At 36.3% G+C, this 57671-nt stretch carries 55 protein-coding genes, 1 pseudogene and 1 riboswitch (1 of these 57 only partly in view); of the genes and pseudogenes, 34 read left to right on the top strand and 22 right to left on the bottom strand.

Features of this window, described 5'->3' with window-relative positions:
• Positions 1 to 59: 59 nt before the first annotated feature.
• From sfnG to metA, 4 genes are all read left to right on the top strand, one after another.
• On the top strand, positions 60 to 1142 hold the full coding sequence (sfnG, locus tag BUC25_RS15820; protein ID WP_073202860.1) for a dimethylsulfone monooxygenase SfnG: 1083 nt from the start codon (positions 60 to 62) through the stop codon (positions 1140 to 1142).
• On the top strand, positions 1139 to 1729 hold the full coding sequence (locus BUC25_RS15825; RefSeq protein WP_073202861.1) for an NADPH-dependent FMN reductase: 591 nt from the start codon (positions 1139 to 1141) through the stop codon (positions 1727 to 1729). Before sfnG ends, BUC25_RS15825 begins: the two co-directional genes overlap by 4 nt.
• Positions 1730 to 1830: 101 nt before the next feature.
• Positions 1831 to 2445, top strand: coding sequence for a YpjP family protein (locus BUC25_RS15830; RefSeq protein WP_073202862.1), 615 nt, complete (start codon positions 1831 to 1833; stop codon positions 2443 to 2445).
• A 236-nt stretch (positions 2446 to 2681) separates the two neighbouring features.
• Positions 2682 to 3587, top strand: coding sequence for a homoserine O-acetyltransferase MetA (gene metA, locus BUC25_RS15835; protein ID WP_073202863.1), 906 nt, complete (start codon positions 2682 to 2684; stop codon positions 3585 to 3587).
• Between the two features lie 64 nt (positions 3588 to 3651).
• On the opposite strand, the gene BUC25_RS15840 is transcribed toward metA, so the two are convergent.
• Positions 3652 to 4020, bottom strand: a complete 369-nt coding sequence (locus BUC25_RS15840) for a carboxymuconolactone decarboxylase family protein (RefSeq protein WP_073202864.1) — start codon at positions 4018 to 4020, stop codon at positions 3652 to 3654.
• A gap of 111 nt (positions 4021 to 4131) precedes the next feature.
• On the opposite strand from BUC25_RS15840, the gene BUC25_RS15845 reads away from it, so the two are divergent.
• The 8 genes from BUC25_RS15845 (at position 4132) to BUC25_RS15875 (ending at position 12883) form a co-directional block, all read left to right on the top strand.
• Positions 4132 to 4347, top strand: a complete 216-nt coding sequence (locus BUC25_RS15845) for a CDGSH iron-sulfur domain-containing protein (RefSeq protein WP_058305898.1) — start codon at positions 4132 to 4134, stop codon at positions 4345 to 4347.
• 117 nt (positions 4348 to 4464) lie between these two features.
• Positions 4465 to 4620 (top strand): hypothetical protein, encoded by a 156-nt coding sequence (locus BUC25_RS19450; protein ID WP_170862720.1) that lies wholly within the window; start codon positions 4465 to 4467, stop codon positions 4618 to 4620.
• A 398-nt stretch (positions 4621 to 5018) separates the two neighbouring features.
• Complete coding sequence (locus BUC25_RS15850; RefSeq protein WP_073202865.1) at positions 5019 to 6953, top strand: BglG family transcription antiterminator; 1935 nt, start codon at positions 5019 to 5021, stop codon at positions 6951 to 6953.
• 369 nt (positions 6954 to 7322) lie between these two features.
• Positions 7323 to 9260, top strand: a complete 1938-nt coding sequence (locus BUC25_RS15855) for a fructose-specific PTS transporter subunit EIIC (protein WP_073202866.1) — start codon at positions 7323 to 7325, stop codon at positions 9258 to 9260.
• A 373-nt stretch (positions 9261 to 9633) separates the two neighbouring features.
• On the top strand, positions 9634 to 10902 hold the full coding sequence (locus BUC25_RS15860) for an ammonium transporter (RefSeq protein ID WP_073202867.1): 1269 nt from the start codon (positions 9634 to 9636) through the stop codon (positions 10900 to 10902).
• 36 nt (positions 10903 to 10938) lie between these two features.
• Positions 10939 to 11901 carry a DUF294 nucleotidyltransferase-like domain-containing protein gene (locus tag BUC25_RS15865; protein WP_084543502.1) on the top strand — a complete coding sequence of 321 codons (963 nt, stop codon included), beginning with the start codon at positions 10939 to 10941 and terminating at the stop codon, positions 11899 to 11901.
• Positions 11895 to 12623: an exonuclease domain-containing protein gene (locus BUC25_RS15870; RefSeq protein WP_073202869.1), complete on the top strand. Its 729-nt coding sequence runs from the start codon at positions 11895 to 11897 to the stop codon at positions 12621 to 12623. Before BUC25_RS15865 ends, BUC25_RS15870 begins: the two co-directional genes overlap by 7 nt.
• Positions 12624 to 12643: 20 nt before the next feature.
• The gene (locus BUC25_RS15875; RefSeq protein WP_073202870.1) at positions 12644 to 12883 is read left to right on the top strand and encodes a MerR family transcriptional regulator; all 240 of its coding nucleotides are present in this window, start codon (positions 12644 to 12646) and stop codon (positions 12881 to 12883) included.
• A 41-nt stretch (positions 12884 to 12924) separates the two neighbouring features.
• On the opposite strand, the gene BUC25_RS15880 is transcribed toward BUC25_RS15875, so the two are convergent.
• Positions 12925 to 13710 carry a TIGR00266 family protein gene (locus BUC25_RS15880; protein WP_073202871.1) on the bottom strand — a complete coding sequence of 262 codons (786 nt, stop codon included), beginning with the start codon at positions 13708 to 13710 and terminating at the stop codon, positions 12925 to 12927.
• A 310-nt stretch (positions 13711 to 14020) separates the two neighbouring features.
• Here BUC25_RS15880 and BUC25_RS19455 point away from each other — a divergent pair, with 310 nt between their 5' ends.
• From BUC25_RS19455 to BUC25_RS15900, 4 genes are all read left to right on the top strand, one after another.
• On the top strand, positions 14021 to 14188 hold the full coding sequence (locus tag BUC25_RS19455) for a hypothetical protein (protein WP_156416102.1): 168 nt from the start codon (positions 14021 to 14023) through the stop codon (positions 14186 to 14188).
• A 661-nt stretch (positions 14189 to 14849) separates the two neighbouring features.
• Positions 14850 to 16259, top strand: a complete 1410-nt coding sequence (locus tag BUC25_RS15890; protein ID WP_139251847.1) for a PQQ-binding-like beta-propeller repeat protein — start codon at positions 14850 to 14852, stop codon at positions 16257 to 16259.
• A gap of 35 nt (positions 16260 to 16294) precedes the next feature.
• Entirely contained in the window at positions 16295 to 17014 is a 720-nt protein-coding gene (locus tag BUC25_RS15895; protein ID WP_073202874.1) for a hypothetical protein, read from the top strand.
• Between the two features lie 441 nt (positions 17015 to 17455).
• Positions 17456 to 18994: an AbgT family transporter gene (locus BUC25_RS15900; RefSeq protein WP_073202875.1), complete on the top strand. Its 1539-nt coding sequence runs from the start codon at positions 17456 to 17458 to the stop codon at positions 18992 to 18994.
• Between the two features lie 225 nt (positions 18995 to 19219).
• Here BUC25_RS15900 and BUC25_RS15905 read toward each other — a convergent pair whose 3' ends face one another.
• On the bottom strand, positions 19220 to 20008 hold the full coding sequence (locus BUC25_RS15905) for an RDD family protein (protein WP_073202876.1): 789 nt from the start codon (positions 20006 to 20008) through the stop codon (positions 19220 to 19222).
• Between the two features lie 91 nt (positions 20009 to 20099).
• Here BUC25_RS15905 and BUC25_RS15910 point away from each other — a divergent pair, with 91 nt between their 5' ends.
• Positions 20100 to 21068, top strand: coding sequence for a stage II sporulation protein M (locus BUC25_RS15910; protein ID WP_073202877.1), 969 nt, complete (start codon positions 20100 to 20102; stop codon positions 21066 to 21068).
• On the opposite strand, the gene BUC25_RS15915 is transcribed toward BUC25_RS15910, so the two are convergent.
• The 9 genes and pseudogenes from BUC25_RS15915 to pepT all read right to left on the bottom strand — a co-directional run bounded on the left by BUC25_RS15915 (position 21048) and on the right by pepT (position 30297).
• The gene (locus tag BUC25_RS15915; RefSeq protein WP_073202878.1) at positions 21048 to 22403 is read right to left on the bottom strand and encodes a DUF58 domain-containing protein; all 1356 of its coding nucleotides are present in this window, start codon (positions 22401 to 22403) and stop codon (positions 21048 to 21050) included. The genes BUC25_RS15910 and BUC25_RS15915 overlap by 21 nt on opposite strands.
• Entirely contained in the window at positions 22357 to 23286 is a 930-nt protein-coding gene (locus BUC25_RS15920) for an AAA family ATPase (protein ID WP_073202879.1), read from the bottom strand. Before BUC25_RS15920 ends, BUC25_RS15915 begins: the two co-directional genes overlap by 47 nt.
• On the bottom strand, positions 23283 to 24410 hold the full coding sequence (locus BUC25_RS15925; RefSeq protein ID WP_073202880.1) for a DUF4350 domain-containing protein: 1128 nt from the start codon (positions 24408 to 24410) through the stop codon (positions 23283 to 23285). The genes BUC25_RS15920 and BUC25_RS15925 overlap by 4 nt, the downstream gene beginning before the upstream one ends.
• The gene (locus BUC25_RS15930) at positions 24410 to 25072 is read right to left on the bottom strand and encodes a DUF4129 domain-containing protein (protein ID WP_073202881.1); all 663 of its coding nucleotides are present in this window, start codon (positions 25070 to 25072) and stop codon (positions 24410 to 24412) included. The genes BUC25_RS15925 and BUC25_RS15930 overlap by 1 nt, the downstream gene beginning before the upstream one ends.
• A 12-nt stretch (positions 25073 to 25084) precedes the next feature.
• The gene (locus tag BUC25_RS15935) at positions 25085 to 25996 is read right to left on the bottom strand and encodes a hypothetical protein (RefSeq protein ID WP_073202882.1); all 912 of its coding nucleotides are present in this window, start codon (positions 25994 to 25996) and stop codon (positions 25085 to 25087) included.
• Positions 25997 to 26206: 210 nt separating this feature from the next.
• Positions 26207 to 27688, bottom strand: coding sequence for an MDR family MFS transporter (locus BUC25_RS15940; RefSeq protein ID WP_073202883.1), 1482 nt, complete (start codon positions 27686 to 27688; stop codon positions 26207 to 26209).
• Complete coding sequence (locus BUC25_RS15945; RefSeq protein ID WP_073202884.1) at positions 27685 to 28356, bottom strand: hypothetical protein; 672 nt, start codon at positions 28354 to 28356, stop codon at positions 27685 to 27687. Before BUC25_RS15945 ends, BUC25_RS15940 begins: the two co-directional genes overlap by 4 nt.
• 9 nt (positions 28357 to 28365) lie before the next feature.
• Positions 28366 to 28512 (bottom strand): annotated as a pseudogene (locus BUC25_RS19895) (TetR/AcrR family transcriptional regulator); the annotation flags it as partial.
• A 543-nt stretch (positions 28513 to 29055) separates the two neighbouring features.
• Complete coding sequence (gene pepT, locus BUC25_RS15950; protein ID WP_073202885.1) at positions 29056 to 30297, bottom strand: peptidase T; 1242 nt, start codon at positions 30295 to 30297, stop codon at positions 29056 to 29058.
• A 393-nt stretch (positions 30298 to 30690) separates the two neighbouring features.
• Here pepT and fni point away from each other — a divergent pair, with 393 nt between their 5' ends.
• Both fni and BUC25_RS15960 read left to right on the top strand, forming a co-directional pair.
• Positions 30691 to 31719 carry a type 2 isopentenyl-diphosphate Delta-isomerase gene (gene fni / locus BUC25_RS15955; RefSeq protein ID WP_073202886.1) on the top strand — a complete coding sequence of 343 codons (1029 nt, stop codon included), beginning with the start codon at positions 30691 to 30693 and terminating at the stop codon, positions 31717 to 31719.
• Positions 31720 to 31729: 10 nt separating this feature from the next.
• Positions 31730 to 32728 (top strand): NAD(P)/FAD-dependent oxidoreductase, encoded by a 999-nt coding sequence (locus BUC25_RS15960; protein WP_073202887.1) that lies wholly within the window; start codon positions 31730 to 31732, stop codon positions 32726 to 32728.
• Here BUC25_RS15960 and BUC25_RS15965 read toward each other — a convergent pair.
• A complete protein-coding gene (locus BUC25_RS15965) occupies positions 32725 to 33252 on the bottom strand; it encodes a M15 family metallopeptidase (protein ID WP_073202888.1) in 528 nt (175 codons plus the stop codon). The genes BUC25_RS15960 and BUC25_RS15965 overlap by 4 nt on opposite strands.
• Positions 33253 to 33426: 174 nt before the next feature.
• On the opposite strand from BUC25_RS15965, the gene ilvD reads away from it, so the two are divergent.
• Positions 33427 to 35118 (top strand): dihydroxy-acid dehydratase, encoded by a 1692-nt coding sequence (ilvD, locus tag BUC25_RS15970; RefSeq protein WP_073202889.1) that lies wholly within the window; start codon positions 33427 to 33429, stop codon positions 35116 to 35118.
• 717 nt (positions 35119 to 35835) lie between these two features.
• Here ilvD and BUC25_RS15975 read toward each other — a convergent pair.
• Positions 35836 to 36930: an NAD(P)/FAD-dependent oxidoreductase gene (locus tag BUC25_RS15975; RefSeq protein ID WP_073202890.1), complete on the bottom strand. Its 1095-nt coding sequence runs from the start codon at positions 36928 to 36930 to the stop codon at positions 35836 to 35838.
• Positions 36931 to 37114: 184 nt separating this feature from the next.
• On the opposite strand from BUC25_RS15975, the gene BUC25_RS15980 reads away from it, so the two are divergent.
• The 4 genes from BUC25_RS15980 (at position 37115) to BUC25_RS15995 (ending at position 41449) form a co-directional block, all read left to right on the top strand.
• On the top strand, positions 37115 to 38179 hold the full coding sequence (locus tag BUC25_RS15980; protein WP_073202891.1) for an ABC transporter substrate-binding protein: 1065 nt from the start codon (positions 37115 to 37117) through the stop codon (positions 38177 to 38179).
• Between the two features lie 218 nt (positions 38180 to 38397).
• Entirely contained in the window at positions 38398 to 39402 is a 1005-nt protein-coding gene (locus BUC25_RS15985) for an ABC transporter permease (RefSeq protein ID WP_073202892.1), read from the top strand.
• Entirely contained in the window at positions 39395 to 40189 is a 795-nt protein-coding gene (locus BUC25_RS15990) for an ABC transporter ATP-binding protein (protein ID WP_073202893.1), read from the top strand. The genes BUC25_RS15985 and BUC25_RS15990 overlap by 8 nt, the downstream gene beginning before the upstream one ends.
• Positions 40190 to 40261: 72 nt before the next feature.
• Positions 40262 to 41449: an aminotransferase-like domain-containing protein gene (locus BUC25_RS15995; protein WP_073202978.1), complete on the top strand. Its 1188-nt coding sequence runs from the start codon at positions 40262 to 40264 to the stop codon at positions 41447 to 41449.
• A gap of 637 nt (positions 41450 to 42086) precedes the next feature.
• Here the strand turns inward: BUC25_RS15995 and BUC25_RS16000 are convergent.
• The 5 genes from BUC25_RS16000 to BUC25_RS16020 form a co-directional block, all read right to left on the bottom strand.
• Complete coding sequence (locus tag BUC25_RS16000) at positions 42087 to 42521, bottom strand: YueI family protein (RefSeq protein WP_073202894.1); 435 nt, start codon at positions 42519 to 42521, stop codon at positions 42087 to 42089.
• Between the two features lie 138 nt (positions 42522 to 42659).
• Positions 42660 to 43046, bottom strand: coding sequence for an ectoine synthase (locus BUC25_RS16005; protein ID WP_073202895.1), 387 nt, complete (start codon positions 43044 to 43046; stop codon positions 42660 to 42662).
• Between the two features lie 50 nt (positions 43047 to 43096).
• A complete protein-coding gene (ectB, locus tag BUC25_RS16010) occupies positions 43097 to 44365 on the bottom strand; it encodes a diaminobutyrate--2-oxoglutarate transaminase (protein WP_073202896.1) in 1269 nt (422 codons plus the stop codon).
• A 78-nt stretch (positions 44366 to 44443) separates the two neighbouring features.
• Complete coding sequence (gene ectA, locus BUC25_RS16015) at positions 44444 to 44956, bottom strand: diaminobutyrate acetyltransferase (RefSeq protein ID WP_425292879.1); 513 nt, start codon at positions 44954 to 44956, stop codon at positions 44444 to 44446.
• A gap of 408 nt (positions 44957 to 45364) precedes the next feature.
• Complete coding sequence (locus BUC25_RS16020) at positions 45365 to 46831, bottom strand: catalase (RefSeq protein ID WP_073202898.1); 1467 nt, start codon at positions 46829 to 46831, stop codon at positions 45365 to 45367.
• Positions 46832 to 47517: 686 nt separating this feature from the next.
• On the opposite strand from BUC25_RS16020, the gene BUC25_RS16025 reads away from it, so the two are divergent.
• From BUC25_RS16025 to ytzI, 5 genes are all read left to right on the top strand, one after another.
• Positions 47518 to 48294 carry an ABC transporter ATP-binding protein gene (locus BUC25_RS16025; RefSeq protein ID WP_073202899.1) on the top strand — a complete coding sequence of 259 codons (777 nt, stop codon included), beginning with the start codon at positions 47518 to 47520 and terminating at the stop codon, positions 48292 to 48294.
• 20 nt (positions 48295 to 48314) lie between these two features.
• Positions 48315 to 49250, top strand: coding sequence for a bile acid:sodium symporter family protein (locus tag BUC25_RS16030; RefSeq protein WP_073202900.1), 936 nt, complete (start codon positions 48315 to 48317; stop codon positions 49248 to 49250).
• 82 nt (positions 49251 to 49332) lie between these two features.
• Complete coding sequence (locus tag BUC25_RS16035; RefSeq protein WP_073202901.1) at positions 49333 to 49713, top strand: DUF4870 domain-containing protein; 381 nt, start codon at positions 49333 to 49335, stop codon at positions 49711 to 49713.
• Between the two features lie 101 nt (positions 49714 to 49814).
• Positions 49815 to 50162, top strand: a complete 348-nt coding sequence (locus BUC25_RS16040) for a DUF1360 domain-containing protein (protein ID WP_073202902.1) — start codon at positions 49815 to 49817, stop codon at positions 50160 to 50162.
• Positions 50163 to 50541: 379 nt separating this feature from the next.
• Entirely contained in the window at positions 50542 to 50694 is a 153-nt protein-coding gene (ytzI, locus tag BUC25_RS16045; protein ID WP_073202903.1) for a YtzI protein, read from the top strand.
• A gap of 60 nt (positions 50695 to 50754) precedes the next feature.
• On the opposite strand, the gene BUC25_RS16050 is transcribed toward ytzI, so the two are convergent.
• A complete protein-coding gene (locus BUC25_RS16050; protein WP_073202904.1) occupies positions 50755 to 51921 on the bottom strand; it encodes an iron-containing alcohol dehydrogenase in 1167 nt (388 codons plus the stop codon).
• A 492-nt stretch (positions 51922 to 52413) separates the two neighbouring features.
• Here BUC25_RS16050 and BUC25_RS16055 point away from each other — a divergent pair, with 492 nt between their 5' ends.
• On the top strand, positions 52414 to 52833 hold the full coding sequence (locus tag BUC25_RS16055; protein WP_058305832.1) for an organic hydroperoxide resistance protein: 420 nt from the start codon (positions 52414 to 52416) through the stop codon (positions 52831 to 52833).
• 188 nt (positions 52834 to 53021) lie between these two features.
• On the opposite strand, the gene BUC25_RS16060 is transcribed toward BUC25_RS16055, so the two are convergent.
• Positions 53022 to 53333, bottom strand: coding sequence for a hypothetical protein (locus tag BUC25_RS16060; RefSeq protein WP_073202905.1), 312 nt, complete (start codon positions 53331 to 53333; stop codon positions 53022 to 53024).
• A gap of 35 nt (positions 53334 to 53368) precedes the next feature.
• On the bottom strand, positions 53369 to 54592 hold the full coding sequence (locus BUC25_RS16065; RefSeq protein ID WP_073202906.1) for a CynX/NimT family MFS transporter: 1224 nt from the start codon (positions 54590 to 54592) through the stop codon (positions 53369 to 53371).
• A gap of 148 nt (positions 54593 to 54740) precedes the next feature.
• Between BUC25_RS16065 and lepB the strand changes: the two genes are divergently transcribed.
• The 4 genes from lepB to thiE all read left to right on the top strand — a co-directional run.
• Positions 54741 to 55289 carry a signal peptidase I gene (lepB, locus tag BUC25_RS16070; RefSeq protein ID WP_073202907.1) on the top strand — a complete coding sequence of 183 codons (549 nt, stop codon included), beginning with the start codon at positions 54741 to 54743 and terminating at the stop codon, positions 55287 to 55289.
• Positions 55290 to 55346: 57 nt separating this feature from the next.
• Positions 55347 to 55454, top strand: a riboswitch (TPP riboswitch).
• A 332-nt stretch (positions 55455 to 55786) separates the two neighbouring features.
• Positions 55787 to 56611 (top strand): bifunctional hydroxymethylpyrimidine kinase/phosphomethylpyrimidine kinase, encoded by an 825-nt coding sequence (gene thiD / locus BUC25_RS16075; protein WP_073202908.1) that lies wholly within the window; start codon positions 55787 to 55789, stop codon positions 56609 to 56611.
• Positions 56608 to 57390, top strand: a complete 783-nt coding sequence (gene thiM / locus BUC25_RS16080; protein ID WP_073202909.1) for a hydroxyethylthiazole kinase — start codon at positions 56608 to 56610, stop codon at positions 57388 to 57390. Before thiD ends, thiM begins: the two co-directional genes overlap by 4 nt.
• Before the next feature lie 4 nt (positions 57391 to 57394).
• On the top strand, positions 57395 to 57671 hold the 5' portion of the coding sequence (thiE, locus tag BUC25_RS16085; RefSeq protein ID WP_073202910.1) for a thiamine phosphate synthase. It continues 365 nt past the right edge of the window; the window shows 277 of its 642 coding nt (coding positions 1–277); the start codon lies at positions 57395 to 57397; the stop codon falls past the right edge of the window.

Consider the following 57671-nt stretch of genomic DNA (forward strand, 5'->3'; position numbering starts at 1 on the left):
CTTCTCTAACGATAGAGAAGGATTTTTTTAATTTTTATAAAAAGTGAGGAGAATGTAGGATGAGCGATTTATTATTTGCCTTTTGGGTACCAAATGTAAGTGGAGGATTAGTTGTTTCGAAATTGCCACAAAGAACGGATTGGAGTTTTGACGCCAATAAACGATATGCACAAATTGCAGAAGAAGTAGGGTTTGATTATGGGTTATTACAAACGCGTTTTTTTGCAAGTTATGGTGCAGACAAACAGCTAGAAGCCATTATGCTAGCGACAGCTCTAGGTGCAGTAACTAAAAACCTAAAAGTCATTGCAGCGGTATTACCAGGTCTGTGGCACCCGGCTGTATATGCTAAAATGCTATCAACTTTAGACCATGTGACTAACGGTCGAGCTGCAGTAAACGTTGTAAGTGGTTGGTTAAAAGATGAATTTACTTCTTATGGTGAAGAGTGGATCGATCACGACAAGCGTTATAAGCGTTCAGAAGAATTTATTCGTGTATTACGTGCGATGTTTACGGAAGACGAAGCCAACTTTGAAGGGGATTATTATTCGATCGATCATGCGCCAATGAAACCTAAACCAGAAAAGAATATACCTATCTTTCAGGGGGGGAATTCCCAGGCAGCCAAAGAAATGGCATCAAGAGTTTCAGATTTTTATTTTATGAATGGTAATACATTAGATGGATTTGAAAAACAAATTAATACGGTTAAAGAATTAGCTAAGAAAGAAGGCAGAGAAGTAAAATTCGCGGTAAATGGGTTCGCAATTGTACGCGATACAGAGGAAGAAGCAGTTCAATTATTGCGAGACATTGTCTCTAATGCTGATGATGATGCAGTTAAGGGATTCCAAAAGGCCGTAAAAGAAGCAGGTCAATCCACAAAAGAAAAAGAAGGTATGTGGGCCAATTCTTCAAAAGAAGATCTTGTACAATATAATGATGGTTTTAAAACAGGTTTAATAGGAACAGCTGAACAAGTCGCCGATCGCATCATTGAATTGAAAAAAATTGGTGTGGATTTAGTGTTAACTGGCCACTTCCATTATGAAGAGGATTTACGTCGGTTTGGCGAAGAAGTTATTCCATTAGTAAAAAAGAAAGAGAAGGAATTAAAAGAAGCTGGTGTCCTATCATGAAGATAGCGGCAATTGCAGGAAGTTTAACTCCTTTGTCAAAAACATTGTTAACGGTAAAAGAAACTGTTCGTCATATTAAGCAATCACATTCAGAGGTAGATGTGAACCTAATAGATTTAAAAAACTATCACTTAGATTTTTGCGATGGTCGTGATCCATCTGAATATCAAGGAGATTCCAAACGGTTAATAGAAGAGGTAGTTCAAGCAGATGCATTGATTGTGGGAACACCAATTTACCGAGGATCGATACCAGGTGCGTTAAAAAATGTATTTGATTTAATACCAAATACCGCGCTGAGAGGAAAGGTACTAGCATTTATTGCTACAGGTGGTACGTACCATCATTATTTAGCGATTGAGCATCAATTAAAGCCGTTAGCTGGTTATTTTAAAGCATATACATTACCTGGAAATGTATACGCCCATAATGACCATTTTGTAAACAAACAGTTAGCAGATGAAACGATAAAAGAAAGACTCCACCAATTAGGAGATTCAGTAGTAACAGTTAGCAGGAAACTTAATGGAAATGTTATAGGGGCAGAACAACCAGTGATTCCAAGACAGTCATTATCTCAAACATAAGTAAAAATTGTGTAAAACAATAAAAATGCTCTCACATGTATGGACAAATTTGTAAAACATGATAAACTTTTAATAAGATGATGTGAGGGAGTGCGGTTAAGATGAAATTATGGATGAAAAAAATAACCGTTTTATTAGTAACTATCTTAACATTGGGTCTATATGTACCACCAATATATCTTGATGCGGAAGCCGATTCGGACGTCAACAAGGGCGAAATAGAACCTAGTGAAGATCGATCACTACAAACCGAACAAAGTGATGAAGATGCTAGTTTAACGAGAGACGACGTTATTGCTCCAGAAGATTCAAATCAACTCTATTTAGAAGAGTTAAGAAAGCAAGCTGAGGAGCAAGTTCTTGTAAAACTAGGTGAAAAAATTTCAACGAAAATTGACACCGATTTAGATACATCTGTGCTACCAAATTTGCAATCAGTACTTGATGAATTATTTCGTGCAATCGGCGAAGAAGATAGTCAGTTTTTGATGATTGCAGAGGATCCGTCATCAGGGTACGGTGAACGAATTTTTAATTTGTACAATGCGAAAGAGAAAAAAGATGTTGCGAGGTTTCATGTGAATAGAGTTCAGAAACCACAAGACGGTTTTTATTTTCAATTCCATTATCATCTAGAGCACGATCGATTTGAAGCGCATTTCCCGTTAGCTGAAATATATTGGGGAAAAAACACACCCCCTAAATGGATGTCGTAAAGAAAGGATGCCTTGAAGGAAGGCATCCTTTTTGAACATATAATCTAGATTTTTGAATAATGTTTGAATTTTAAAACAATTTTCTTTATTTTAATTGATGAACTAGGTAGAATTGTATTTATTACGGTGTAAACGATCAAAAGATTTGCCTTTAATTAGAATCTAAGTTAGGAAAGTCTCACTGTATTGTGTCGATTTTAAATAAAAGGTTATTCTACAAAAAAGGAGAACATAAAATGCCTATTAAAGTACCGGATTTATTACCAGCGAAGAGCAAATTGCAGGAAGAGAATATTTTCGTTATGGATGAAAGCAGGGCATTTACTCAGGATATAAGGCCTTTAAAAATATTAATTTTAAATTTAATGCCATTAAAGCAACAAACAGAAACCCATTTATTACGTTTGTTAGGAAATAGTCCATTGCAAATAGATGTAGGACTTTTGCACACTAACACACATACTTCTAAAAACACTTCACCTGAGCATTTAAAACAGTTTTATAAATCGATTGATGATGTGAAAGCGAACAAATACGATGGACTTATTATTACGGGAGCACCCATTGAAAAATTACAATATGAAGATGTAACTTATTGGGAAGAGTTGTCTCAAATCATGGAATGGAGTAAAACAAATGTTACTTCAACTCTCCATATTTGTTGGGGTGCTATGGCTGGTCTTTATTATCATTTTGGGATTGATAAATATATTATGGACGAAAAATTATCTGGTATTTATACACATACATTAAATGACCCAAGAGAGAAAATATTGAGTGGCTTTGATGAAGAGTATTTAGTCCCGCACTCACGTAATGCAGATATTCGAAAAAGTGATATTGAGAAAATACCTCAGTTGAAAATTTTAAGTGAATCAGAAAAAGCAGGAGTATACATGGTTGCGTCTACTGACGGCAAGCAAATTTTCGTTACAGGTCATCCGGAATATGATGCTTTTACGATACAAAAGGAATACGATCGTGATAGTGCCGCAGGGTTAAATCCTATATTACCTGAAAATTATTATCCAAATGATGACCCAACTCAAACTCCAAAATTAAAGTGGCGGACACATTCGAATATGCTAATATCCAATTGGCTCAACTATTATGTATATCAGGAAACACCTTATCAATTATAAAAGAAGTAGAGAAATCCTCCTCTACTTCTTTTGTGTATAAAATATAAGGTGTACTCGATTACTTTTAATGGAGCTTTTCTTGGTAGTATGCATATGTATCCATAGCCAGGGTGACTGCTTGAGCGAAAGCAGCTCCACCGCCTAATGCAGCACTAATTGCCAATGTCTCCATGATTTCGGTTTCACTTGCATCGTGCTCAACTGCACCTTTTGTATGGTAGATGATGCAATATTCATCTTGTGCATAGATACTTATTGCTAGAGCCATTAATTGCTTGTTTTTTTTATCGATAGTACCTGCTTTAAATGCTTCTTCAGTAAAATGAAAATAACCTTCTGTCATTTCAGGTAAGTGTTGTTTCATTCTCGTTGTGCCACGTTTGTAATCTTCTAACGCTTGGTCAAAATAATGAATATTTTCTTGTTTTTCCATTCTTGATCCCACCTTTCACTTTAATGTGTGTAAAGTCATAATAATTTATACAGCAAATAGTATAGACAGAAGGAAAAAGAATCGATAAAATTTAGCTAGGGGGTAATAAAGATGAGTGAAGAATTGAATAACAAAGTACAATTAAAAGTAAGAGATAATGGATCGATTTTAGTTACTGGAGATGTTGAACTGGTTGATGCAGAGGGAAACCCATTTGAAACAAAGCCAAAATTCTCTTTATGCAGATGTGGCGCATCAAAAAACAAACCTTTTTGTGATGGATCCCATAAAGAAATTGGTTTTCAAGATCAAATTAGAGCGAAATAATCTTAGCAATAGCAAGATTGAATTCTAATGCTTTTCACCTATCTTTTCTCGAGCGTGTTTTATACTTTTCTCCTTTGGGTATTTAATTAGTAAGTTACCACAGAAAGGAGAATTGTAATGGATCAAAATAAAGATGTCGAAATTGAAAAAAAAGAAAAGAAAACAGACTCTAGTAAAGTTGGCGTTGCGGCAATTAAGTATATTACTTATTTGATCATATTTTTCGGAATTTTATGGTTCTTAATAACTTATGTGTTTGGGCAATTATTATAATAATTTTGGAAGCCACTACAATTTTAGGTAGTGGCTTTTTTATTGTAAGCAAAGAGAGAGTATATAATCTGCGGTATCAAGGCATTTGTTATTAAAGTAATTATTTTGAAATGTTGTGTATATGAATCCACCGCTTCGGCTGTCCACTTCCCTTTTACCACGGGCACAAATGCAACATCTACTCAAGCAAGCTTTCGTAGTGTTTCCTATGCAGTGGCGTTTTCCATTGGAAAGCGAAGTGGGCAAGCCGGAGCGGTTGTTATACATATTTTCCATTTCAAAATTACCACTACATAAACCGGATGGTCTTTCCCGGTTTTTTTAATACGTAAAATCATTAAATTGCGGTAGATATAGATGTGTAGTAAAGTTAAATGGAGTCTAGGGGTGGTGATTTTATGAGGGAGAGACAAAAACAAATTTTAAGAGATTTATTACTAATGGAGAAAAAAGTACTATTAGTTCAACAATTAGCATTGGAATTAAACTGTTCTGAAAAAACAATTAGAAATGATTTGCAAGTAATCGAATCCTTTATAACAGAATGTAGTAATGGTCGCCTTGTCCGAAAACCTGGTGTAGGTATATCGATTGAGATCGAAGAACATGAGAAACAAGAGTTGTTGTCATCTATCCAATCTAATAGCACTTCAGAAAGAAATGTACTGAAAAAAGAAGAAGAAATGAAGATATTATTTGATCTTCTCACTCATGAAAGCACTTCATTACAACACCTAGCTGCTACATATTATGTTTCTCAAACAACGATGAAGAAAGTGATGGATCATATAGAAATATGGTTAACAAAGAAAAATGTGAAACTTATTAAAAAACAAAAAGTAGGTATTGTCGTCGAAGCGGAAGAAAAAGACATTCGATATGCATTACAACATATAGATGAATATAATGGAGAAGCACTGGAAATAGCCAATTCTTTTTTATACCACCAGTTTGCACAATATGAAGTGAAAATAATAGAGCAATTATTCTCAAAATTTATTCATAAATACGGTATGCCGTTAACCGATGAAAGTATCAAAAATTTAATTCTATATACCCTAGTAATGATAAAAAGAACTAAGACGAGGCACCTTATGGAATTAAGTGATCATCAGTTCAAATTAATCACAGATAAGAAAGAATACCAATGGATGTTAGAAGTTGTGAAAGAAATCGAGCAAAGTTTTCTCATGCAATTGCCGGAACATGAAATCGGATATTTAACCATGCAATTTATTGGAGCGAAATTTCGAGGACAACAAGATGGCGATTACCCTTATGATATTGAGGTTGATCAGCAGGCTGAGCAGGTTATGGAAAAGTTAACCAAACGCATTAGCATATTAGCGTTAGTACCATTTTATAATGACGCTAAGCTGAAAGATGGCCTCAAGATTCATCTTTATTCCGTAATCAATCGGTTAAAATATACGTTACCAGTTCAAAATCCATTGGTGATGGATATTAAACAAATGTATCCATTTATGTTTGACGCGTTGGTAAATGTATTACAAGACATGAAAGGTGAATTACCATATGATATACCAGAAGATGAAGTAGCCTTTTTAACCTTGCAATACCAAGCTTCTATGGAACGCTTAAAAAGTAAGCAAGATAATTTGAAGAAAATAATAGTAGTTTGTCATATGGGAATTGGCGTTTCTGAAATAATGCGATCAAAAATTGCAACGACTTTTCAAGAGATTGAGATTGTAGCAACCTTACCCCAGAATAAACTCGATGATTTTTTAATGGAACATTCTGTAGATTTGATCGTATCGACAGTACCTATAGATGAGTTAAATGTACCATATATTACGGTTACCCCTTTGTTTAACGAAAAAGATAAAGCTAAATTGCGAAAGATGTTAACAATGGAAAGCAAAACAGAAGTTGAAAATGCTTCGGTATTGAAAAGTTATCTGGAGGAGAAATATACGTTTATTCACCTCCAATTAGACCATCGATTTGAAATAATCGAAAAATTATCAGAGCGATTAGAATATGAGGGACTAGTAGAAGCGGATTATGGTCACCAAGCTTTATTGCGTGAGCGAGCAGCAGCTACTGCAATCGGAGGGGGTATCGCTATCCCGCATGGTAATCCAAATCTTGTGAAAGAATCAAAAATAGTGATTGCAACATTAAAGGAGCCGATAACATGGGGAACGGAATCGGTCTCAATTGTACTGTTCCTTGCATTAAAACAAGAATCCTCCGAAAAGCGGAGACGATTATTTCATCAAATTTCAAGATTGGCAGGTAACCCAGCAAAGATAGCTAAACTAACAAAAGAAAGAGATATTCATTCCTTGTTATCATTGATGGATTAAGTCTTTATGCAGATATATGCATGAAGACTTTTTAAATAATTAAAGAAAGTGTATAAGCGGCGCCATGTCTAGCTCCGAGCACAGAAACTATGTGACTTCACGAAATTGCCCTATGATAAAGAAGACTTGCCGAGTGGTGAAATCAGAGGCTTAGTCGCCCTTATGCCTTTAGGTGAAAGTCATCATCGGTTCGCTTTTCTCAGTGATTCCTTTATCTCAGTTGATTCTGAAGTCGCTGTTTCTAAGCGGACGTTCTGCGATTTTCTTATAATTCCTTTTTACCAGAAGTTTTGGTAATAATCCGCGATTTTGAAACAAGAAAATCAGGGTATACTACCTTTAACAAACAAATTAGAGGGGTGAATGTATATGAAAGTATTAGCGATTACTTCGTGTCCGAATGGCATAGCGCATACGTATATGGCTGCGGAGAACTTAGAAAAAGCAGCGGAAGAAATGAATATTGATATAAAAGTAGAAACACAAGGATCAATCGGAGCTGAAAATGAATTAACATCAGCTGAAATTGAAGAGGCGGAAGCAATTATTATTGCAGCAGATAAAGCAGTTGAAAAAGATCGGTTCGTTGGTAAGAAATTAATTGCGGTAGGTGTTCAAGAAGGAATCCGTAATCCAAAGAACTTAATTGAAAAGGCATTAGGTGAGGACGCACCCGTTTTTAATGGAGGAGGAAGCAGTAACAAGGATAAGATGCCTACTTCTTCGGAATCAACAAAACAAAATCCAATTTATCGTCATTTAATGAATGGTGTTTCCTTTATGGTACCATTTATCGTTGTTGGTGGTTTGTTAATTGCGATTGCTTTAACGATTGGTGGTGTTCCGGGTGAAGGTGGAATCGCCATCCCTGAAGATTCATTCTGGAAGACGATCGAACAAATTGGTGCAGCAGCATTTAGCTTTATGGTACCAATATTAGCAGGCTACATCGCTTACAGTATTGCGGATCGTCCTGGTTTAGCGCCTGGTATGATCGGTGGTTATATTGCAGCGAACGGTAGTTTTTATGGAAGTGAAGCAAGTGCAGGTTTTCTTGGTGGTATCATTGCTGGTTTCTTAGCAGGGTATGTAGCTCTATGGATCAAGAAAGTACAAGTTCCAAAGATGATGCAACCGATCATGCCGATTATTATTATTCCAGTGTTATCTTCCTTAGTAGTTGGCCTTTTATTTGTATTATTAATTGGTGCACCAGTTGCACAAGTGTTTGAGTCACTTACTGGATGGTTACAAGGAATGCAAGGAACAAGTTCTATATTATTGGCACTTATACTTGGTGCAATGATTTCCTTTGACATGGGTGGTCCTGTAAATAAAGTTGCCTTCTTATTCGGTGCTGCTATGATCGGGGAAGGTAATTATGAAATAATGGGTCCGATTGCAGTAGCGATTGCTGTTCCGCCAATTGGCTTAGGATTAGCAACCTTACTATTTAAAAATAAGTTTGAGAAAGCAGAACAAGAAACAGGTAAAGCATCGATAACAATGGGCTTCTTTGGGATTACAGAAGGTGCGATCCCATTTGCCGCACAAGACCCTTTGCGTGTTATCCCAAGTATTATGGTTGGTTCGATGACAGGTTCCGTAATCGCGATGTTAAGTGGTGTAGGGGATCGAGTAGCGCATGGTGGACCAATCGTAGGAATATTAGGTGCAGTTGATAATGTCTTGATGTTTTTTGTAGCAATTATTATCGGTGCCGTTGTGACAGCCTTTATGATTAAGTTTTTGAAGAAGGATGTTGATCGTCCAATAAATGAAGAAACATCAGAGGCTTCAGATGAACAAACAACTGAGACTGAAACATCTGCACAAAAAGTAGAGAACATCACGAAATTAACAGATATTACGAATATAAATTTAATTGATATAAGCTTAAATGCGACTTCAAGAGATAGTGTTATTGATGAATTGATAACAAAATTAGACAGTGAGAATGCGTTGACATCATCAGATGATTTTAGAGAAGCAATATTAGCTCGTGAGGAAGAGAGCTCTACAGGTATTGGTATGAATGTAGCAATTCCTCATGGTAAATCAGATGCTGTCAAAGCTCCACGTGTTGTTTTCGGTATTAAAAAAGATGGAGTGGACTGGCATAGTGCAGATGATTCCTTAGCAAAATTGATCTTTATGATTGCTGTACCGAAACATGCGGAAGGCGATGCCCACTTGAAGATACTTCAAATGCTTTCACGTAAGTTGATGGATGATGAATATAGAGATGAATTATTGCGTGCGCAAACTGATCAGGAAGCATATGAATTATTAGAAGAAATCAAATAAAATGAGACTTCATTCAATCAGTGGTAGGTAAAAAACCTCCGCTGATTGAATCGAAACTTATCTCTTTAAATTAGATTCCATTAATCCTGCAGAACCAATGCTTCGTGATAAACAAACAAGCCCTTTTCAAATACAAATAAATACAAAGAAAAGGGCTTTTATTATAAGGGCTGAAGCTCTCTTATTATTCTCTTCTTGCAAAGCACTTACTTTCAAATAAATAATGCAGTTTACTAGTAAATAAATCGAAAAAATATCCTTATTAAAAACCTTGTTAGATAATCTAACATCTAAATTGTGAATATTCTGAAATCGCCTTACACTATATTTAACAGTTGATGTTAATATTATTTACAAGGAGAGGAAAAACATTATGGAAACTGTACTTATGGATAATTTATGGGTCATTATTGGTACTTTCTTAGTTTTATTAATGCTTGGAGGATTTATTCTACTTGAGGCTGGTTCAACGAGAATGAAAAATGCCGGACATATTGCTGGTAAAACAATTTTTACTGCGGGAATTGGATCTCTTGTATTTTGGGCTGTAGGTTATGGATTTATTTACGGTGAAGGAAACTGGTTCATTGGATTATCAAATTTCTTTTATGGTGATACATCCTTTAGTGGAGACGGATTATCTCCAGCAGTTGATTTTATGTTCCAAATGATGTTTGCGTTAGTCGCTTTAACAATTGCATTCGGTGGTTTTGCTGAACGTGCAAAATTGTCAGCGTACGTTGTATTTGCGGTATTATTCTCAGCTTTAGTATATCCAGTAGTTGCACACTGGATCTGGGGTGGCGGTTGGTTAGCTGATCATGGAAAACAAGACTTTGCAGGTTCAACAGTAGTACACTTAACAGGTGCAATGGCAGCATTGGCAGCTACAGTTATCTTAAAACCACGTATTGGTAAATATAATAAAGATGGTTCATCCAACGAATTAGCTGGACACAACCAAGTATATACAGCATTAGCAGTTCTACTACTTTGGGTAGGTTGGTTCGGATTTAACGGTGCGAGTACATTCGGGGTATCGGATGCATTCTTTGGATATGTTATTTTAAATACACAACTAGGTGCTGCAGCAGGTGCAGTTGCTGCATTATTTGTTGCTTGGGCTCTAACAGGCAAAGCAGATGTTCCAACTATGTTAAATGGTGCTTTAGCAGGTTTAGTCGCAATTACAGCTTCTTGTGGTTTTGTTGAGCCATGGGCAGCCGTTCTAATTGGTGTTATTGGTGGTATCATTGTCGTTGGTAGTATGAAATTCTTTGATCGTGCTCGAATTGATGATCCGATTTTTGCACTATCTGTTCACGGAACTGTAGGTATCTGGGGGACAATTTCAACAGGTTTCTTCGCCACAAATGAATTATCTGTAGGAATGGATTGGGGTCAACCAGGATTATTCTATGGTGGTGGATTAGAACAGTTAGGTGTTCAGGTCTTAGGTGTAGCAGCTAGTGGTGTTTATGCATTTATCGTATCTTTCATCATTCTGAAAGTAATGGATAAAGTAATGGGTGGTCTACGAGTTTCTGAAGAAGAAGAAATTATCGGCCTTGACTTAAGTGAGCACGGTAGCTATGGTTATCCTGAAAACATTCCACATCCAAGTGAGGAACAGGCAAAATAAATGTTTACTTCTCAATTAAAGGAGAGGACTTCCGACATGGGTTATCAAGAAATTAAACAATATCGGGAGCAACATATCCATAAGCAAGTAAATCATCGTCAGCTCAATGCACTACATGATGAGGTAATGGAACAAACCGTTCAGCTTGCAATGGAGAAGGTAGAAGAAGAGCAGGGAAAAGTCCCTGCTCCCTTCGCTTTTTTTCTAATGGGTAGTGCCGGTAGAAGTGAGCAGTCAATCTGGAGTGATCAAGATCATGGCATCATCTATGATGGTAATCAAGGTGAAAAAGAATACTTTCTATTATTAGGAGAAGAAATTGTTTCAGGCTTAGAAATAGTAGGTTATGAGCGCTGTGAAGGTAAAGTTATGGCTTCTGAATCAATGTGGACCAATTCAGTAGCGGATTGGAAGAAACAAGTAACCACATGGCTTGAAGAGGCGAACTGGCAATCTCTTAGGCACTTTTTAACATTCTTTGATTCCCGTGTATTAATTGGAAATCAACATTTTTTAGCAGAGATTAAGCAAGTAATCTTTTCTTATATTAAAGACCATCCTGGAGTTGTATCAAGATTAATAGATAATGTCGGTTTTATTAGAAAAGGAATCGGGGTTTTTGGACAATTGTTACCAGAACCATCAGGACAAATGATGGGACAAATCAATATTAAGACAACCACCTTATTCCCTTATATAAATTCTCTTAGATTGTTAGCTATAACAAATGAAGCAACAAAGGCACCTACATTAGATCGCTTTACCACTTTAAAGAGGAAATATCCGTATTTAGAACAATATCAATCATTATTTCAGAGCTTATTAGAATTTAAGTTTCGTTTTGCTCAGCAGGCTAATAATTATCAAGAAGTGCATTATATTCCTTTGAAACAATTAACCAAAAGCGATAAACAGGAGTTGAAGCAATACATGAAAAAGGGTTCAGCACTTTTTAGTCAGACCAAAAAATCATTAAAAAATGAGTGTTCTAAATGGTAATGAATCAAATGCTTCATTTTATCAAACAGATGTCAGGAAAAATGAGCGATATAAACCCTGTGTCAAGTCAGACAGACGCAAGACAAATTGCGTATATGCGTAACTTGCAACGAGAGTTAAAGCAAAAGGATGTACTTAATACACCCTTTAAGGATTTAGATACAGTTGTGTTTGATATTGAGACAACAGGTTTTTATCCATATAATGGTGATCGTATTCTTTCGATCGGTGCCGTTAAAATGAAAGGCGCAGATATATTAAATAATCAATTATTCTATAAAACCATTTATAGTGAATTACCCCCACCAAAAGAAATTGAAGTATTGACAGGGATCACAGCATCCGAATTAAATCAAGCCGCTGATTTACCTGAAGTGTTAAGACAATTTTTTCAGTTTGTAAGAAGTGATACTCTAGTGGCGCATCATTCTAGTCATGAAAAACAATTTATGAAACATGCTAGTTGGACGGCGTTAAAATCGAATTTTCAACACCGCCTCATAGACACAACTTTTTTGATGAAAGTAGTATCACCTGACAGTGCGTATGTTACTTTAGATGACTGGTGTGATCATTATGGGGTAGACATTGGCCGAAGACATCATGCATTATATGATGCAGCAGCGACGGCGAAATTATGGTCTGAAAATGTTAAAAAAGTGGAAGAGATGGGATTTACCAATTTAAGAGATATTTATACGCATATTGCAAGCTTGTCTTAACCTGAAAGGAGAGAGAAGAGTTGAATCATGATATTCCAGATCATATGGCCACCTTTCCGATCAGTGTTGTGAAAGACCTTACGAAGCTTAGTGGCAGACAAATTCGTTATTATGAAGAACAGGGATTGATTTCACCTGTGCGGAATGAAGGGAATCGAAGAATGTTTTCGTTACATGATATTGATCGATTAAAACAAATAAAAAAGTTGATAGACCAAGGTATTAATATTGCGGGAATTAAAGCAATGTTAAAAGATTAAAACTCCCCTAGTTATAACAGTAACTAAGGGAGTAATTTGTATTATTTGTTAAATAAATCAAAGACGCCACCAATTCCGCCTTCACCTTTATTTCCTCCCTTTTCAGGAAGAGCAGCAAATACTTTACTTGCCAATCGGCTAAATGGTAGTGATTGTACCCACACCGTACCAGGTCCTGATAAGGTTGCGAAGAAAATACCTTCACCACCAAACAATGCGGTTTTAACCCCGCCAACAAATTCAATGTTGTAATCAACATCACCTGTCATTGCAACAAGACACCCTGTATCCACACGAAGTTTTTCCCCTGGTTGTAATTCCCGTTTATGAATCGTTCCTCCTGCATGAACAAAAGCCAGCCCATCACCTTCCAGTTTTTGCATGATGAACCCTTCACCACCGAAGAAGCCTGCACCAATTTTACGTTGAAATTCTACACCCACTGATACTCCTTTTGCTGCAGCTAAAAAGGCATCCTTTTGGCAGATAATCTTGCCATTCATTTCACTTAAGTCCATTGGAACAATTTTGCCTGGATAAGGAGAGGCAAAGGACACATGCTTTTTACCGGATCCTTGATTGGTAAAGGTAGTCATAAATAAACTTTCCCCAGTAATCACTCGTTTACCTGCACCAATTAATTTGCCTACAAATCCTCCACCTTGATTAGAGGATCCATCTCCAAATATCGTCTCCATCGTGATGTCATCATCCATCATCATTAATCCGCCAGCTTCTGCAATAACGGTCTCTTGTGGGTCTAATTCAACCTCGACAAATTGCATATCATCTCCGTGCAACTTATAGTCAATTTCATGATTGTTCATCTTCATCACACTCCCTTTATTATGGTATGTTTGTCTATACGTATCATATCATAAATACGTTTCAAAATTTCAGAATATTACAAAAATTATTGAATATTTATTCATTGTTTTTATGAAAAACGTGATAGGATCGCTTTTTTTAATCAATATATTTAGATTCGAATTTAGAGTATATGAGGAAAATGGAGAGAATTTAAAAGAATTTAAAAGAATTTCGCAAAGTCTATTTACTTATTAAGAATATATGGTACTATATAGTTAAATTCATTAATAAATGAAGAATTTTTTTAAGGAAAGGGGATAGTTGGCTATGGTGACATCTTTATACATGGTTTCTTTAACTATTCTGCTTACTTTTCTAGTTTTATCTGTCGTGGAAAAAATCACTTCACGTAGAAAAAAACTAAAAGTAGAGATGAATTTAGAAACATCACATGCGCAAGTTCAACCAGTTATGGCTGGAAAAGAAATCAGATAATACACTAGTTAAGAAAACCGGACTAGATAAAATAGAGCCTCCTGAATTATTCAGGAGGTTTTTTGTTGTTTTCTTTGCTTTACACATGAAAAGTGTCATGGTGTCATGTTGTGTATTCAAAAAATTGATGACTTTTTGCCTATTGGATTAATTTACCACCACAATGCAAATGTAAGCACATTATCACTTTTCGCCAAAAAACAAAAAAGGTCTAAAAGTTCTAATTAAATAAATAATATAAGTCCAATTACTCATATAAAAACAAATCCATTTTCCTATTTCAATTTTTTGTAAGTATGTTTTAATAATGTAGTAATCATTTCCAATAATGCCGAAAAGCCTTTGAATATAAAGTATTATGGCGTAATTTATCATTTTTTCGGTGCCACTTCATAGAATCCAACAGAAAAAATCTTCTTTTAATACCAGCATAATGAGCAGCTAATCCTAAAGTAATATCTTTTTATTATGAATGTAATGGTAAAATCCCATTTTGGAACAGGAAAAACGACAACAGCATTTCGCGACTTGGATGTATTACAGTTGCTTTTCTTAAACAGCTAGCACATTCGAAATATAATATGAATATAAGGGAGTAATTACCGGAAAATGCTAGATAAGGATAAGGTTTTCGAAAAATGAATAGAAAAGGTGTGGAATAATGAGGAATAAATACATAATGGTAATTGTCACTCTATTTGTCTGTAGTTTTATATTAATGGCATGTAGTGATGATAGTATCGAAAGGACAAATGGCGAAGAAAACAATACTGAAGGAACAGAGAATGATGACCAACAAAATAATTTTGAGTTGAATAACGAAGATACAGAAAATCATGGATCACAAGATGAAGGGAAATCTGATGAAGAACAACAAGAGAAGGAAACAGAAAACCAAGATAACAATGGAAATGTTAAGGACATTAGTGTTGATAGTGTTTATGAGGAAATTATGGATGGCGATTTGTTAAATGAAGATGCGATGGAAATGGAAAATTCGAATTTAGATTGGGACACTACTGACCTGATGAATTTTTCTAATAAAACAATTTCATTCGTTGAAAACAAGGCATTTTTCACATATTATATGAATACTTATGCACTTCGTACGGTAGATAATTCATATTCAGAAAAAATTGATGTCGAATCAGATGCTCAAATGGTTTCTTATGATAACAACTTAGTGTTTTTACAGGCAAAAGACGAAGCAATTCATTTGCATTTTATGGATCCTGAAACCGAAAAAGTAGTAGATACGGTAACAGAGGATTTAGTAAAAGCAACTGATTCTCCTCTTTCTAATACCTTTTTGTACGAAGATAAACTTGTAGGAGTAACAGGGATCGTAGGAAACATTTATATCTTTGACCTTCCTACAAAATCATTGGAAAATGTACTGAATATGGAAGATATTATAGGAGAGAAAAGAGATATTAGAACACTAGGTTTTGATGAAGGAATATTATATATGGGGAATTCAGGGATATTTAGTTCTTTGTATGCGCTGGACATCGACTCCGGGGAATTGTCTTGGGAGTTAGAATTAGGAGAAAACAATATTTATAGACAAGTAGAGGTTTCTCCAAGAGAGGCGATATTTATAGAAGATTCAATGTACGTTCTGTTAGAAAATTCAGCCTATATGGAATTGGATAAAAATACTGGTGAGTTAATAAATGCTGCTGATTTTGGTACAACAACACACCTTCTGCATGTGACTGAGGAAAATATTTTTATGGCTCACGAAAATTGGAATGAAGAAAAGGAGTATATTGTATCTTTAAATAAAGAAACATTAGAGCCTAATTGGGCAGTAGCTGTTGATGGGGAAAAGTATCATTATTCTGCAGCAATTCATGATAACTATTTATATACTGCAGTTTTAAATCCATTCATGGAATCGGATGGAACCGATTGGTACAAAATCAATATTGATACAGGGGAAGTGCTGGCAAAAGATAAGATTGCCGGACTTAAAAACCAGAATGCTGAAGGTTTATTCTTTGAGATTATCAACGGAAAAATGCTATTGGCTGATGGTGATAGTATAACTATTGCGCCATTAGAATAAAGAATTTGTAAAGAATACATAGAAGGAGAAGTTATATGAAGATTTTAAGCAGAAGTTTGATTTTATTGATTCTAATAACGGGGGTATTAGTAGGCTGTGCATCAGGTGAGTCTGATTCATCCAGTGGGACTGATAAAGAAAAAGGGGAGGGCTCCAATCTTGATGGCAAAAAGTATAACATTATTGGTGAGGAAGTATTTACGGATTTTGTCGAAGAACGATATGACGGATTGGAAATTAAATTCATATCAGCCGGTTATGTTTCCCAAATTCCAGAAGAGTTACATGAAAGATACTTTATAGTAGACTCTTTTGACCATCTATTGGTAGAGTTGGAAATTACCAATACTACGGATCGTCCCATTAGTTTTTATCCTATAAATTTAACTTCAAAACCAGTTGATGATTGGTCAGATGATGAAGAACTTTCAGATAGCTTCATTAACACAGCTACAGATATTCATTTAAAAGATAATGATGATGACGAATTTGATGAACAAATGAATTTTTTAGAGAAATACAAGCTTCTGGCGAACGCTGAGCATACACATTGGCCTCAATCTACTGTAAGAGGATTGCATTTGATTTCTTTCCGTGAAGAAGACGTATCTGGTAATGTATTTCTTCACAGTAATACTTTAGAAGGTGAATTAATGTTTGAACTGGAACCTATTGAAGAATCTTGGTATTTTTCTGATGTAGGGTTCTCAGTTGATTATGAAAACTATGATGACGAATATGATAAATATCATTGATGCTAGTCTTGAATTTTGTAGATAGTAAAAGGGTGCTATATTTCAAAGAAATTATAGCGCTCGTCGTGATATGAAAATCGTGAATAATGGTTAATATAATAAGGTTTGCTTGAGGGCAGATCACGCTTTTTATTACCTAGAAAAATGGTAGAAGTGTTGTACAGAGAAACACATCTAATCCCTTTTCTCAGCAAATTAATCTGTAATACTCCATAAATCCGATCGTTTCGAACTGTACGGCATCTCAAACTGAATCGACGTTTTTTTTGAAAGAATGAAGGTAATGTGGGAGATAAGAAGTTAGAATATTTTCAAAATTAGAACTTTTTTAATTACTCTATGAAATTGTATGATAAATCCTTATAATAGATTTTGGTTTGCTAGAAAATTTAGATAATTTTCTGAAAATTAATTTAATTATATATAAAGGGTGAATATCATATGGAAGGCAAGAAAAAACAAGGCTTATTTCAAAGAAGTCTTGATCGAATTGAATACGTAGGGAACAAGTTACCGCATCCAGTAACACTTTTTATTATATTAGCATTTATCGTTTTAATTACGTCTGCGATTGTTTCCTCAACAGGTGTATCTGTTCAACATCCAGGAAATGCGGAAGAACAGATCACAGTGAAAAACTTATTAAATGCGGAGGGAATTGCTTACATTTTTACAAGTATGGTTGATAACTTTATCAATTTTGCTCCGCTCGGTGTCGTGTTAGTAACAATGTTAGGGATAGGCTTGGCAGAACGTACCGGCCTTATTAGTGCTGGCTTGCGTGCTTTTGTTTTATCGTTACCAAAATCTCTAATAACTGCCGGATTAGTATTTGCCGGTATTATGTCTAGTGTTGCAACAGATGCTGGATATGTTGTACTGCCACCATTAGGGGCTGTATTGTTTGCCGCTTTAGGTCGTCATCCTTTAGCTGGTTTAGCTGCTGCCTTTGCAGGGGTATCTGCCGGATTTAGTGCCAATCTGGTACCGACAGCTTTAGAGCCACTACTTGGAGAGATGACAATGGCTGCTGTTGCCACCATTGGTGCTGAAGGAGAAGCATACGCCGAAACGATGAATATCTTGATGAACTATTATTTCACCGTTGTTTCTGTATTTCTATTAACGATTGTCGGAACATTTGTAACAGAGAAGATCGTAGAGCCAAGGTTAGGAGCATATACCGGCAGTTATAAAGAAGAGGCAACAGGATTATCTAAAATCGAGAAAAAAGGTTTGCGATATGCAGGTTTATCACTTTTGATCAGTGTGATTGCAGCATCCTTATTAATCGTACCTGAAAATGCCCCATTACGTGGAGAAGATGGTGCAATAATTATATCACCATTTATGAGTTCGCTCGTTCCGATTATTTTTATTCTCTTCTTTATTCCAGGCGTCGTTTATGGAATTGTAACGAAAAATGTAAAAAATGATAAAGATGTTGCAAACCATTTATCAGAGACGATGGGTTCAATGGGAATGTTTATTATCTTATCGTTTGCCGCTGGTCAATTTGTAGCATATTTTACGGAATCCAATTTAGGTATGTTAATTGGGGTGTATGGTGCAGAGTTTTTAAATACAATAAGTTTAAATGGTATTCCATTATTGATTGTATTTATTATCATCGCAGGAATTATTAATATATTTATCGGAAGTGCGACAGCTAAATGGGCAATGATGGCACCGATATTTGTTCCGATTATGATGAAATTAGGTTATTCACCAGAACTAACTCAAATGGCGTACCGTATTGCCGATTCATCGACAAATATCATTTCGCCATTAATGACATATTTTGCATTAATTATTGCATATGCGCAAAAATATGATAAGAAAATGGGGATCGGTACACTTATTTCTACCATGTTCCCATACTCGATCTTCTTCTTTATCATTTGGACATTAATGTTAGTAGTATGGATGCTCCTCGGAATCGATCTTGGTCCAGGATCACCAATTTATTACGATAATTAAACAAAAACGACTTTGCTTTAACACAAAGCAAAGTCGTTTTTTTACAAGTCTTAGCTTATTTCACACTATATAAAAGTGTGTTTCATGGAATAACACGTTGCTTCTTGCAGAATTGCTCTTCTTCTTGCATATCGGGTTGTTCTTCTTGCAGATTCGCTCTTCTTCTTGCATTTCGGGCTGCTCTTCTTGCAAATTCACTCTCCTACTTTCATTTCCACTGTTCTTTTAGTATTCCCACTCTTCTTTTAGGTGGAGGTAAAGTAGGATCAGCCAGTCTTCATCATTTAATGCATTATTCGTTAGTTGATCCTTTACTTTAGGTAATAAAATCTTACTCACCTGCATCGTTAGTTGATCTTTTTCTTGTGTGCGTAAATCAACAATGCGATGTACATAGGTTTGTAATAGATGCCAATCCTTTTGGGAAAATTGTTTAAGATGAACACTTTCTAATTGCAATGTTTCTTTTCTCAACCCTTTATCGCTTATATATTTATCGAGAGGTTTCTGTCGGGATTTCTTTTGTTTTTCATGTACCACAATGGTACCAGCAGTAATATCCCCTAAACGTTTATGTTTATCATGAGCGAAAATAAGAATAATACCTACAGCATAAGCACCGGGTAACATATCTATGATCCTTACAAAATTACGAATAATGCTTGACAATAAGGTGATATTATGCCCATTTTCCTGAATGACACGAATTCCTATCATTCGCTTGCCAATGGTTCGTCCACCCCAAAAATATTCAAACAAAATAAAATAACCAAAATTAAGGATAAATATGACGATTAGAACAATAGCTAATATGAGACTTTCACCAGAGCCCACGAAGAAGTTTGTAAAACTGTTCGTAAAGGCCAACAATAAAAATAGGATAATCAAAAATTGGGTGAACATGATAATAGCATAATCAATGATATGTGCGGCAGACCTTGATCCTAATCCAGCTAATTGAAACTGTAGGGAAACGTATTCCGGTGTTTTAACTCCTAATTTTTCCTGTTCCATATTCGACCTCTTTCTGTCCTTTATTAAGTTCTTTTCATTTACGTAGTCTTTCAGTATAATATAGTAAAAAGCTAGAAAAAAAGGTGATTTTATGCAAATCAATCAATTTATTAAACAAAATCGTTCAGATTGGGAGCAGTTAGAGATTCTTACTACCAATTTACAAAAGAAAAAAACATATCAAGTAATTGAAGAATTCCAACATACATATCAAAAGGTTGCCAGACAATTATCTTATAGTCAAACTTATTTTCCTGATGAAGATGTTACGCATTACCTTAACGAGATCGTAGCAAAAGCACATAATGTACTCTACCAATCTCAACAATCCTCTTGGAAGCAAGCCTATCATTTCTTTTCAAGTAAATTTGTCGGACTGTTACTTGAACAATGGAAGGCGATCATCATTGCGATGCTTCTTTTTTTCATTGGAGGCCTAGCGAGTTTTATTACAGTAATCGATAATCCCGCACATCTACACGGGATTTTGCCGGAAGAAATGGTGCAATCTGTTGAACCTGAGTCATTAGGAGAAAACCCTCAAGCGGTTGATGCACCGGTTATGTCAGTAGAGATTATGACTAACAATATACGAGTAGCGATTCTTGCCTTTGCAGGCGGCATAACTTTCGGGATCCTTACAGTATATGTATTAATCTATAACGGTATATTAATTGGTGCATTAGCGGGACTATTCTGGAATTATAGTAATTCCTATTCCTTTTGGGCCTACATTGTCCCTCACGGAATAATTGAACTCTTAGCCATCTTTATTGCAGGTGGTGCGGGCTTATTAATGGGTTACAAAATATTTGTCCCAGGAAAATATTCGAGAGGATACCAGCTCAAAGTACAAACCGTTCGTTCTGTTCAACTCTTATTAGGTACAATTCCGTTGTTTGTAATAGCTGGTATCATCGAAGGTTATATCACACCTGCGGATATCTCCTTAGAAATGAAATATCTGGTAGCAATTATAACTGCTGTTGGATTGTTAGCCTACATGATTGCTGGGCATTTTCTGATGCAACGAAGAAGGTTACAACAATCCGCGATTTAATGTTTCAATATAATGGGATACAGACGTCACTGCTAACCGATCTGCAGGAGCTTCGAGCATGGGTAAACCATGCTTTTCCCATTTTCGCATCACTTGTTTTTGATAGATATATTGCTTTTGTGCAATACTCTTTTCCATGGTAACTAGAGCACTGGTAGGCTTTCTTTTTATTTTTTCATGAAGTAGTTGATCCTCAATACCAATCATCACAAAAAGATGTTTCTTTCGTAGTTTTTTCATATAAAAAAGATGGTAATCTTCATTAACAAATGTTTGGACATCGCTGAACAATAAGATCATACTTCGTTTTCGCTGGATCGATTGAGCGTGTTGAATTGCTAAAGCATAGTTAGACTCTTGTGCGTCAACCTCTACAGAATAGATCGATTGAAGAATAGTATTAAGGTGTTCCAATCCTCTGCCAGCAGGAACAACCGCTTTGATTTCTTTCGAGAAGGCAATAACCGATACATGGTCGCCATTATGTAAAGCGGCTGTTGCAAGTGTTATTGCAGCTTCTACAGATTTCTCTAAGCGATTTCCTTCCTCAAGCTCTACACCCATCATTCGACCACAGTCAATTAGGATCGTTAGATACTTTCCGTGTTCTGGTTCATATTCATTGGTCATCATATCTTGTAATTTCGCAGATTGGCGCCAGTTAATCTTTCGTGGATCATCCCCAACGACGTAACTTCGAACCTTAGAAAATTCTCCAACACCACTGCGCATTTTTCGGATTTTTATCCCCTCATGCAACAAATAGTTTTGAGCACTTGCTAAATACCGTTTGGCTTCAGATAAATTTGGAATAACCTTTACTTGATTTAGTAAAGTATAGGTTATTTGCCGTTCCCATAATCCGAATTTTGTCTTGAATCGCAAATATAACTTATCAATGAGATAATCTCCTCGTATTTGAGGAAAGACTTCATAGGTAACCCTCAATTTTTGCTCAGCTGGGATCTTCTGGCCTTGAGGAAATATTGTTTGAAACGATGTAGGTATTCCGTCTTTTATGCGTACGAAATAATCATCTGTTGTACGATTGTGAATATGAATCGAAATGGTTTGTTTCTGATAACGTTCCATTTCCTTTTCGACGTTTCTTTCTACTGCTATTTCTATCTTTTTGGGTAACAAAAAGATATCTGTCGTCAAAAGTGCAATCATGAGAATAGTTGCTATCGCAAGAAATAGCCATGAGAATTGCCAAAATGACAAAACAAGCATTGCAATAAAGAACAGGCAGTATAAAAGTAATAATTTTTTGGTTGGTATAATGCCTTTATCGCGGAACAGCAATCGATCCCACAAGCTCTTGAATCGTTTCATCGATATCAGATCCCTCCAATTCTGCATATGGAGATAGTTGGATACGGTGACGAAGACTTGGTACAGCAACAATCTTAACGTCATCTGGTGTAATATAATCACGATTATCAAGGTATGCCCAGGCTTGTGCTGTTTTAGCGATGGCGATTGCTGCCCTCGTACTAGCACCATATTGAATATGCTCTAGTTCTCGCGTTTTTCTAACCATTTTCATAATATAGTCGGCTATTTCATCGCTAATGTGCACTTTTTGAATGGCATTTTGAACCTCTGCTAAAGCCTCGTTTGTAAAGATGGCTGTTATGTCTTGAGGATTACTTTGTTCTGCCATTACCATTTGCAACACAGATGTTTCCTCTTCAAGCGTTGGGAAATCTACTTTTAACTTAAAGAAAAAACGATCTTGCTGTGCTTCTGGTAATGGATATGTACCTTCAAATTCGATTGGATTCTGGGTAGCTGCTACAAAGAAAAAATTGGGTAATTTATAAGTTTCACCTTGAATGGTTACCTGTTTTTCTTCCATTGCTTCCAATAAAGCTGCCTGTGTTTTGGCTGGTGTTCGATTAATTTCATCTGCCAGCAGGACATTTGTAAAAATAGGTCCTTTCAATGTTTGGAAGGCATGTTCCTTCATATTGTAGATGGAACTCCCAGTTATATCACTAGGTAATAGATCTGGAGTAAATTGGATTCGGTTAAAACTGCTATCTAACAAATTTGCCAGTGTTTTAACCATTTGTGTCTTACCCGTACCAGGTACCCCTTCTATTAAGACATGACCACCTGCTAAAGCAGCCGTTAATAGTAAACGTAAATTCTTTTGTTGACCAATAATTTTTTCTTCATACTTTTCTAATAAAGATGTAATAGTTGAAGTCAATTTGTCTCCACCTCTTCTCTGATTTTATCGATTTCACCTGACCATTTAAGGAACTCTTGTTTATTTAACGTTTGTTGCTCGGTAATGGTTTCAAATCCTTTTGCAATTTGGTTTAATTCTATGGCTGACATGCTCGTTAATTTTCCTTCTATACTATTTAAACGATCTTGCCAACTTTTGTAATAAGGAATCCCATATCGTTGACGAATAGCTTCCTGCAAATAATCGAGCTGGTCCTTAATGGAGGGTTGATAGTTTTTCCCCTTTAATTGCCATATTGCTAGAGCTTTTAAACGTTCATCGCTAAAGCGTACGGTTTCTTCTCTGACTGTTGTAATAGGACCGAACCGTTTTCCTTGATGCCATAATAGAAAAATAGTGGCGATAATCCCTTGAACTAGTAAGATATATGACCAATTTGGATATAAGGCAAACGGCGAAACCAGTCCCCCAGAATCGGTTAGACCATATTCATCAAAAATAACTGTTTCCATGTCTTGAATAGGAAGGATCGTGAATAAGACGTCAAGGTGTTGTTCCTTCGTGATTTGACCATTTGTAAGCCAATCAGGTTCTGTCAGCACTATTAGAGAGCCTTCTCCAAGTTCTCTTTCTATGGCTAACACTCCAAATTCATCTTTTAGCAAAACACGGTCATCTTCATGCAATACAATTCGATGTGTACTATCGTGAAGAACATCAAATGATTGATTCTGGTGAGTTACTTCCAAAGTTTGATCTTCTTCGTTAAAAAAGGCTTCCATGGCATACTCTGTTTCGATTCCAAATAAGCTGTCTGGATTCTGTTTTGCTAATATGATCGTATTACCGTTTTTTAAATAGTCTTGGTAGTGCTTTTCCACACTATTTTCAGAATAAATAGGTGGATTTAATAAAAAACGTACTTCTCCTGTGCTTGTTTTATTTGGTAATGATTCACTATCCTCTACTTGATATTGATTTTGATTCAAATATGTATAGAAACCTTTTAAACCTGTTGGTGCTGGTGATTCAACCAGGTAAGGTGGATAGGGTGTAGGTGTACTATTGCGTGTAAATACACTGACCAGAATCAGAATCAAAAAAAAGACGACAGCTACGATCCATGTTCGTTTACCGAGCATTATCGTTCACCTATTTCTTTATCGAATGGATGATTTTGAGCGATGGAATTTATCCAATCTAAGATTTTAGCTTGATACTGTTGATAATCTTCAGCCGTTATTTGTTGTTCACCGTATGTGGATCTATCAAAAAATAAAGCTAATTGATAAAAATCCTGTGCTAAAGCATGTTCGGTTTGTTTTAACTCATCATAGTAATCCCAGTTTGTTTTCCATAATTTCGCTGTTAACAAGCTTTTGTCGTTTAAAAGCAGTAAGAATGCTAGGAATTGGTGACGTGTTGCAAGACGATACTCTTCTTCTGACGCATATTGTTTCGCCACATTCAAGTGCTCTTGATAACCCCATTGTAATTGATTACTAGAAGCAAAAGGTTGGTGATTCTTAAGTCGTTTTCTTCTAGTGACCGTCATTATAATTGCAACGATACCGATTGCTACAGCAAGTAGTATCACAATCAATACGACCGTTATAATACTATTGCCTACTGTAGTACTCGGATCAAAGGATTCAAAAACTTTTGATAGAATATCTGCAAGCCATTCTCTAATAGCATCCCAAGATTTTTCTACGAAACTACGATTATCTTCATAATAAATTTGATATTCTCTTTTACTAAGGATTTCTATTAATTGCTCTCGTTCTTTTTGATAAGATGACATGTATAATCTCCTTTAAGATCGCTCAGTCACATCGTATTCACTAATCATTTCTTTAAGGTCAGTAGCTTCTCGTCTTGTGGTAGAGTCAAAGTACATCACTGCATAACCAACGATAGTTACAATGGAAGTTACAATAGAAATAATATTAGTTAATAAGTAGAATAAAACACTGTTTCCTAAAAATATTAAAGGAAGTTGTAATACGGTGGTTATGATTCCTGTTATGATAAATAGAACAAGAAATAGTCCAAAAAATTTCCATGTTTGTCTTTTGGTTAGACGCCAGCTTTTAGATAGACCTGGTGCTACTTTCTCAAATAAAATAGCTGGCAGATATAAACTCCATCTAGTAAACAAAAGGCCTACTCCAATAAACATCAATGTCGAAATGGTAAACATCATAATAACGCCAAAAATCGGATCGATGAACATAAACATAATACTCGAGAGCCCAGTAAGCATAAAAACAATAATTATAAATCCAAACAACATAAGACCTATTAAAAGTGTGCTCCAAAACATTGGCCAATAACGCGGCATTGCACGTTTTATCATATCTTTGGCAAAAAGGGTATCCTTACTCTCACGAGTTAGTTTAACGGTCCATATAATCGCACCTGCAATTAGTGGTGTTGCAAAAATAAGGATGAGATTTACAAACATACTAGTAAAATCTTCTTGGACGGTCGAATTTGCGAAAGAATCAGCATTTGTTACGATTTGGTCAAGCAGGTTTTGTCCAGGATCTGAACTGGTAATTAAGTCACGACCAGACAAGCTAAGTATAAGTGCTTGTAATGCAAATACTGGTACCATTATTAAAAAGGTGATCATAAAAAGTGTTTTGAATCGTGTTTTAATAATGCGAAATGTTTGATCTAATATTTCTCCAAATCCTAAAGGTTTATTTGTGTTTTCATTCATTTATTTCCATCCTCCTCAAAATTCAGCATACATTGCTTATTTTAACATGATTTACGAGATATGGAATATATTTTTAAATAAAAGGTAAAAAATAGGTAGTTCTATTTTGCTTTCATGAAAGGGACGTGTGGAAATGTATAGGGTGATGCGGATATAAATGTTGTTGACGAGATATCTGTAATGGACTTTACTCGTCAACAACCTCTTTGTTTAGTATTTTAGTTCTGTTTTTGCTTTGGTTTTTAAGAAAAATGATAAAGATAGTCCAACTACAGACAAGATGGTTGCAAGCCAAAACGCAGCATTATAACCATCCATTGCTGCATTGGTAGCTATTTGATTCATTGCTTCTGATTCTGTTAAACCTTCTAACGCAGTCTGATTTGGCTGATAATTCGTTGCTGCAGTCGTCATTACCGTAATCAAAATAGCTGTACCAATCGATGCGGATACTTGTTGCATCGTGTTTGCCATAGCCGTTCCATGTGGATGCCACTCAGGTGGCAACTGATTTAAACCAGCTGTCATAACAGGCATCATAACTAAGGAAAGGCCAAACATACGGGTCGCATAAATCACAACTAAAAAGCTATATGCTGTATCGATTGTCAAGCTCGTAAAAAGAAAAGTAGTCAATGAAACAATCAGCATACCTGTAACGGCCAACCATTTTGCGCCAAACTTATCAAAAAGCATACCGGTAATAGGAGACATGATTCCCATTACAACCGCTCCCGGAAACAACATTAAGCCCGATTCTAATGCGGAAAAATCTCTCGTATTTTGCATATACAATGGCAACATGGTCTCCGCACCGATTAAGGCCACTAATACGATCATGGTAACAATCAAGGATAGTGAGAAAATTGGATACTTAAATACTCGAAATTCTAACATAGGTTTCTTTAATTTTAGTTGTCGTAGAATGAAGATGGTCAAAATGATCGCAGCACCAATAATTATCGCAAGTGCAACACTATCTATTTCAGTTGAAACCTCACCAGCACCATGTCCACCACCAATACTACTAAAACCATATAATAAACCACCAAAACCAAATGATGATAATAGAATCGATAGAATGTCGATCTTCGGATAGGTTTGTTCTGTTACATTTTTAACGAAAATAGCTGCAATAATAATTGCAATGATGACAATCGGTAAGACCACATAGAATAATCCTCTCCATGAGAAGAATTCCAATAACCATCCAGAGAGTGTTGGTCCGATCGCTGGTGCAAAGGAAATAACGATACCTGCCATACCCATTGCTGCTCCCCGCTTTTCCACTGGGAACACTTTAAGCATAACGGTCATCATTAACGGCAACATAATCCCAGAGCCAGACGCTTGCACAACTCGAGCTGTTAGTAAGAGTTCAAATGTATGTGAGATCGATGCGATAAATGTCCCAATAGCAAATATACTTAATGCTGTTATAAATAATTGACGTGTGGTAAATCGTTCAATTAAAAAAGCGCTGATCGGGATCATTACCCCGTTTGTTAATAAAAAGGCTGTAGTTAGCCATTGCACTTGATTTTCAACGATACCAAAGTCCTGCATAATACTAGGTAATGCAGTTGCTAATAGTGTTTCATTGAGTAAACCGACAAATGCACCGATTAGCATTACCGCAACCATTAAATTTCGTTGTTTTGGTTCAATATTAATATTAGTAGATTGATTCATGTTTCTTTGTCCTCCTGTTTGCTAAGCCTATCTAATTTTATAACAAAAGGGTAAAGGGAAGGCTCCCGTTTTAAGTAAAGCAACATGGCTTCCATTGTTACCGAATTTGTTATACGATTTTCAATTTCTTGTTCAATATGATAGAGGGCTTCTAGCAATCTATTACTATCGTTTAATTGCTTTTGTTTCATTGTTTCTTTGATCGTTTCTATCACTTGAAAGATGGATTCACTATCTTCTTCTTGTAAAAAAGGTTCTTTATCATTGAAATGCTGCACAATAGCATTGATATTACTTGTGATCCATTTACTTAGGTTAATGGTGCTGTAATCTTTAGGATGTAAAGACATATATATAAGGTATTCTTTCATAATCCCTTCAAACATAACGAGCAAATCTGTTACATATGGTTTTATCTTGTCGCCGTATGCTTGATAAAAAATTTCACGGTGGTTATGCTCTAGACTAACCCGCAGTTCTTCCAATTTTTTTGTGATTTGTTTATTTCTTATAGGGGCAAATTCATTGAATAACACATGAAAGAAGGCTTGATGATCGATCCAGGTTTCTAATTCAAATTGAATATATAAAGCGAGGTCATCGTTATCCTTTAACGTTTCTATATGTTTTGAACTGTCAATGACTTTATCATGATAATCATTAATCATTTCCAGTATTAAATCCGTTTTAGTAGAAAAGTATGTATAAAATCCACCTTTAGAGATCCCGCTTTGTTGTGCAATCTCTTGTACAGATGTTTCTGAGAACCCCTTTTCTGAAAAAAGATGTATAGCAACAGCTTTTATTTCTGCCTTTTTAACTATTTGTACCCCTCCCTTTTGACTACTTAGTCAAAATAGTGACTTATCGGTCATGGGATGTATTCTATAGAATAAGATCGTGTATGTCAATAATCTAAGTTTGTTACTCTAATGAAAAAGAGTCTTTAACAAAAGAATTCTATAAATATAAAAATCCAAACGATTCGAATTGAAAAGGCCTTCGAAATCGTTTGGATTTTGATGTGTAGTAGGAACATACTACGCAATAACTTATGTGTATTTATTAGCCAAAGTGGTAATTTTGAAATGTATTGTCTGATAAACATCCGCTCCGGCTGCCCACTTTCCTTTCCGTGGGGTTTTCCCTTCAGCTAACTTTTTTAAGAAAAGAACGCTTAAAAAAGTGGATCTTCAGGTAAAACCCCACGGAAAGAGAAGCGGACAAGCCGTAGCGGTTTCTAAGCACAAACATCATCTCAAAATTACTACATCATTTATTGCGCAGTTTCCTTTTATTGCACAATAATACATATTGCCTCGTTCGTGTTTTAATTTAAAAGTTACCTCTATTTTATTAGTATAATGTCACTTGCTGACTCGCTTTTTCGTGAAATTTTCTGCTATTTTGATGATGGTTTCCGTGGCTTTCACCATGTTGTCAATCGAGATAAATTCGTATTTGCTATGGAAGTTTTCTCCACCTGTAAAAATATTTGGTGTTGGTAATCCCATAAATGAGAGTTGAGAACCATCTGTACCACCGCGAATGGGTTGAATAACCGGTTCAACACCAACTTCTCGAATTGCTTGTTCAGCAATATCTACTATGTATTTAACAGGTTCAATTTTCTCAGCCATGTTATAATATTGATCCTGCATTTCTAATAGAATCTTATCCTCGCCATGCGTTTTCTGTGCTTCTTGAATAACTGATTGAAGCATATCTTTCTTTTTATTGAATTTTTGGCGATCATGATCTCTGATGATATAATACATCTTCGCCTCTTCTGTATCTCCAGTAAAAGAGAGTAGATGATAAAAGCCTTGATAATCATCGGTGTATTCCGGTGCCTGATCCTTAGGCAGACGCATCTGAATGTCTATTGCAATTTTGGTAGCGTGTACCATTTTGCCCTTTGCTGTTCCAGGATGTACATTATTTCCTTTTATTGTTATCTTTGCTGCCGCCGCGTTAAAGCTTTCAAATTGTAATTCTCCTATAGGCCCCCCATCAATTGTATAAGCAAATTCAGCCCCAAACATTTGGACATTAAATTTATGAGGACCGCGGCCGATTTCTTCGTCAGGAGTGAAGGCAATACGAATCGTACCATGTGGGATTTCGGGATGTTGAATGAAATAATCCATCGCTGTGATAATTTCAGCAATTCCTGCTTTATTGTCAGCACCTAACAAAGTCGTGCCATCGGTTGTCATTAATGTATGACCTTTATATTTGTGTAAAGAAGGGTAATCGGTTGGTGAAAGGATGATTTGCTTCTCTTTATTTAAAACAATAGACTTACCATCGTATTGTTTGATTAATTGAGGCTTCACATTTTCGGACGTAAAGTCTGTGGCTGTATCTAAATGAGCTAGAAAACCGATGATAGGTACTTCTTTATCCGTATTACTCGGCAAAGTGGCAGTCACATAGGCGTGTTCATCAACATGGACGTCTTCCAGGCCAATCTTCGTTAATTCTTCAACTAAAAGATGTGCCAGCTCCCACTGGCCTTCTGTAGATGGACATGTGTTGTTTTGTTCATTCGATTGGGTATTTATCTGTGCATACGTTACTAGTCGATCAATCAATGATTGCCTCATAGTGTATCACTCCATTTTCGTTAATCAATCTGTTAATTTCTTTAATCCTCCTTATTTTATCACGGTGTTATCATTTGTAATACCCAAAGTAGGTTTATTTCTTTCAAGATCCATTACTTCTTGCAAAGAACGAACAATCTCCCGGTAGATAGGCAAAGAATATATGTCAATCAAGTAGTTACGAATAGTGATACATAAACGATTTATGATAAACTATTATTAATAATGAATGAAAGTATTGAGAACAAAAGAGCTATAATTATCTGGCTTTTCTTTACTTTAAAATATGTTAAAGGTCTATAGCATTATTAAGTATATTTGCAAAAAACTAACTAAACAGACGCCTTTCGTTTAATTAGTTAGGGAAACAACCATTAGAGAAGGGATCGGCTTATGACAGAAGACATACATAAACGAAAAAGCGAACATATTACCTATAGCTTAACAGATGAATCACTTGGACGAGGGGTAACAAATGGTTTTGATCGTTTTAGGTTTCAGCACAACGCTTTACCTGAAATCGATTTTGACGCAATTGATATGTCCTCCACCTTTTTCACAAAACAAATCAAATCCCCTTATCTTATCAGTTCAATGACAGGTGGAGCAGCGTTAGCGGAATCAGTTAATCGTAATTTAGCAATTGCTGCAGAGAAACAAGGTTGGATTTTTGCTTTAGGATCTACCCGCGTTATGTTACAAAGTGAGCAATATAGACAATCATTCCAACTAAGAGAATATGCCCCAACGATCCCGATTGTGGCAAACTTAGGAGCCGTCCAACTAAATTATGGTGTAACCATTGATCAAGTGAAACAAATCATTGAATGGACGGAGGCAGACGCTCTTGTATTGCATTTCAATACTATTCAAGAAGTGATTCAAGCAGGTGGAGATACTAATTTCTACAACCTGTTACCAAAGGTTAAAGAATTGACTAACGCATTATCGATTCCGGTTGGTGCCAAAGAAGTAGGGTTTGGTATTGATTCAGAAGTTGCCAAACAATTAATGAATGCAGGTATTGATTTTATCGATGTGGCTGGAGCGGGCGGTACGTCATGGAGTCAGGTTGAAAAGTTGCGATCCAAAGAGACCATTAAGAAAAGAGCGGCAGAAGCTTTTGCTAGTTGGGGAAATCCAACAGCAGAATGTGTACAGGATGTAAGAAAAGTCTTACCACAGAGCCCTTTAGTTGCAAGTGGCGGTATTCGTAACGGTTTGGATGCAGCTAAAGCGATTGGCTTAGGAGCAGATTATGTAGGGTTTGCTCGCTCGATATTAAAAGAAGCAATTGACTCACCGGAAAATGTGATAGAATGGATGAAAGTCCGTGAATTAGAGTTGCAAATGGTAATGTTTGGTATTGGAGCAAAAGATATATCCTCATTAAAACGGACAAATCGATTAATAACAGGTTAGAGGTGCAATAATGGATAATCAAGACTTATTTGATATCACGATAATTGGTGGTGGTACGACCGGGTTATTTGCAACGTACTATGCGACGATGCGTGGTATGAAAGTGAAATTACTTGAGTCACAGTCACAATTTGGTGGTAAAGTCATGCAGTTTTTCCCTGAGAAATTAATATATGATGTCGGAGGCTTTCCGGCTATATCTGGTGAAGACTTAGTACAACAAATGATTGCTCAAGCAGAGCGTCACCAACCAGTTATGTTAACCGATCAGTGGGTAGAAACGATTGACAATGACGGCAAGCATTTCACTTTACAAACGAGTAGCGGTGATCGTCATTTATCTAAATCGGTTTTACTTGCAACAGGTTCAGGTACTTTTCATACCAAGCGATCTGACGACTGGCATGCGCTACCTTATCCTGCTTTTCGCAAGCAAGTTCCTACAAATTTAATGAACCGTGAGAAATATGCGGATAAAAAAGTAGTGATCGCTTCCAATAATAAAGTAGGCGTAGGTTGGGCTTTGTATTTAAAAGATAAAGCAGAATCCGTGACAATAATTAATCCAGACTCATCGTTTCATCAAGTTAAACAGAACGATTTAGATCTTTTGCTTAAAAGTTCTGTACAGGTACATTTTCAAACAGCCTTCACTGATTTGTTCATGGAAAATGATAGGTTACAAGCGATCGAAATAAGCAATAGTGAGAATGAAAAGCACATAATCGATGCAGAAGAAATTCTTACTTTTCATGGATTAGAATTAGAACCCACACCTTTTGATAAATGGGAAATTGAAACACGAAAAGCCCGTATTACAGTAAAAGGTAATATGGCAACCAATGTATCAGGCATATTTGCTGCAGGTGATATTGTACAGTACGATGGTAAAACGAATTTGATTGCTTCCGGATATACCGAGGCGATAACAGCAATTAATAAAGCACATAAATTTATTGATCCAACGGTAACAGAGCAATTATATAGCACGGTCATCTATAGGGGTTAATCGATCACATCTTCTGGTCGTTTACCCCATTTTAGTTCGGTGATACTTAATCCGAAATCCATTTGCAAGTGTGGATAATCCTTAAAACGAGCAAAGTCCCCGCCCCATGAAAACCCTAATGATTTTGCAATATCAACAACTTCCACCCAGTCACTTTCACCGTTCTCATTACCATCATATTCTAAATCCCAGATTACCTCACCTTGACGAGGTTGTAAGGCAAAATCTATTGCTAATCCGTAGTTATGATAAGATTCTCCACCCTTTGCATAGGTAACAATCTCTGCGTCTGTCTCTCGTCCTTGCTGATAGATTTCATTTTGTTCTTCAATAGAGCGGAAGCCATCAGTAATGATGATAGAGATTCCTTTTTGTTCCGCTTGATCGATTAACGCGTCACTCGCTTCTTCTACAAGCGGATGTAAAGAAGAAGGCATAGGTCGATTACTATATTTTTGATACTGAAAAAAGAGATATGCTAGGATAACTAGTAACAATAGTATAAAAATTATGCGAACTTTCATTTAATTCCCCTCTATTTTGTGATATGAATCATTCCGTAATTTCTAAATATATGATACTATATCATTATTGAGAAGTAATGTTAGGCATTTCTCAATCTGAATTTTTTAGAAAATTTAAAATATAGGAAATTCTAGTTCTGATGCTAGAAAATATAGTTGGGAGGAAAAAGTGGAATGGGGAAAGACTTACGTATCAAAAGTAAAGTGTTTGATGATGCAAAACGTGCTCCAAACCGTGCGATGCTACGGGCAGTAGGGGTAACAGATGAAGATTTTAAAAAACCGATGATTGGGATTGCGAGTACATGGAGTGAGGTTACACCATGTAATATTCACTTGGATGATTTAGCAATTAAAGCAAAAGAAGGTGCACGTGAAGCTGGTGGGGTACCAATGATTTTTAATACCATTACCGTATCCGATGGTATTTCAATGGGGACTTCTGGTATGCGTTACTCACTACCGAGCCGTGATGTAATTGCTGATTCGATTGAAACAGTAGTAGGCGCAGAGAATCTAGATGCCTATGTTGCAATCGGTGGTTGTGATAAAAATATTCCTGGTTGCTTAATCTCGATTGCGCGTTCCGATGTGCCAGCAGTATTCGTATATGGTGGTACGATTGCACCAGGTTACCGTAAAGGTGAAAAACTGGATATCGTATCTGTTTTCGAAGGTGTCGGTAAACATAACAATGGTGACATTGATGATGAAGAATTAAGAGGTATTGAATGTAATGCTTGTCCTGGTGCTGGTTCATGTGGTGGTATGTACACAGCAAACACAATGGCAACAGCTGTTGAAGCACTTGGTATGAGTTTACCAGGAAGTTCTTCCAACCCAGCTGAATCTCCAGAGAAATGGGAAGATTGTCAAAAAGCAGGGGAAGCAGCGTATCATTTGTTAGAAAAAGGTATTTATCCAAAAGATATCTTAACAAAAAAAGCTTTTGAAAATGCAATTACTGCAGTTATGGCATTAGGTGGCTCTACCAATGCGGTATTACACTTATTAGCAATTGCCAATGCAGCAGAAGTAGATTTAACAGTGGATGACTTTAATCGTATCCAAGCAAAAGTACCACACTTAGCAGACTTAAAACCAAGTGGTAAGTATGTAATGGAAGACCTACATAAAATCGGTGGGGTTCCAGCTGTTATGCGACTATTATTAGATAATGGTTTCTTACATGAGGATTGTCTAACTGTTACTGGTAAGACCATTGCAGAAAATTATGCAGATGCACCAGTTCTTTCTGATGATCAGGATATCATTCATCCTTTAAGTGATCCATACCGTGCAGATGGTCCGTTAATCGTGTTAAAAGGAAACCTTTCTCCAAGTGGAGCGGTTGCGAAAGTGTCTGGTGTCAAAGTAAAGCGCCATACAGGACCTGCTCGTGTTTTCAATAACGAGGAAGAGGCAACCAACGCCGTTATGAATAATGAAATAAATGAAGGTGATGTACTGGTTATCCGTTATGTAGGACCAAAAGGTGGACCAGGCATGCCAGAAATGCTTTCCATTTCAGCTATTCTAGTTGGAAAAGGTCTTGGACAATCTGTTGCCTTATTAACAGACGGTCGTTTCTCCGGTGGTACACATGGTCTTGTAGTAGGACATATTGCACCAGAAGCACAGTCTGGAGGTCCAATCGCATTCTTAAAAGAAGGCGACATGGTCACAATTGATTCAGAACAAAAAGAAATTTCTATGGATGTTGCTGAAGAAGAAATAGCAAAACGCCGTGCCAACTGGCAAGCACCAGAACTATATAAACGTGGTGTTTTAGGAAAATATGCACACAATGTTTCTTGTTCATCATTAGGTGCCGTAACCGATTTTATTAATCGTAATGATCAATAATAATAAAAAAGATGCCGATCTGATGATAGATTGGCATCTTTTTTTGTAAGGAAAGAAAGCATATAACCCGCGCGGTATCAACGCACCGCTGCGGCTGTCCACTTCCCTTTTACCACGGGCACAAGTGCAACATCTACTCAAGCAAGCTTTCGTAGTGTTTTCTATGCAGTGGCGTTTTCCCTTCAGCTAACTTTTTCGAGCACAAACCGCTCAAAAAAAGTGGATCTTCAGGGAAAACGGATGCCACAGGAGTGGAAGCGGACGGCCTACGCTATAAAGTGATTCTACAACGTTTGAGACAGCTAACTTGTTGAGGTTTATGAACATTATGAAATAATAGTCGCCATATTACTACTTACATCCATTGTAGCGCATTATTTAGCGCAGGCGGCCACTTCGCGACTCCTAAGGGATCAGCGTGATCTGAAGATCCACTTTTGTATAGTGAACTTCTTTACAAAAGTTACCTGAAGACACGCCCCTTGGAAAGCGAAGTGGGCAAGCCGTAGCGTGTGTTAAATCTATTATCCATTTCAAAATTACTACTACAAGGACCGGGTGGGCTTTCCCGGTTTTTCTCAGTGTAAGTAAGACTTCTTTTTATTCACTGGAATTGAACATCGCTTGACGGGAATTCCCTTTCTCTTAACGGGAATAAGTGCTGGCTAGACGGGAAAAGGTAACAATTCCCGTGAAGAAAAAAACATACTTAATACGTTATAGAATACTTGAAACAGGGAAGTCTTTTACATCTACTTCCAACGGCTCTCCTACCACAAGTTTAGCTAGTTCTTTTCCAATAAATGGACCAGTGGTTAAACCTGAAGATCCTAGTCCGTTAGCGGCATACATTCCTGGGTGATTCGGCAGTTCACCGAATACTGGTAAAAAGTTAGGTGCTACAGGTCGGAAACCAACTTCTACTTTTAATAACTTGCTTTGTGCAAGTGACGGGGCAATATTAAAGGTATCAGTAAAAATTTGATGTATGCCACCAGGTGTTATATCTGTATCAAATCCTGCATCATCCTCATGTGTCGTGCCAGCAGATATAACGCCATTTTCAAATGGAACCATATAATGTGAACCAGGTGGCATTATCACAGGCCAATCACTGGTATCCTCCTCTATTTTTAGGGTAGTTATTTGAGCTTTTTGTGGTTTCACTTGTCCTTGAATTCCTAACGGCTTCACCAGCTCTGTAAACCAAGCGCCGGCTGTTAAAACGATCTTATCTGCAGTAAATGGTTCACCTTTTACCGTAATCGTGTTGTCAATAAAATTTGCTTCTCCAGTAACAAACGTCACACCATTTTTTTCGCATGCTGCTAATAATGCCTGTCTGAGTTTTTCCCCGTGGACTCTGGCTCCACCACTTACATATAAAGAAAAATAACCATCAGCAACTAAAGGGAATTTTTCTTTTGTTTCTGTTGTGTTAAGCCACTTAATTTCACCTATTTCTGGTGCATGTTCTTTTCTTTTATTTACTATTTCTACTATTTTATTTAAACGTTTCTCATCATCTTTCACAACAAGGGTTCCTACTTGTTTATAACCAGTTTCCTCGATGCCTTGCTCTTTTAACTCATGTATTAATTGTGGATAAAATTTGGCGCTTTTAGATGCTAAGGAATACCAAGCCTTATTGCGTCGTTGGGAAACCCATGGACAGATAATACCAGCTGCAGCACTAGTTGCTCTGCCTTCAAAATCAGCATCAATTAATGTTACTTGATGGTTTGATTTAGATAATTGATAAGCAACAGATACACCAACGATACCTGCACCAACTACAATGATTTTGCTCATATAACTCACTCTTTTCATTACGATTCTATTGGTAGTTTGCATTAGACTATCCAGAATAGCAAGCAATCCCATTTATTTCAAAGTAATATTTCACTAGAATCTATACCTATGTGAAGTAACATGTGCTATAATGGTTCGTAAAAGTTTGAAAATTTCAAATACAAAGAAAATGGGGGAAAAGGGAATGAAGAAACTACTATTATTATTTGTTATAACTTTCTTCAGTGTCCTTGTTTTAGCAGCATGTGGAACAAGTGATGAAAATGAAGGTACAAATGGCTCTTCGGATGACGAAGGAACAGAAGAAACAACAGATGAAACAAATGGTGAAGAAGAGGCATCAACTGACGAAGTCTACCAGATAGGTGCAACACAAATTCTTGAGCATCCATCTTTAGATGCAGCTTTCGAAGGATTTAAAGAAGCAATTGCAGATGCAGGTTTAGAAGCTGAATATGATTTTCAATCTGCACAAAACGATCAAAATAATGCAAGCACGATTGCTAATAACTTTGTAGCAGACGATGTAGACTTAATCTTCGCTAACTCTACTCCAAGTGCGCAAAGTGCATTAAATGCAACAAGTGATATTCCAATTCTATTTACTTCTGTAACGGATGCAGTGGAAGGCGGTCTTGTTGAAGCAATGGATCAGCCGGGTGAAAATATTACCGGAGTATTAGATATGCACCCTGATTCTATTGCAAAAACAGTAGAATTTATCGATACTTATTTCGAAGGTTCAACGATCGGATTAGTTTACAATGCTGGAGAAGCCAATTCTGTTGCACAAATTGAAGCGGTAAATGCAGCGGTAGAAGGAACAAGCCTATCCACTGCAGAAGCAACAGTAGGTAATACCTCTGAAGTACAACAAGCGACCACTTCATTAGTTGGTGAAGCGGATGTGTTCTATATCATAACGGATAACACAGTTGTTTCCGCATTAGAGACAGTAGTAGCAATCGCTGAAGAACAGGATATACCAATGTTAGTAGGTGAACCGGACTCTGTAGCTCGTGGTGGTTTTGCTACATTTGGAATTGATTATCATACGATAGGTTACCGTACTGGCGAAATGGCAGTTGAGGTTCTAACAGGTGAGAAAACAACTGCAGATATTCCTGTAGAAGTGCCACCAAGCATGCAGTTATTTATTAATGAAGAAGCAGCAGAAGAACAAGGTGTAGAATGGCATGAAGACTGGGATGAAGATGCTGAACTATTAGAACCAGCTGAAGAAGAGTAATCGTTCTTTTGAATCCTCGACATTTATCACAGAGCAACCATTAGTAATACCGCTCTTTAAAAATTCGAGCTTAAACTGAGAAGCGAAGTGGTGGCAGTAACGAACGTTAACAATCAGTGGGAGTTAAGAACTCCCACTGATTGTAGTTTTACTTAATCAAATGGGGTAAGTGTCGGAGTTTTCTATGAATGGATGTGGAGAAGGAAAGGAAGTTTATAATGAGTTTCGATAGTTTTTTTATTTCAACTTTTGGTGCTGTAGAATCGGGTATTATTTATGCTTTGATGGCATTAGGTGTTTATCTTTCATTTCGTATTTTAGATTTCCCGGATTTAACGGTAGATGGAAGTTTTGTTACGGGTGGAGCAGTTGCGGCTATTTCGATTGTTAATGGTGTACCACCAGTCTTAGCAACCATTTATGCTGTGCTGGCTGGATTTTTGGCTGGTGTAGTTACTGGAATTTTGAATACGAAAGGGAAGATTAATCCACTGCTGTCCGGTATTTTAATGATGATCGCTCTTTATTCGATTAACTTGAGGATTATGGGTAAACCAAACGTTTCTTTATTAAATGAATCCACTATGTTTAATCAAGTTGAAGGTTTTTGGGCTGCTTTAGGGATTGATGATTTTTTAAACAATATGATTACGTCTATGGGAATAGGGATTCTCCCTCAGACATGGGCAATTGTTATTATTATGATTGTAGTTACATTAGCGATTAAATTTATAACGGATTATTTTTTGAAGACAGAGGTTGGTTTAGCATTAAGAGCTACTGGTGATAACGAAAAAATGATCAGAAGCTTTTCAGCTAATACAGACATATTAACGATTGTGGGTCTAGGTATTTCGAATGCGTTAGTTGCTTTATCTGGTGCTTTAATTGCTCAACAGGGTGGTTTTACAGACGTTAGTATGGGTATTGGTATGATTGTGATCGGGCTCGCATCTGTGATTATTGGTGAAGCATTGTTTGGAACAAAAACAATTGCACGTACAACGCTAGCTGTAATCGGTGGAGCAATCGTGTACCGCTGGGTCTTAGCAATGGCTTTAAAAGTAGAATTTTTGGAAACAGGAGATGCCAAGTTAATCACATCGGTTATCGTCATTGTTGCACTAGTCACACCTAAAATAATTGCCTCGAGTAAAGAGGCAAATCGAAAACGTAAAAAACGAGCAATGTTGTCTAGCAGAGAGGAGGGTAATAGTGCTTAATATGAAGGATATTTCCATTACCTTTAATGAAGGTACATTGGATGAGAAGAAAGCATTACAACATATTAATCTGGAAATGCAAAAAGGTGATTTTGTTACAGTAATCGGTAGTAATGGTGCGGGTAAATCGACGTTAATGAATATGGTATCAGGTTCATTAAAACCAGATATCGGTACAGTAAAAATTAATGATAAAAATGTGACAATGCTGCCAGAATATAAACGATCTCGTATGATTGGTCGTGTCTTTCAAGACCCCATGGCAGGCACCGCGCCTACGATGACAATTGAAGAAAACCTTGCGATGGCATATGCCCGTAATAAAAAACGCACACTTAAAGCAGGAGTTAGTAAGAAAAGAAAGAAGCTATTTAAAGAGCACCTAGAAACTTTACATCTAGGGTTAGAGAATAGATTAAACGCTAAAGTTGGTTTGCTCTCTGGAGGGGAACGTCAAGCACTTTCCTTATTAATGGCAACCTTCACTGAACCAAATATTCTCTTGTTAGATGAACATACAGCAGCACTAGATCCCTCACGAGCTGAGCTCATTACTAACTTAACTGGTGAAGTCGTTGAACAATTCGGCTTAACAACTTTAATGGTGACACATAATATGCAACAAGCATTAGACCTTGGAAATCGTTTAATTATGATGGATAAAGGTCAAATTATTTTAGAAGTATCCGGTCAAGAAAAGCAGGAATTAACAATTGAGAAATTATTACATGAATTCCAACGAATCCGTGGTACGCAAATGGAAAACGATCGAGCAATACTAGGTTAGGATATTGGCAGACAGTTACTTTTTTAAAAAAGTAACTGTCTTTTCTAAACAATAGAAGGAAGGGAATACATGATGAAGTATGGTTTTTCAGAACGTGTGAAATATATGAAGTCTTCAGCAGTAAGAGATATTTTAAAGATTATTAATCAAGGTAATATTATTTCTTTTGCAGGTGGGCTACCCGAAGAAAGTTTATTTCCGGTAGAAGCTGTTGATAAGGCTTTTCATAAAGCTGTAACCACAAATAATAAGGCACTTCAATATGGTGAAACAGAAGGTGTAGCGGAGTTAAGAGCCTTATTAGCAGAACGGATGAAACAAAAAGGGTTAAACCGATCAGCTGAAAATATCCTGGTGACATCGGGAAGTCAACAGGCAATTGATTTATTTTCGCGTGTCATGTTCAATAAAGGTGATATTATTTTAACTGAAAATCCGACATACTTAGCAGCTATACAAGTATTTGACTCATATGAAACGAATGTAGTTGCAGTAGATTCAGATGATGATGGTATGATTTTAGCAGATTTAGAAGAAAAAATAGTCAGTTTAAAACCAAAATGCATTTATGTCGTACCTACTTACTCTAACCCAACTGGTAAAGTATGGTCATTGGAAAGACGTCAAAAATTGTTAGAATTAGCGAATAAATACCATGTTGTTATTTTTGAAGATGATCCATATGGTGAATTGCAATTCGATGAAAAAGAAGCACCACCATCGATTGCATCTTTAGATGACAATGATTTAGTGCTTTATACGAGTACGTTTTCTAAAACAGTTGTGCCAGCTATGCGAATAGGCTGGATCGTTGGTCCACATCAAATCATTCGTATTATGGCCCAAGCTAAGCAAGCGACAGACCTTCATACCAATTCAATTAGCCAACATGCACTCGTACACCTTCTTAATGATTTTGATATTGATCAGCACATTCAAACGATCAGGGAAACCTATTATGAGCGGATGCTTGTCATGAAAAAATTGCTCGATTCAGTAGAAATTGATGGATTAAAATATATTGTGCCTAAAGGTGGCATGTTCTTCTGGGTGAAATTACCTGAAGCAATCAACACAACAGATCTGTTGAACGAAGCGGTTAAGGAGGGAGTAGCTTTCGTACCAGGAGCACCTTTCTATGTATCCGACCCTGAACAGAATACACTGCGTTTAAACTTTACCAACTCAGAACCAACCTTAATTGAAGAAGGTATGAAACGGTTTGTAAAAGTATTAGAAGCAACTAATATTAACGTATAAAGAAGGATAAGCTTTGGGCAAAAGATTTTAAATATATTACACAATAAAATGATGTGGCTATTATGACAGTAAATATGAGCGTACCAACCGCTCCGGCTTGCCCACTTCGCTTTCCGAGGGGCATGCTCTTCAGCTAACTTTGAAAAGAAAAACACTTTTCAAAGTGGATCTTCAGATCATGCTAATCCCTCAGGAGTCGAAGTGGACGCCTGCGCTATTTTAATGTTATACAACGCTAGCATAACTAGCATAAGGAAGCTTATTGGTTTTTCTATCATTGTAAAAATTCATTATTTGGAGTGAAAGCTCAAAATGATATCTGTCACAGTAGTTGTAGAACCATTATATTAGCGTAGGCCGCCCACTTTCACTCCTGTGGTAATGTTTTACCTGAAGATCCACTTTTTCAAGCGGTTTTTGCTTGGAAAAGTTAGCTGAAGGGAAAACCCCACGGAAAGGGAAGTGGACAGCCGGAGCGGTTGTTAACCACTTAAAACAATCTCAAGATTACTGCATTATTTATTGCACAGTATTCCGTTATTGCGCAACGATCCATACTACATCATTCGCGTGTTTGAAGTTGAAACAATAGTTATGTCCCTGCCTTTTTGTTATAAGATTGGATGAACAAATGAAGTTAAATACCCAATAGTTTTTTCCACCAGGATTTTTTCTGTTTCGGTTCTTCTGATTTCTGTTCTGATTCTTCGGGGAGGAATATGTCCTCTTTGTCTACTGCCGTTTTTGCGGCAAGCACAATTCCGTACTCACTTTCTGCTTCACGATTTGTTACAGATGTATAATCAATGCTATGTTTATTCGCGACTTCACGATAAGACTTGAAAAATCTAAAATTCATATTACCATTCATAAGCATGCTTGATTGGGGGAATGATTGGATTGATTGTTCCAGTTCTTCTAATCCCTTTTCTCCGCGTACTTGCCCCTGAGTTAATGCTAATATAACTCTTTCTCTATACGTACCCATATATTTTCTTTTTTGATCTGGATGAAGCTCAAGTGGTCCATATATTCCTTCTTGCAGATAATTATCAACATCTTTTTTTGCCATTCAAAACACCTCTATTTGTCATTCTATACTATTAGTATATACAAAAAGAAAAAGCTCCCCAAGTAAAAGGGAACTTTTTCGAAAAGAATATTTTGTTATGTCAACTTAGAAAATGGGGTATGCTCACTAAGTTGCTAATTAATCTTCATCTACAGGATATACACCATTTTCATCGTGTACTTCTTTACCTGAAAGTGGTGGGTTGAATACACAAATCATTCTCATATCTTCTTTTGCACGAAGTAAATGTTCATCATTTTTGTCTAGTGCATATAACGTATCTTTTGTGATAGGCCATACTTTATTGTCACTAAGTGTAACTACTTCACCTTCACCTTCGATACAATAAACAGACTCAAGATGATTTTGGTACCAGATATGTGTTTCTGTACCAGCTTTAATAATAGTATCGTTAACAGAGTAGCCCATGCCGTCTTTTTTCATGATAAGACGACGGCTTACCCAGTTACCTCCATCAACATCATATTCAGTTCCTAGTATGTCTTCTAGTTTAACTACTTTCATAAGATAATGCCTCCTGTGTTTTCTGTTGTATATAGTAGTCCGATCACTAATTAGTTAGCAACGGGATCTTTAACTAATCCTTTAACACTTTCTCCAATAATATCTAGACCTTTTTGCAATTCATCTTTAGGGATGTTTAATGGTGGAAATAATTTGAATACTTCATCGTTTGGTCCAGCTGTTTCCATAATAAGTCCTAATTCGAAACAACGCGCCGCTACTTTTTCAGATAAGCCATCGACTCTTGAAGCAATTCCGACCATAAATCCACGACCACGAACTTCCCCTTCGAGCTCAGGATAATCTTCAACGATTTTTTCGAGGAAGTTATAAATGATTTCAGATTTCTCATGGATTTCTTTTTCAAATGAATCATCTTTCCAATAATCAAGTGCTGCTGCAGCTGTTATGAATGCATGGTTGTTTCCACGGAAAGTACCATTATGCTCACCTGGCTTAAAGATATCTAATTCAGGTTTAATCAATGTTACCGCTAATGGCAGTCCATAACCACTTAATGATTTAGAAAGACAGATAATATCTGGTTTAATTCCTGCAGCTTCGAAGCTGAAGAAAGTTCCAGTTCTTCCAATACCTGCTTGAACATCGTCGACAATTAATAGAATACCCCAACGACGGCAGATTTCCTCAATTTGTTTTAACCAATCAAAGCGAGCAGCGTTAATTCCACCTTCACCTTGAACCGTTTCTACAATCATTGCAGCTGGAATGGCCACACCACTACCGTTATCTTCTAAAAATCTTTCAAGATAAACCACAGTATCATGGTCTACATAGTTGTCATATGCCATTGTTACAGTGTTTTGAAGTGGAATACCAGCACCTTGACGTTTCATTGAGTTACCTGTAACCGATAAGGAACCAATAGTCATACCGTGGAATCCACCAGTGAAACTGATAATATCTGTACGGCCTGTTACTTTACGTGCTAATTTTAATGCACTTTCTACTGTGTTTGTTCCTGTTGGTCCAGGGAACATTACTTTATAGTCCAGATTACGTGGTTGAAGAATTACATCATCAAATTTTTGTAAAAATTCTGCTTTCGCAGTAGACGCCATGTCTAATGAATGTGTGATACCATCACTCATAATATAATCCACTAGTTTTTGTTTCATTGTATCATCATTGTGTCCATAGTTAAGTGCACCTGCACCAGAGAAGAAGTCAATGTATTCTTTACCATTCTCGTCCCACATTTTGTGCTTCTTCGCTTTTGTAAATACGGTTGGGAAGTTACGAACATAACTACGTACTACTGATTCATGATGATTAATAATATCTAGATTTTTACTCATCTTATTTGTTCCTCCTAATTTGTTTTATATATCGAATAGAATATCCAACTTTAAAAAAGTTGAAATATTACGACAAAATTATTTTTTAATAGGCCCAACAATAAATTTCAATTCTTCTTCATGTTCATCACCTGGAAAAACATCTTTGGTGAAGAATTCGCTTGAAGTGAATTCAGTATTAAAGTCACGCGCTAGTTTCTGGAATAATGATTGTGATGCTTTATTGTCTGGTGTTATTGTTGCTTCGACAAATTGAATATTTTTACATGCATCACTTTCTAATAAATAATGCAACATTTTCGATGCAATACCTTTACCTCGTTGTGATGCGTCAACTCCTACTTGCCAAACAAATACAGCATCTTGCTTTTTTGGAGGGATAAATGCGGTAATAAAGCCAACCACTTGGTTATTTTGTTTTGCAACGACACAAGTATCACTAAAATAGTCACTCATTAAAATATATTTATAAGGAGAATTTGTGTCTAATGTTGAATTTGTTACTAATTCCCACATGGCTGCTCCATCATGTTTCGTTGGTTGTGAAAAAACAACATCATCGGATGGAGTATTTTTATTTTCGTTACTAATCACAGTTTGCTCCTTTCTTATTTGGCAATAATTCTTTGCGCAAATAGTACATATTATATGATATAGGGATATTGAAAGATTTTCAAATCGCTTATAGACTGATTAAACTGTATTAATCTTCTTCTGTTTTGATGAGAGCTATTCTATTAGAATAAATTTATAAATCCTTCGATATTGTCATTTATCCTTTCAAATGTGCAAAATTTGCTAATCAAAAATCAATATAGTAATACCCTAATTATTTGCAAATGAAACCAATAATATTTATTTTTTTAAAAAAGAATTAAAACAAAACATTTTCATTCGTTAAGATTAACTTATTCAAGTGAAAAAATCCAAACGGTATCAAAAATAGTTCGATACACGTTTGGATTTTACTTCTTGCAATAAATTTTTTAAAAAAACTGTTTATTTAAGATGTGCAGGTACTTCTACTCCCAATTTAGCAGCGATACCTTCTGCTAACTCTGGATCTACTTTATAGAAGTTTTCTAATTGACGATCTACTACACCATCTTGTGTAACGCCACTCATGTGGTCAGCAAAGTTTTGCATTAAGCGATCACGTTCATCTGCATCCATTATGTCACGGAATAATGCACGTGGTTGAGAATAGTGATCCTCGTTATCATATGGAACACTATCAGCGAATCCGGATACTTCAAATGGTGTTTGTTTGTTTTCTGGTGTTTCAACTGGTGCACCATCGACACTATGTGGTTCATAATTAATTTGGCTTCCACTATTACCATCAAAACGCATATATCCATCACGTTGGTTAGTGTTCACTGGGGCTTTTGCACGGTTGATTGGTAATGCTTCATGGTTCGCACCAATGCGGTAACGGTGAGCATCAGAATAAGCAAATAAACGACCTTGTAGCATTTTATCTGGAGATGCCTCGATTCCAGGAACAAAATGTCCAGGAGAGAAAGCCGCTTGTTCTACTTCAGCGAAATAGTTCTCAGGATTGCGATCCAATACCATTTTACCCACTTCAACTAATGGATAGTCGGAATGTGGCCAAACTTTTGTTACATCAAAAGGGTCATAACGATAGTTCTTCGCATCTGCTTCAGGCATGATTTGAACTTTTAATGTCCAAGATGGATAGTTACCTTCAGCTATAGAATTAAATAAATCTTCTGTATGATAATCTGGATTTGTACCAGCTAATTTATCTGCAAGATCTACATCTAAGTTTTTAATTCCTTGATCTGTCTTAAAGTGATATTTAATATAGAATGCTTCACCATCTTTATTGACCCACTTAAATGTATGGCTTCCATACCCATTTTGGTGACGTAAGGTCGCTGGAATACCACGATCAGAGTGTAAGATCGTAATTTGGTGAAGTGATTCTGGTGACAATGACCAGAAATCCCATGTCATATTTGGATCCTTCAAGTGTGTTTGAGGATGACGTTTTTGCGTATGAATGAAATCAGGGAATTTAATGGCATCACGGATAAAGAATACAGGAGTGTTGTTCCCAACTAAATCATAATTACCTTCCTCTGTATAGAACTTCACTGCAAAACCGCGAGGGTCACGAACTGTATCTGCAGAACCAAGTTCCCCTGCGACTGTTGAAAAACGAATAAACATCGGTGTTTTCTTACCAACTTCAGATAAGAAATCTGCTTTTGTATATTTAGAAACATCATTTGTAACTTCGAAATATCCATGTGCACCCGCACCTTTTGCGTGTACAACTCGTTCAGGTACTCTTTCACGGTTAAAATGCGCTAATTTTTCTAATAAATGTACATCTTGGATTAATGTTGGTCCTCTGTGTCCAGCTGTAATAGAGTTCTGATTATCTCCTACAGGTGCGCCAGAGGCAGTAGTTAAGTATTTTTTTTCTTGACTCATATAAAGCACCTCTCCTTTAATTAATAGTACATATTTTATTATAATACAAATCTAATAAAAATCAATATTTATTTAAAATAATTTTAATTAAGAAATTTGTAAAAAAAGAGAGAGGCAATCTATAACGAATAGTTGCTCTCTTATGGATTGGGAAACATCCTTGAAACTTTTGTTGATTGGGGGTAACAAAAGATATGTGTAAAGGGAATGTTTCATCACTTATGTGATTAATTATATTATAACGATAATGAGAATCATTTTCAATAGTGAATTGGAAAATTATTTAATTTTTTTATTATCCAGATTCGAATGGGGTACTGGAAGAGGAGCTTAAAATACAAGAAGGGAAGGAAATCTGCAAGAAGAGGAGCACGAAATGCAAGAAGGAGAGTGAATCTGCAAGAAGAGGAGTGTGAAATGCAAGAAGGAGAGGAAGTCTGCAAGAAGTAGAGTGCGAAATGCAAGAAGGAGAGTGAATCTGCAAGAAGAGGAGCACGAAATACAATAAGGAGAGGAAATCTGCAAGAAGAGCAATATGATACGCAGGAAGGTGCTGCAATACCTTAGAGGAAGAATAATCAGTTTTTACATTTTATTAGACGACCTTTTAACAATTCCTGAAATCGATAACGAGAAATTTCCAATATACGAGTGTATACTAATTAGATAAGGGAGTGAGAATTTGTATGGTATTAGATTTACAGAAAGTTAGCTTGAAAAAAGAGGGTAATTGGATCCTGAAGGACATTGATTGGCAAATAGAAAAAGGGGAACATTGGGCATTGTTAGGATTAAATGGTGCAGGTAAAACAGCGTTATTACATATGCTATGTGCGTATTACTTCCCGACAGAAGGAAAAGTGAAAGTAATAAACAAACAATTCGGGAAAGATATACTGGGTGAGCAATTAAGACAGCAAATAGGTATTGTTTCTTCTACATTAAAACAACGTATTTACGGAACAGATAGCGCCTACCAAGTGATATTAAGCGGTGCATTCGCCTCCATTGGATTATATGAAACACCGACAGATGTTATGAGAGAAAGGGCACAACAACTATTAAAAGATCTAAATTGTTTCTCATATGCGAATCGTCCATACCGAACCTTATCACAAGGGGAACAGCAAAGGGTATTAATTGGACGAGCATTAATGAATGATCCGAAATTATTAATATTGGATGAACCAACAACAGGATTAGACTTCATTGCGCGAGAGCAATTGTTAGAATCTATTGAAAATATAAGTCAGGAAGAAAACGGTCCCTCTATTATATATGTGACCCATCATATCGAAGAAATATTACCAACCTTCACTAAAACATTGTTGTTAAAAGAGGGGCAGGTATTCAAACAAGGATTAACAAATGAAATGATTACTTCTGAAAATTTATCTGACTTCTTTGAATTAGCTGTTGAGGTTGATTGGTCTGAGAAAAGACCAAGATTAAAAAAGAAATAACCATCTAGGAGAAAACAATAATGTGGAGTGCTTTTAATCAATTATTGCAAAAAATTATGCCTTTTATAGCACCTTTCAGTGTGATATTAGGTGTGATTTTCGCTGAGTATTTTACGCAATTTGACAATTGGGTGATTTGGATATTTGCCTTTATGACATTCGCGGGAAGTTTGAGTTTGAACTTTGTTGCGTTATATCGAGTGGTATCTCACCCTTTATCGATCGTGATAGCTCTTGTAATACTACATATTCTCATGCCATTATGGGCTTGGTTAATAGGTAGTATTACGTTTAGTGGCGATTCACTTACCATCATCGGCTTTGTACTCGCGATGATTATTCCAACTGGTATCACAAGCTTTATTTGGGTTTCAATAAATAAAGGGAATATTGCATTAACTTTATCGATAATCTTAATAGATACGATATTATCTCCTTTTATAGTACCTCTGTCTTTATCCTTATTTATTGGGGCATCGGTTGATTTAGAAGTGTGGGCAATGATGAAAGGATTAATTGTTATGATTGTTATACCATCAATTTTAGGGATGGTTTTACATGAATTGTCCCATGGCAAAATCCATGAGAAGTGGAGTCCTCGACTTGCTCCGTTTTCTAAAGTTGCTTTAGCATCGGTAATTATGATTAATAGCTCAGAGGTCGCAGAATACCTAATAAAAATAGATTTTCATTTAATCAAGGTGGCAGTCACGATGTTTTTTGTTGCTGCAAGTGGATATTTCTTAGCATGGATGATAGCTAAATGGCTTAAACGATCAGATCAAGATGTTATCTCTTTAACCTTTAGTAGTGGGATGAGAAATATTAGTGCAGGAGCCGTTATAGCTGTTCAGTATTTTCCTGGACCAGTAGCAGTTCCGGTAGTGGTTGGAATGTTATTTCAGCAGATATTAGCATCTATTTATAGTAAATTTCTCAATTATAACAAAAATTAACTGTTAGAATATTGTAAATTTTCGGAAAGATGATAAAATTAAAATTTGAGGAATAGAATGAAAATGGAGAGGAGGGTAATAGATGTCAGAAGAACAAGTGAATGAAAATAAAGAGGAACAAGCTTCAACTAGTACAAAAACATCATCAGGATTAGATCAGAATGTCGCAGGTTTATTAACATATGTACTATGGTTTATCACAGGTATCATCTTTTTATTAATTGAGAAAGAAAATCGCTTTGTAAAGTTTCACGCATTGCAATCTATTTTTGTCTCAGTAGGCTTGGCAGTGTTATATGTTATATCAGTTTCGGTGCCAATCCTTGGTTGGTTTGTAGGAATAATTCTAATGCCAGTTCAATTGATCTTATGGATTTTCCTAATGGTAAAAGCGTATCAAGGAGAATACTTCAAACTGCCATGGATCGGTGATATGGTAGAAAAACAATTAGATAACAAATGATTTAATTCTGATCTGATGCATCCATCAGATCTTTTTTTATCATCTTTTTTAGGACTTTTTAATAGTATGAAAGGAGAGTATTAAAGAAGGTAGGTGCCCAAATGATTACATGGTTATCGTTTGTTTTATTGTCACTTGCGAGCTTTAGATTTACGAGATTAATTGTGTTTGATAAAATTACGGCATTTATTCGAGCACCTTTTTTTGAGGTGGAAGAGAAAGACTTACCCGATGGAACGATAGAAGAAACGGTCACGTTTAAAGGCAATGGCTTAAAGAGATGGATTGGTGAGTTGCTGCGATGCCATTGGTGTGTGGGCATTTGGTCTGCCATTTTTTTATTTGTTGGATTTCATTATTTTTCTACGATATTTATTCCCGTTATTATCATATTAGCAATTGCTGGAGTAGCCTCGATTATTGAAGTGTTGATTTCCTATTTGATTTAATTGTCACTTGATGTATTTTTTCTTTTGAAGCTACTGCAGCTACATGATTTTTTCTTTCTAGCTTTTTTCTTCCTATTTACTAACACGTTATGATATTCCATGTTCTTAACCCCTTTAAATTAGAGTGTATTCTACATGTTATTTTATGTAGCAGAAGCAAATATGTTTGGGTGGTTCAGTTAAAAAATATGAAAAAAATATTCACGAAAAAATTTGGTCGTAGTTCAGAAATGATTTCTGAGTACGACCAAACTAAAGAATACATATATTGACTATTTCACGAATCCAATCAGGCTACTTTTTGTCTATTTTGTGAAATGTTTCACAAATAATGATTGTGTTATAATTATGATTATGTTTAAAAAAGGAAGTGTTCTAGATGTGGGTAGTTATTATTGTTTGTATCGTGATCGTAATAGCGGTTCTGGCATTGTCTATTATGACTTTAAATAAAGGCTATGGCTACAAACATACCATTGATCCATTGCCAGAGGAAAAAGAATCAGATAATAAAGAAGAAAAGGACACTTAAGAGTTAAGTATCCTTTTCTTCTTTTTATCTAAGCTTTAAAATCCTACTGATTGAGCTTACTTATAATGAAGCTTTGTAAATCCTTACAGCATCCTCACGATTCAATTTTTTAAAGTTACCAAACTCAGTGTTTGCAATCACTGTTTTGTCTGCCATTTCTTCTACGCTGTCTTCTCCAATGTCATAATCACTTAAACGAGCAGGTGCATCGATGGAGTTCCAGAATGCTCGAAGTTGATCGATCCCTTCCAGACCTATTTCTTTGTCAGACTTTCCCTCAGGATCTACATTAAAGACGCGAATCGCTAATTGCTTAAAACGTGTCACATTTTCATCAATTGCATGATACATCCAATTAGGGAACAGGATCGCTAAGCCGCCACCATGTGGAATGTCGTGGACTGCGGATACGGCATGTTCTAGATTATGTGTTGCCCAATCCCCATGATAGCCCATGCTTACCATACCGTTTAATGCCATTGTACCATTGTATAAAACAGTTGCGCGATGCTCTTCATTTTCGAGGTCCTCTAACAATTTAGGGGCTGTCTCCACCATTGTTTGTAAGATCCCCTCGACCATTCTATCTTGGAGCAATGTGTTTTCCTCATGATGGAAATAGTGCTCTAACGCATGGGACATAATATCGACCATCCCATAAATCGTTTGGTCTCTTGGAACCGTTTTGGTGAAGGCCGGGTCAAGTATTGAAAAGTCTGGAAATGTGAAGGGAGTTCCCCAGCCATGTTTTTCTTTGGTTTCCCAGTTGGTAATAACTGATCCTGGATTCATTTCAGACCCTGTTGCTGCTAAAGTTAATACTGTTCCAAATGGCAGGGCACTAGTAGCGTTAGCCTTTTTGGTTACGATATCCCAAATATCCTCATCAGAGTTTGCACCAACTGCAATTGCTTTGGTACAGTCAATCGTACTACCTCCGCCAACTGCCAGAATGAAATCAATCTTTTCATTTTTACATATTTTAATACCTCTTCGTGCAGTTGTCACTCTAGGGTTTGGTTCCACACCACTTAGTTCAAATATATTTTTATTTTCATTCCTTAATAAATCAATGACTTGGTCATATAGGCCGTTTCTTTTAATACTGCCTCCGCCATATACGAGTAAAATATTTTGTCCATAGTTAGTAAGTTCATTCTGTAAATGTTCGAGTTGTCCTTTTCCAAAATATAATTTTGTTGGATTCTGGAAGATAAAGTTTTGCAATGTGTAGCCTCCTTGAAATTTTTTCTACTATTAAATATCGCAATATTATCAGTATGTGTAAAGTAATTTGCTTTCATGTAAAAGGAAGTAATTGTGAACGAAATTTGACTCTGTACAAAAAGCTTAATTATGTTCAATGATGCACATGACAACTCAAAAAAGATCGAATATAAATATAGCGCGAACATGCTCACTATTAAACAAGGGGAATCTAAGGAGATAATAAAGGTGAAAAGCATTGAGAGAATGGATCAGCGTGCAAATGCTTGGGAATGGTTTAATGATTAGAGTATCCTTTGAAAAGTGTGGAAACACCGACACAAGAAAGAATCGAAAATGCAGAACAAATACTGCAATCTTCAACGACTATTCACTCTCAATAGTTCTTTCCGTAATAAATGTTTAATATTTGAAGGAAAAGGAATAGTATTAGTAGAATAATTACTATAGAACCTTTCTATATGTTCTAATTTTATAAAAGGAGTGGATAGAGTGAGTAACAAGTTATTTACATCAAAAGCAACTGCGCAAGGTGGCCGTGACGGTCATGTTAAATCGGATGACGGGTTAATTGATTTAAATTTAGTAAACCCGGCTGGTGATGGTGATGGAACAGGCTCTAATCCAGAACAGTTATTTGCAGCAGGATATTCTGCTTGCTACGATGGTGCATTAAACTTAATGGCATCTAAACAAAAGAAAGATATCGATTCTTCTATCACTGCAGAGGTTAGTTTAATAAAAGATGAAAGTGATGGTGGATTTAAGATTGGGGTAGTACTGAACGTAGAAATCAAAGGTGTATCACAAGAGGAAGCAGAAGAGCTAGCGAAACAAGCTCACGATTTCTGCCCATATTCTAAAGCTACAAGAGGAAATATTGATGTTGAATTAAATACGAAAGCTGTATAAGTATAGAAAAAGCACGGCATCTGTAGCGATGTCGTGCTTTTTGTTATTAAGACTTATGTTTAAAGTAATCAGTTATTGCATGAGCTACTTCTATTCCCTGATAAAGCCATACACTTAATGCGGCAAATGAGAATAATCCAATCATAAAAAATCGAAACAACATACAGAATCCCTCCTTTATATTGCTTTCAATGACAATAAAAGGAACGAGTGATCAGATAATTCGATTGATAAAAGACAGGATGTAAAAATAGCCAGATAATTCTTATTAATTGTGCGAAAGATACTAATACTAATAAGTAAAAACTAATTAAATGGTGACTTGCATTAGTAACTAAGCCATCTGTAAACGAATCAAAAATTTCTGGGTCCTGATTATTATAAATAGATGTATTGCTATCGATAGCAAAATCGTTGTGATGGTACTGGCTTTCCTGTTGCGGAAGTAAGAAAATTGGAGAGACGATAATCAACAAACATAAAAAAATCAGTTTTCTCATGATTAGATCCCTTCTTTTTGTACTTAACACTTTAATTATACTCCTATTTCTACTTTTGTTACAGTATTATCCGATCCGTTTGGTAAAACATAACGATTCCTACTGGCTCCTAATCCGAAAAGCGTCATGATAAACGTAATTAATAATATAGTTAAAATAGAACTATTCCAATTATTTGCAACATCAAAAATAAAACCGATTAAAATAGGACCAAACGATGCTAACAGGTAGCCAAAGGATTGTGCCATTCCAGATAATTCTGCTGCCTGGCGCCCGTTAGTGGTTCGCAATCCCAGTAAAGCCAAAGCCAAGCTGATACTAGCACCAAGCATGATGCCGATAAGTGTAATAGCGATGGTTGTTCCTGTTATACCAGGCTGGAAATATAAAATGCTATAACCGACAAAGCCCGATAAACCAAACGTTAATACGACCGGTTGCTGATTTGATAGTTTGCTAGCTATAACAGGAGTAAAAAAGGTTGCAGGTAAACTAATAAATTGCATGTAAGCAACATACCAGCCTGCATTGGAAGCTTGAAAACCATTTGAAATGAGAATTTCTGCTAACCAGGAAATCGTTACATAAAATAAAAATGATTGAAGCCCCATGAAAATGGTAACTTGCCATGCCACAGAAGATCTTAAAAGCTTTAAGGTACTTGGTTCATATAATCCATGATCTCTATTTTTAGTTCCTTTATTCATAGAAATTAACCATACAACAATACCGATAATCGCTAATAAACTCCAACTAGCTAAAGACCATTTCCATCCCATACCTAAACCACTTGTTAATGGAACACTTAATCCTGATGCAACAGCAGCAAAAATAGACATAGAGGTAGTGTATACACCAGTCATTACACCTATTTTAGATGGGAAGTTATTTTTTATTAAACTTGGTAATATTACGTTAATAATTGCTATACCAACTCCAATCAAAATCGTTCCGATAAACAATAGGATAATTAGAGAAGTAGAGCGAACCCAAATGCCGATTAGCAGGGTAAGTAATCCATATAGTAAAGCTTTCTCATTACTGGTTTTATTTGCTATCCTCGGTGCCAGTGGAGACATAACAGCAAAAGCTATCAAAGGTAAACTTGTTAATAAACCTGCGCTCCCATTACTAATCGCTAAATCTTCACGGATAGTGCCGATAATTGGTCCCACTGAAGTGATTGCAGGTCTCAAGTTAAAAGCCAAGATAATGATACCTACTATAAATAACCATGAGGGAAATCTATTTGCCTTCATTCTTTCACCTTTTTTCTATGCTATAATTAACAACTGAAATACAATATATGCTAAAATAAGTAAGATGGAATTAATCGATATTGCATTTTAATAGAATAACATATTCCAATTCAGACGCAAAGTTAATCAGAATGAAAGAAGGTCAAGTATGGAAAATAAGTATGTAAAAGAACTGCTTTCATGGATGAAGGCATTATTAGTTGCGGTCATCATTGTTTTGGTTTGTCGGCATTTCCTTATTACTCCTTCTGTAGTAAAAGGTGAGTCTATGATGCCAAACCTTGAAGATGGAGATCGGATCATACTCAGTAAAATTAGCAATATCGATCGTTTTGATGAAATAGCTTTCGAAGCACCAGATACAAATGATAATTACGTGAAAAGAGTAATAGGGTTTCCAGGTGATCGTGTCGAGATGATAGATGATCAGTTGTATATTAATGGTACTCTTTACGAAGAACACTACCTTAATGAATCTAAATCGACCTTAGCTGTTGGTGATCAATTAACGAATGATTTTACTCTGAAAGATCTTACAGGACATGAGAAAGTGCCAGAGGGGAAATTATTTGTTTTAGGGGATAACAGAAGAGTGAGTAAGGATAGTCGTCAGTTTGGTTTTATTGATGAAGAGGCAGTTATTGGGGACGTTAAATTGCGTATTTGGCCAATTGATTCGATTGGAATTATCAACTGAAAATAAAGAGTTCCTTGACAGTGCTTAGTTTAAATGTTTAATTTGTACATAATCATATAAATCTGCTAGGGGTGCTACAGAAGTAGCTGAGATAAGAATGATGTTCTTAATCCCTTTGAACCTGAACTGGTTAACCCCAGCGTAGGAAAGTGGAGTCGGATGGTGTAAATAAATACATCACTATTTTGTTAAAACAAAAAGCCGCTCTCTTTTCTGAGAGCGGCTTTTTTCAATATTAACTAGAATGCGAACTTTCTGATCATTATGAGGTATTTTAGACGGGATAATCCATTGCCTTAACGGGATATAATGTTCTCTTCACGGGATAAGTCAATTTATCCTGTTAAGCAAACCATTTATCCCGTTAAGCGCAGAGGATATCCCGTCAAGAGAAGTAGATATCCGGTGAAGAACATTTTAGTAGCCTTGCGGTTTAGATATGATAAGTAGTTAATTATGTGAATTATAAATTTTGAGGGAATAGGAGGAGTTGGAAGATGAGTAATATTAAGTCGGCATTAACGATAGCTGGTACAGACCCGACAGGTGGTGCTGGAATACAAGCAGATTTAAAAGTATTTCAAGAGCGTGAAGTATATGGAATGAGTGTGATTACATCTGTGGTAGCGCAAAACACGTTAGGAGTTCAAGAAGTCCAACACCTCAGTATTGACTTTATAGAAAAACAGCTAGACGCAGTGCTTAAGGATATTCCTCCACAAGGTATTAAAACAGGGATGATCGCAACTGTAGATATGATGAAATTAATAGCAAGAAAAATAGCTAATACAAATATACCCTATGTCATTGACCCGGTAATGGTAGCAAAAAGTGGTGATTCTCTAATGGAAGAAGAGTCACGACGGGTAATTCGCGATGTGTTGATTCCGCTTGCTACTGTCGTCACTCCTAATGTACCTGAAGCAGAAATATTGGTTGACTTTGCCATCAAGGATCAGGAAGATGCAAAAAAAGCCGCAAAAGTAATTGTTGATGATTTAGGTGCACAAGCGGCAGTGGTAAAAGGGGGGCATTTACAAGGTGAGGCTATAGATGTCTTATATGATGGAGGAGAATATTATTACTTTAAAGATGCCCGTTTCGATACAAAACATACACATGGAACAGGGTGCACTTTTTCTGCAGTTATAACGGCCGAATTAGCTAAAGGGAAATTGATTAAAGATGCAGTAGCTATTGGAAAAGAGTATATTACCGATGCAATTCAGTATTCGTTAGAATTGGGCAAAGGTAATGGACCAACTAATCATTGGGGATACAGATTAAAAGGTGTGCCTAATCATGAGGAGGACATGGAATGAGTCATTTAATTACTAAAGTTCGAAGCAAACAACCACTTATTCATAACATTACCAATCAAGTTGTCATGAATTTCACTGCTAACGGTTTATATGCTCTTGGTGCTTCACCTGTCATGGCGAATGCGAAAGAAGAAGTAGAAGAGATGGCGGCAAAAGCAGATGCGCTGGTGTTAAATATTGGAACGTTAACATCAGACCAAGTAGAGGCGATGATTTTAGCCGGGAAATCTGCCAATCAAGCCGGAATTCCCGTTGTTTTAGATCCCGTCGGCGTTGGGGCAACTAAGTTTCGTACAGCATCTGCATTAAAGATTCTGGATCAAGTCCAAGTAAGCTGCATAAGAGGAAACGCTGGAGAGATTGCTAATTTAGCAGGTGTAGAAACCAAAGTAAGAGGTGTGGATGGAGCGGAAGATATTGATGTACAACAATTAGCGGAAGTGGCTTTTACCAAACTTCAGTGCCCCCTGGCAATTACAGGTGCTCAAGATATTATTATTGATGCAAACCAGATTACATTCATTGCAAATGGACATCCATTATTAACAAAAGTAACAGGCACCGGTTGTTTATTGTCCTCAGTGGTCGCGGCGTTTTTAGCGGTTAGTGATGATGTGCAAACAGCTATAAGTGATGCAATCAGTTATTATGGTATTGCAGCAGAATTGGCGGCTGCGGAACACCAGAATCCAGGCAGTTTTCAAGTAGCTTTTTTGGATCAACTTTTTTTAGTAGATGAAAAAACGATTAATGAGAAAAAACGAATAACTAGGAGTTAAAGATATGAATGTAAAGTGGCTACAAGTTTATTTTATTCTAGGCAGTAATAACACGGATCAAGCACCCTTATATGTCTTGGAAGAAGCATTGAAAGGCGGTATTACCTGTTTTCAGTTTCGAGAAAAAGGAAAAGGCGCACTTACTGGCAATGCCAAAAAACAACTGGCTATCCAAATGAAAGGTTTATGTAGAAAGTATCAAGTGCCTTTTCTTATCAATGATGATGTCGACTTGGCTTTGGAAATTGCAGCAGATGGTGTCCATGTGGGTCAAGATGATA

The organism is Gracilibacillus kekensis (assembly GCF_900143085.1).
Taxonomy (GTDB): domain Bacteria; phylum Bacillota; class Bacilli; order Bacillales; family Amphibacillaceae; genus Gracilibacillus; species Gracilibacillus kekensis.

What these genes read in the sequence shown, in the direction of transcription:
- fni (WP_073202886.1), top strand. Translation starts at nt 30,691, where the DNA reads ATGACAGAAGACATACATAAACGAAAAAGCGAACATATTACCTATAGC.
- thiM (WP_073202909.1), top strand. Translation starts at nt 56,608, where the DNA reads ATGAGTCATTTAATTACTAAAGTTCGAAGCAAACAACCACTTATTCAT.
- BUC25_RS15880 (WP_073202871.1), bottom strand. Translation starts at nt 13,710, where the DNA reads ATGAACAATCATGAAATTGACTATAAGTTGCACGGAGATGATATGCAA.
- BUC25_RS15940 (WP_073202883.1), bottom strand. Translation starts at nt 27,688, where the DNA reads ATGAATCAATCTACTAATATTAATATTGAACCAAAACAACGAAATTTA.
- BUC25_RS15870 (WP_073202869.1), top strand. Translation starts at nt 11,895, where the DNA reads ATGGTAATGAATCAAATGCTTCATTTTATCAAACAGATGTCAGGAAAA.
- BUC25_RS15830 (WP_073202862.1), top strand. Translation starts at nt 1,831, where the DNA reads ATGAAATTATGGATGAAAAAAATAACCGTTTTATTAGTAACTATCTTA.
- BUC25_RS16025 (WP_073202899.1), top strand. Translation starts at nt 47,518, where the DNA reads ATGGTATTAGATTTACAGAAAGTTAGCTTGAAAAAAGAGGGTAATTGG.
- BUC25_RS16030 (WP_073202900.1), top strand. Translation starts at nt 48,315, where the DNA reads ATGTGGAGTGCTTTTAATCAATTATTGCAAAAAATTATGCCTTTTATA.
- BUC25_RS15865 (WP_084543502.1), top strand. Translation starts at nt 10,939, where the DNA reads ATGGGTTATCAAGAAATTAAACAATATCGGGAGCAACATATCCATAAG.
- BUC25_RS16035 (WP_073202901.1), top strand. Translation starts at nt 49,333, where the DNA reads ATGTCAGAAGAACAAGTGAATGAAAATAAAGAGGAACAAGCTTCAACT.
- BUC25_RS16000 (WP_073202894.1), bottom strand. Translation starts at nt 42,521, where the DNA reads ATGGCAAAAAAAGATGTTGATAATTATCTGCAAGAAGGAATATATGGA.
- BUC25_RS15960 (WP_073202887.1), top strand. Translation starts at nt 31,730, where the DNA reads ATGGATAATCAAGACTTATTTGATATCACGATAATTGGTGGTGGTACG.
- BUC25_RS19455 (WP_156416102.1), top strand. Translation starts at nt 14,021, where the DNA reads ATGGTGACATCTTTATACATGGTTTCTTTAACTATTCTGCTTACTTTT.
- BUC25_RS15905 (WP_073202876.1), bottom strand. Translation starts at nt 20,008, where the DNA reads ATGGAACAGGAAAAATTAGGAGTTAAAACACCGGAATACGTTTCCCTA.
- BUC25_RS16005 (WP_073202895.1), bottom strand. Translation starts at nt 43,046, where the DNA reads ATGAAAGTAGTTAAACTAGAAGACATACTAGGAACTGAATATGATGTT.
- BUC25_RS15900 (WP_073202875.1), top strand. Translation starts at nt 17,456, where the DNA reads ATGGAAGGCAAGAAAAAACAAGGCTTATTTCAAAGAAGTCTTGATCGA.
- metA (WP_073202863.1), top strand. Translation starts at nt 2,682, where the DNA reads ATGCCTATTAAAGTACCGGATTTATTACCAGCGAAGAGCAAATTGCAG.
- BUC25_RS16020 (WP_073202898.1), bottom strand. Translation starts at nt 46,831, where the DNA reads ATGAGTCAAGAAAAAAAATACTTAACTACTGCCTCTGGCGCACCTGTA.
- BUC25_RS16065 (WP_073202906.1), bottom strand. Translation starts at nt 54,592, where the DNA reads ATGAAGGCAAATAGATTTCCCTCATGGTTATTTATAGTAGGTATCATT.
- pepT (WP_073202885.1), bottom strand. Translation starts at nt 30,297, where the DNA reads ATGAGGCAATCATTGATTGATCGACTAGTAACGTATGCACAGATAAAT.
- BUC25_RS15825 (WP_073202861.1), top strand. Translation starts at nt 1,139, where the DNA reads ATGAAGATAGCGGCAATTGCAGGAAGTTTAACTCCTTTGTCAAAAACA.
- BUC25_RS15945 (WP_073202884.1), bottom strand. Translation starts at nt 28,356, where the DNA reads ATGATTAATGATTATCATGATAAAGTCATTGACAGTTCAAAACATATA.
- BUC25_RS15890 (WP_139251847.1), top strand. Translation starts at nt 14,850, where the DNA reads ATGAGGAATAAATACATAATGGTAATTGTCACTCTATTTGTCTGTAGT.
- sfnG (WP_073202860.1), top strand. Translation starts at nt 60, where the DNA reads ATGAGCGATTTATTATTTGCCTTTTGGGTACCAAATGTAAGTGGAGGA.
- BUC25_RS15975 (WP_073202890.1), bottom strand. Translation starts at nt 36,930, where the DNA reads ATGAGCAAAATCATTGTAGTTGGTGCAGGTATCGTTGGTGTATCTGTT.
- BUC25_RS15910 (WP_073202877.1), top strand. Translation starts at nt 20,100, where the DNA reads ATGCAAATCAATCAATTTATTAAACAAAATCGTTCAGATTGGGAGCAG.
- BUC25_RS15985 (WP_073202892.1), top strand. Translation starts at nt 38,398, where the DNA reads ATGAGTTTCGATAGTTTTTTTATTTCAACTTTTGGTGCTGTAGAATCG.
- BUC25_RS15930 (WP_073202881.1), bottom strand. Translation starts at nt 25,072, where the DNA reads ATGTCATCTTATCAAAAAGAACGAGAGCAATTAATAGAAATCCTTAGT.
- BUC25_RS15980 (WP_073202891.1), top strand. Translation starts at nt 37,115, where the DNA reads ATGAAGAAACTACTATTATTATTTGTTATAACTTTCTTCAGTGTCCTT.
- BUC25_RS16040 (WP_073202902.1), top strand. Translation starts at nt 49,815, where the DNA reads ATGATTACATGGTTATCGTTTGTTTTATTGTCACTTGCGAGCTTTAGA.
- BUC25_RS15845 (WP_058305898.1), top strand. Translation starts at nt 4,132, where the DNA reads ATGAGTGAAGAATTGAATAACAAAGTACAATTAAAAGTAAGAGATAAT.
- BUC25_RS15855 (WP_073202866.1), top strand. Translation starts at nt 7,323, where the DNA reads ATGAAAGTATTAGCGATTACTTCGTGTCCGAATGGCATAGCGCATACG.
- BUC25_RS15915 (WP_073202878.1), bottom strand. Translation starts at nt 22,403, where the DNA reads ATGAAACGATTCAAGAGCTTGTGGGATCGATTGCTGTTCCGCGATAAA.
- BUC25_RS15965 (WP_073202888.1), bottom strand. Translation starts at nt 33,252, where the DNA reads ATGAAAGTTCGCATAATTTTTATACTATTGTTACTAGTTATCCTAGCA.
- BUC25_RS15840 (WP_073202864.1), bottom strand. Translation starts at nt 4,020, where the DNA reads ATGGAAAAACAAGAAAATATTCATTATTTTGACCAAGCGTTAGAAGAT.
- thiD (WP_073202908.1), top strand. Translation starts at nt 55,787, where the DNA reads ATGAGTAATATTAAGTCGGCATTAACGATAGCTGGTACAGACCCGACA.
- BUC25_RS15935 (WP_073202882.1), bottom strand. Translation starts at nt 25,996, where the DNA reads ATGAATGAAAACACAAATAAACCTTTAGGATTTGGAGAAATATTAGAT.
- BUC25_RS15995 (WP_073202978.1), top strand. Translation starts at nt 40,262, where the DNA reads ATGAAGTATGGTTTTTCAGAACGTGTGAAATATATGAAGTCTTCAGCA.
- BUC25_RS15925 (WP_073202880.1), bottom strand. Translation starts at nt 24,410, where the DNA reads ATGCTCGGTAAACGAACATGGATCGTAGCTGTCGTCTTTTTTTTGATT.
- BUC25_RS15895 (WP_073202874.1), top strand. Translation starts at nt 16,295, where the DNA reads ATGAAGATTTTAAGCAGAAGTTTGATTTTATTGATTCTAATAACGGGG.
- ilvD (WP_073202889.1), top strand. Translation starts at nt 33,427, where the DNA reads ATGGGGAAAGACTTACGTATCAAAAGTAAAGTGTTTGATGATGCAAAA.
- BUC25_RS15860 (WP_073202867.1), top strand. Translation starts at nt 9,634, where the DNA reads ATGGAAACTGTACTTATGGATAATTTATGGGTCATTATTGGTACTTTC.
- BUC25_RS15850 (WP_073202865.1), top strand. Translation starts at nt 5,019, where the DNA reads ATGAGGGAGAGACAAAAACAAATTTTAAGAGATTTATTACTAATGGAG.
- ytzI (WP_073202903.1), top strand. Translation starts at nt 50,542, where the DNA reads ATGTGGGTAGTTATTATTGTTTGTATCGTGATCGTAATAGCGGTTCTG.
- BUC25_RS16060 (WP_073202905.1), bottom strand. Translation starts at nt 53,333, where the DNA reads ATGAGAAAACTGATTTTTTTATGTTTGTTGATTATCGTCTCTCCAATT.
- ectB (WP_073202896.1), bottom strand. Translation starts at nt 44,365, where the DNA reads ATGAGTAAAAATCTAGATATTATTAATCATCATGAATCAGTAGTACGT.
- BUC25_RS19450 (WP_170862720.1), top strand. Translation starts at nt 4,465, where the DNA reads ATGGATCAAAATAAAGATGTCGAAATTGAAAAAAAAGAAAAGAAAACA.
- lepB (WP_073202907.1), top strand. Translation starts at nt 54,741, where the DNA reads ATGGAAAATAAGTATGTAAAAGAACTGCTTTCATGGATGAAGGCATTA.